The sequence below is a fragment of the Bacillus sp. RIT 809 genome (assembly GCF_016892495.1).
Classification (GTDB): domain Bacteria; phylum Bacillota; class Bacilli; order Bacillales; family Bacillaceae_G; genus Bacillus_A; species Bacillus_A cereus_U.
This window is the reverse complement of record NZ_JAFEMR010000002.1, coordinates 173014-230684: the sequence shown is the minus strand read 5'-3', so window position 1 is coordinate 230684 and position 57671 is coordinate 173014. Positions and strand designations below refer to the sequence as shown.

Sequence of the window (57671 nt, the reverse complement as noted above, 5' to 3'; positions counted from 1 at the left end):
AGTATATGTTAAATTCAAAGCGGATTCAATTATTTATATGTTACACTTATATTGATACCATTTACTATTTATTTCAAGGGTCTAGTTTCATATTACAACGCAATCACCATATCATCTAAAAATGCTATTGAAATGGGGTTTTATTAAATGTATAAGGTGACTATAGATGATTTATGTGAACAAAGGAAAATGAGCACAAAAAGAAAGATCAATTCACCTTTCAAATGCTCAACATGCCGTGAGAACGTCAACATCCAACTCATAAACATTTTTAACTTGTGAACAAATATTTAGTAAATCAATTTGATTCAAGTCGATACTGTTCTAAAGAGTGTGTATTTAAGTTTTTAGAAGATAGAAATGTAAATGTGGAGAAAGTCGTTAAGAAAGTTATTAGCTCGATATTTAGGGGATTTCGTTTAATAGATAGAATTATAAATCTTATATTAAAAACATTATCTAAAAGTAAATTCTAATATCACTAAAAGAAATACCGACTCATAAGGGGCGGTATTTATCTTAATATCATGGATTTAACAAGCTTATTCTTATATAACCCAGTTAATTAAAAAAGCTCCCTTTCTGGAGCGTTCCAAATAATACAACTGAATTAAAACTAAGAACGGATCGTTCAATTACACAATAAATACATAATATGTGGAATTTTCAAAAGGAAATATCGTGCGAAGTTATTAGATTAAAAATAAGGGAGACTTTCACTCTTTTATTTGCCATTCCCAATCCCATCTACACCATTCTACCTGTTTGCCATATACTTTTTCTGCTGTACACTTCATAAAGTCTAATGGTTGATTATTTTGTTCAAAATCTCCCGTTAAACATCCACTAGTAAACTTGTGACAATTATTAGTGACCACGTTATATTTTAATTTTTCATCCTCATTAAGAATCGCTTTCCAATAAGCGTCTTTGAATTCAATTGGCAATGAATTAGATTTATCTACAGGGAAAAATATATCTCTTGAAATGGTTGATATATTGTCCGTAAATTCAAATAAGCTTACTACTTCAACTAAGCCATTTCCATTCAATTGCATCACTTCAAAATCACCAATGTATATACCAGAATGTTCAGCTGCTCCAAATAATAAGTCACAATAAATTGGTGATCCTAACCCTGGTTCTAAAGGACTTGAGGAATATCGTATTTTATTAATTAACAGATTTACTATAGACGGAGCAGGGAAAATCCCACCCGTCAATAACGTGGATAAAGACTTATGTTTAATATATTCTCCTACTTTATAGCTTACTTTTGTTGCTATACCTACTGATTTATGATGGGGAATTTCGTGCTTTTTAGAATTCAAAATACTCCCTCCTACTAATAAATCTTATTATTTGTTGGCTTATATTACTTTACCATTTCTTCAAATTCTATTCTTTCTTTATCTGTCGTTCATCAATTTGTAAATCTATTACATCACCATTCGAGTATACTCTCACCAGAGTCATCATGTTATATTCTTTGCATTCTTTGCATTTTTTCATTCCTATTGCGATTCTAATTATGTAATTATTTTTCCAAATCATTCATTATTAAAGTATATATTATATAATACAATAAATTAAATTACTAAAATATATTAATATTTACCTTCCCTAATCTTCCATTAATAAAAAATCATTCCTTATTATATAAAAATATACAAAAACCACTTTAAAACATCTCTAATATGGAAAATCTATAATGGTAGCAGTCTACTGAAATCAAATACATATTACTCTATTAAGTTTTGAACTATTGGTAATAAACGCTAAAATGAAATAACTTAAAAACATATAAAATGAGAAATGTTTCAGTTTGTGAAAAATAAAGGATTTTCAAAATAATCAAACTCTATAATCAATAAGAGAAAGACACTCTTAGTGAGTGTCTTTTAGCACTTATTTCATTTGTTTCTTGTTCATCGCACTCATCATTTGATTGATTTTCTTTTGGGAAGGTTTTTGTCCCATTTGCATCAAAACCCTTATATATCAAGGTTTGAAACCTGTTTCCCACCACTTTTTCTGTTAAGAAAAATATAGCACATCTTCATTTACCTTGTCTATAAATTTACAATATATTATACAAAAGTGGTTTATCATTCATCTATTTTCCAAATCGTCACTTCACACGTTAAAATAATTTACTGCTTTTGTATAAAATCTTGCATCGAAGCCACCGAATAAAAACCATTATCTGTATTATCTAAAGGAAGAACTTTTTTAATTGCAACAATGTCCTTTAACATCTCTGACATTATTTTTTTTACTTCACCTGCATTACCGTTCCCTTGATGGAATTTAACTGATTCAGTTATAAATATTTTTGAGTTACTCGATAAATTTTTAATGTTCGTCTCAACACTTTCAAATTCTTCTGGTAAATACTTCACGCTAAGTTCAACATTATAGATACTTTTCTCTAATCCCCTCAATTTTTCTTTTAACTCTTTATCTGTTGTTGCTTTGTTACTTATCTTATCTGCAACATCATCCACATAAGAAATTAAAGTATTAACTTGCCCAGGTAATACCTTTAAAACCGATTCACTGGCTTCCTTTTTCTTTTCTTCTGTTTGAGCGTCCTCTTGTTCTTTTACTCTATCTTCTGTTTTCGAATTTTCTTCAAATGCTTTATCTGCCAACGTTTCCTCTTTCTTATTCTCACAGCCCATAAGTAATAAGAAAGTAAAAATCATTGTAAAAACAATCACCAGATTTTTATTTTTACATTTCATATGCTACACCCCTTGATAAACATTTATTTTATTAAATTGATTTAATTCATTATTCACTAAATTTTTGTTCGTATTTCTCATTTTCCTCTAACAAAAAATCAATTGCTTGATTGATGGTTTCTAAAACTTCTTTTCCTTGTAGATATTCAATATAATTCTGCTTTTGATTTTCATATCTTCTCTCACATGAAATATTACGAATATCTTTCCATAAAACCTTTATTAAACAAAAAGTTACAGGAGGTTCAAAAACTGGGAAAGTGAACTCTGGTACTGCTTCTGTTTTATGTAATTCTATAAAATTCATATTATGCTTCACCATGTTGTAAGCATGTCTTAAACCAAATATTAAATTTCCTCTAGTATCCTGCCTTTGTCTGTATGAGTAATCCCCTTTATTAAATTCCATATACCAATCGTTTATGGCGATTACCCATAACAAGGTTTCACCTAATGTTGCATACATGTTATTCTCATCGTTTGGAACACTAAACGCTCTTATTAAACGTTCATGAGCAAATTTCAAAGCGTATTCGGTTCTTCGCAACCTCTCTACAGCCATATATTTATCCCCTTCTTTTAAATTAATAGTTCTTAACAATAAAAATATCATATTTTACCATATTAATGAAATTCTTATTATGTAAGATTCGAAAAAGTTTGATCATAACAAACTTTTTCGAACCAGTTACTATGATGATTGTTCGCAGTAGAATATTTACGCTTTCATACTTCTTCTAAATTCATTAAAAGCATTCTTTTTATTGTGTGAGGAAAATCACATTGTACCGTGACACCTCTCATCCCCCTCGGACTTTTCTACTTAATACTACCTGAGATTTACTTATCACCCGCAATATTTCCCACTCTTTTTTTTATACTTTATAGACACGGTAGACATTATAGGGTTAAATATTTCAAATTTAATCTTCGTTGATATAATATTTAACACCTAATGGTATGAAGGAAAAATAAAAAAAGAGAGAATCTGTTTCTCTCTTTTTAGTTTTCTGATAATAAATTTAATAATAATTTTATTTTCTTAAATAATTCATCGAATGTAATAAGCATTACATTTTTCAATTCTTTTCTATACAACTCAAAAGATTGTAATTTTTTATTAGCGAAATCATTTAACTTCCCGGCAATAACAACACATATAGGATTAATAACCTTGAAATCACTTTCAGAATTTATGAGAAGCGATCCATACTCTCTTTGAAGTTGTTCTTTATATACTAATACTTGAACTATAGAACCTGTTAAATCATTATGTATTGAGTATGCTCCCTGTCTGTATTCATTTGCAAGTAATTTATTATTTGGAGTTTTAATTTCAATTAAAGCAACATCCTTAGATATGTCATTCTAATATATAAAATCAACTACTTTTTGCCTTTGTTACCTAATCCTTTTCCTCCAATATATGCTTTCTCATCAAAAATTAGCAACGGGCTTGCAAAAACTTGACTAAGCACCCATGCATGTTCTTTAAATACTCTCTGCCAAAACTCTTCATTATCATTCTCTTTATTTTCTTCCCAAATATTTAATAATTTTTTCAAATTCGTAATCAAGCTTTTTGTTATCAAATAAGGGAAGCTATATGAGCATCGAGAATATTCTGTTGTACAAAATTCGCTTTCATTAATAGAACATAAAAAGACCTTGCTACATAAAGTAACAAGGTCTGGATATAGTAAAGTGAGTACCTCTTCCGTTTTTATAGGTACTGCTGCATAGTCTATTATGCTTATATGGGATCGCGAACCCATTTTAATAATTAAAGTCTTTTATAATGATTAGTATCGAATGCGCTTCGGTTTTGCCACTCTAATTTCAACTGGTTCAAATTCTTCACGAGTCAACTGTTCTTCTATGTTGTTTCTATTTATAAATGTGTAGTAATAATTTGTTTTTGACCCATCAATATCTTCTTCCCGAGAAACAAATCGTACTATTTCCCCAACTCTAAAACCACATACTGAATTGTCAATAACAACTGCGGAACTACCTACTTTTAAATCTAAACATTTCATACCAAACACCTCAATTAGCTTGAGAATTTTTCGCGATAAATAAAATTATACAGTAAAACACTATGTTTTTACAACTTATATTTTTAGATAAAACTGGAATTTTATTTAAATTCATTTCGCAAAATAACCTGTAAAAAACTAAAAAAGCAAAAAGGACACTTTTTTAGTTTTTCTAGCTTCCCAGCACAAATTTGAAAATAGATTTCAAGCTATCCTTCACTATCTTTAAATTTTCCTCTTAAGTTCTTCTCAAAGATAACCCTATTATCTTCCATCTTATTATAAGTTTGAAATAAACCTTCTCTTTTCTTTTTTCTTACCCTTGGTTCTGGAGGATAACATGACGGACATTTTGCAGCCCCTTCATGTCTAGCTTTGACCATTGCTTTATATTCATGTCCACACTTACCACAAACCCACCATGCTCTTTCGTTACATCTGGTAGATGTCTCCTCAGGTGCTGTTACACCATATACTTCTTTGTTCTTTGTTGGATGCCATTCTTTTGCTATTTCTGGATTGTGAAGAGCAATTGACTGTTGATATTTTTCACACGTTCTACATCCTTTACCATTTTTCACTCTTAGATTTATTTTTTCTCTCCACATATGCCCTTCTTTACAGACCCACTTTACTTCTTCATTTGAAGTATAGATTGCTTCATATGGGTTTTTAATTTTTTGATCATAAAATGTGTCAAATACACAAAACTCCTTTGCTATCTCTGGATACATTGTTGCTAATGAGTTGTCTTTGCAAACTTTCTTGTTTGAACAGTAAGGACACACAGTTTTGTCATGAAGCCTACTTCTAACAGATTCTTTCCATTCATGACCCCTTCCGCAAATCCACCATCTAACACTCCAATTCTCTTCGTCAAGCATCTCATTGTCAGGTGTTACATCTACATTTCTTTCAAAATTCCATTGTTTAGACAAGCTTGGATCAATCTCTCTAAGTGATTTAGCTTCTATCTTATTAACATTATTTAACTTATCTAGCTTTTCTTTTTTCTTCATACATTTAGGACAAAGCTCATCTCCAACTTTCAGCCTATCACTAGGAGTAGATCCCCAAACATGCCCCTCAGAGCACTCCCACCAAATATATTCGTAACTTCCATATGTAATATCTTCAGGATTCAAGTGACCATTCTTGGTAGGATGCCATTCACTTAACAGCTTTTTAGAAAGACCTGTATTTATAATTAAATTAATCATAGTATTCTCACCTCTACTTTTCTGATTCAATACACCATTTGTCTGCGTTCAATTCTTCTGTAGTCATCTCATACTCATCTAATTTAACAAAATCATTTTCCCTATTAAGAAAGCAAGGCTTTACAAATATAGAAGCATTTCTATAACTATAACTTTCACCTATATACGCTTCAATTTTAGAAATCTCTAGCCTATAAACATATAATGGATGTGAATATATTTGTCCAACTTTAAAAGTTTTATCACTATTGTTTTCCGAAGAAATCTCTTCAACTTTCACTTTACTTGGAGGATCATGGAAATGGCTATCCCACATTACGCTTCACCCTAACTTTAAGTTTATTTAATTCTATTGTATCAGAATATTCACACGCATAATTAGGCAAAAGGTATGATTTTCTCATTATTTTCAGCTATTATATATAAATTACAGATAGGGGAGAAAATATTATGAGTTCTATTCAAATTGATTCATCTGGTCAAAAATATGTCGAAATCGAAACAGTGAACAAACAAGAAAGTTTAAGAATTTCTTATATTAAAGATGGTTTTACCGATAAACCATGTCTACGCATCAATATTCGTCCTCATGGTAAGAAACTTCGTCAAGGTCCTGAATTCTCAATTGATAAGTTACCTGAAGTTCAAGCGGCGCTTACAGAGTTGTTATTAGATTTACAAGATGAGAACTAATTAAACATTAAACAAAATAAGCCCTCTCATGCGAGAAGGGCTTTTTAAATCCTTAATATTAATTTTCTAAAGTACAATAAAAAAGAGTTTATCTTTTTTATATAGAAAAGTATTTAAAATATACTCATGATTATATCTTTCTATGAATTCATACTATATTTAGAATCAAAAACAATAGCATAATTATAGCTTCTCAATAAGTGGATAAGTCATCATCTGAATCATAATTTTTCTGATTTCCCGTGCATTATCTAGGGTAGAAATATTTCTTTTGAGTTTATCCTTTATGTCCCATCCCTTAATTATTTCCTTATCTTCATCATTGAATTTTAATAACTCTTCATCATATACTGCTTCTATGATTGCTTCTTTAGCTTCATTAGATAGCTCATCATATTTAATAAAATGATTAAAACGAGAAAAAATAGGATCTCCTAGTTTTTCTTTAATTTCTTTTTCATTTTGATAATTTGAAGTACAAAAAATAATGGTATTTTCTAGATTTACTTCATAAAATTTATCAGTATATATTCCTTCATCAAATAATTGATAAAATGCGCTATAAAACATTGGGTGTGCTTTATCAAATTCATCCAATAAAATAACATTTGTCTCCCTATCTAGCAAATCCTTTGCAAATGAATTACTTTTATCACCAAAGATATAATTCATAAAATTTTCATTATGAAACATAGATAACTGCTTTCTAAATAATTTTTGATTTGGATTTATAATTTCATTCACAAATTTGGCTGTCTCTGTTTTCCCTACGCTAGAAGGACCATATAGCATAACTACTGTTGGTTTATGAACCCCATGATTTGTCAGACTATATAATGTTCTCAAAAGTTCATCTTTAACATTAGTCTGACCATATATAACATTCTCAAAATCACGTTTTATTTTCGATAAATTTGCCAACTCTAAACTAGGATATTCATAATTGATTATTTCGATTTCTAATTGTAAATTTGCAGATTCTATTTGATTCAAAATTTTAGCAGGTGGATTATGTAATAACATTTTTGTATAACCAAATTTCTCAGAAAAATGTATGCAATAAATCAAAAAGCCTTCAATAAAAAAATCAGCAACACCTGAATATTCATCCGAATGAATCACTAAAGTATCGTAGGTGTATTGAGCTTCCTGCAAAGAAGAGTCTTTTGAATCTATAAACCTAACCAAATTAGTAAGTGTAAAGCTCCCTTCAGTTGGTACTAGTTTTATAAACTCTCCTTTTGGTCCATTAAATATTTCAATTTCCATCAGTTTTCACCTCTACTCCAGCTAGAATAACATCATACATTTTCAAGAGATCATTTGCCCCCTGATTAGTAGGGCTATCACCCATTAACTCGCTTATCGAAGGCCGTTCAGAAACTGTTTCCACTTTTAGTTCATTTTCTATTGTAAAATCTGTTTCTTCACTTTCACCTACCTCCACAGCGTAATAGGTTAATTTCATTTTAGGTAAATCCATTAAACTATATGCATTTTTTAAAGCATTAATATTAAATCTTAATATTATACGATCATTATTTTTATATGCAAGGAGCTCATAATATCCCCTTGCATTTTTTAAGATTTCATCAAAGTTTTGAACATCAAAGTCTTTCATTTCCTCAACAAGGGCCGAATCTTCCTTGAAAATTTTTATATAAGGGGTATACATCTTTATGAATGAAAATGAATTTTTGATGGGCCTAATTTGAAAACCTTTAAAGATATGTATTTTTTTCTCATCTTCTAATTTACTACTAAGATTATAAAAATCAGCTAGAATTGTATTTGAAATTGTTTTAGTGACAAGAGAATCCTTCGCGAATGAGGAATTTACATTAACTTTTGTTGTAAAAGCCGCCTTAATCGCCGTAAAAAAATTAGTACCTGCACCTACCTCCACTCCAGCTTCGGCTTTTCCTCCAAACTGTACCGTTCCCTTATCTTCATCAACTGAAATAAGTTCTCCACCATATTCTATCTGTAACATATCTGTTGCAGATCCTTCATCAAAATAAATTACCTTCTGCATATCAATACACCCCTATAACTTAAAATTATGTATAATTTACATTAAATAACGATTTATATTTATATATTATATTAAAAATCCGATATACAATCCTTAACTTTTTGGAATTTATATAATAATATTACTGATACAGTTATTTTGAGCCTACTTAAAACTCTTTGATTGAAAGGTTATAAAAGATTCACCTAAAATAGTAGCATAATATAAAAGATTCAATGAAAACCTTGATGAATTTCGAATATGGAACAAGTTGTATGATTTCATAAAAAAAGAGCCCTCATATTAGGACTCTAGGAAATCTTCAAGATAATATCCAAACTCATTGACTAATGCTTTCATTTTTTCTAAATCAGTGATTTGCCCATTCTTACATCTCAAAAATGCATTGTGGGCTAAAACTCCATATGCAGAGTACTTACGTTTTCGCATCTCTTCTACCATTTCTTTGGTTGGTAGATTAAAGATTCTTTCCACCTCCTCTGGCTTAATAAAGATAGAGTCATCGCCACATAAAATAGCTCGTACATCATCATCCAAAATAAACAACCAACCCTCATCCAAATAACGTGGATGACGTCTTTTAATCTCTGCATGTCATGGCTTGTATATCACCGTAATCAACCCACACATAAGTATTCTGCGTAACATCAGAATCATATGAAACTCTTCCTGATGTGCTGCACATTACTTAAATCAAATGATCATCGGAAAATGTTGATACCAATTTTGAAGGAAATCTGAAGAATATAACCAAAAACATAACATTAGTGAAATATAATTATGCTATGTTCAATTTAATTTGTGTAACTCTAGAAAATCAAACATATTATGATAACATTACAAAAGAAAAATGCGCTCCTAGTGAAATCAAATACTTACTTTTCCACGAATATGACAATGAATCAATAAACAATATATTCAGTGCAGAATTGGCACCTATTTTTATGAAACAGCTAGATGCATGGTATTACGAGGAAAAATACGAAGATTCGTTAAAAGAAGGCTCACAAAATCGATCAAATTACTGGTACGATTTATTTAAACGTTCTCAATTTGAATGGTCCAAAGAACTATTGCAATTTAATTATTTACCGTCAAAAAACATAGAAATCCTTAAATATAAGCCAAAGATTTGATAATTAGTTAAGAAGGAGGTTATAAAACCTCCTTCTTATTGATAATTTTTCTTTACTTTATTAAAATGCTCAGATACTGTTTTATCAACAAAATAAACATACGTGCCTCTTATACCTCTAGTTAATAATACATAGTAAGCATTTAAAACATATTCTCTAAGTTCCTCATATGATTCAGATTGTGCATCAAAACCTATTGGAATTGCATTTCTGTCTTTAACTTTAGCAACATTTACCTCAAGTCTTTTTGTATTAGTATCATAATAAACATCATCTCCAATTATTACACCACAGTAATTTAAATCCGCTCCTTGCAAAGTGTGAACACAGCCTACTTCATTTACCGAATTAGCAGAAGAGACCCATTCTTCATCGGTAGAATTCCAAATCAGCTTATATCCATCAAAATCAAAATCATAAATCAAATCTCTATTATGTGAGTTTCGTACATCTTTCTTGCTATATTTTTTAGAATTCCATTCAACATAATAGCCAGCAGACATACGACATAATCCACAATCATCGTCGAAGTCTTTTATATAATCATGCATTTTTTTTACACTAGGAGCCTCCGAAATATTATACTCCCCAAAATCTTCACTTTCATCATTAGCTAGATTACTAATAGAATCAATTCTTTCAATTCCAAGAAATTGTTCAATAAAATTAACATATTCATTCCCACCATTTATTCTATGTTGTTCATTTAGAGTATATTTCTTGTACTTCACACTATCTTCATTAAGGAAGTGGTCAATTAATTTGTTAAATTCTTGATGGTTTATATCGGAAGGCCTTACAAATTGCAAACTATCTCTTAGTACTATCAAGTGATTACTGTTATTAAACGCCAAACTTAAATCATTATACTCCCCTTTATTTAAATAACTTAATACATTAGCTTGCTTTGCATAATATTTTTTCATTCTGTGCGCTTCATCTACTATTAAAATATCAAATTTTCCATCTACTAAATTTTTCCCCCTAAGCACTTTAATCCGTGTTAAATCTAACAGCTTAAGCAGGTCAATAATTTTCTTATGATTTGGCACTTGAGGTATATAAATGCTAATTCTATCTTGTGAGACCTTCTTTGTATAAACTAGCTCAAATACTAATTTAACAACAAGTAAAGATTTCCCCGTTCCTGGTCCACCAATAATATCGCTTATAGTTTTAACAGGATTTTCACTTATTAAATTGGCGATTATGTTTTCTAATGTTTTTTGTTGAATCGAGTCCAGGCATGTAAAAGGAGAATATTTAAATAACAAGTTATTCGTTACTATATCTAAGTCCTTAGTTAAAACTAACTTTTTCTCATACATAGTTTTCCAAACTTTCTCAACAACACTGTCTACTTTTTTCATGATTTTATTTTGATCTGGTATATTTTGATTCAAACGGTCATTTATAATTTGACTTCGACTATACTTGCCATCCACTAAAATCAATCTAAGTAGTTTGGATTCCACACCTCTCGCAATCGCTTCATCAAACTCTGTTCCATAAAACACTAGCATTTTGTCAAAACCTTTTTTTCTTTCATCTTTAAAATGATTTAAACTTCTGGTTTTCACTGACGTAGTTATACCTATATAAATCTGAGTTTTATCATTGTTAAAAAGGATATACACTGTAGATCTTAAGTGTAAATTTTCAGGGAATTCTTTAATAGGAAATTCAAACTCTTTTTTAACTACTTTAACTCTATCAAGTTTACTCAAAGCAATCTCTCCTAATTGATTATTTACTATATTAAATTAACTCATATTCAATTATTATAAAATACAAAACTACTTAATTAAAACAATGGACCTTCTATTATGTTTTAGTACAATAAAACGAATTATAAATTATCACTGAGCTTTGTATTGATAAATCAGTGTAATATTTTTCTTTCAGCACTTAGTTATAGCTATACGATTTTATCACTCAGAAAGCCGTATTTTCCCGGAATATTCCCACTTCTATAATTCCTTATATTTTTTATTGGACCCATAAGCTTTTTCTACAGGATATTTCCTTGCATTCTTCTCTATCTTACCTAAAATCAGCTCTTCTATATCTACATTTATTTCATCTGCCAATAAAATTGAATAAATTAAGACATCAGCAAGTTCATCCTTAATATTTTCAAAATTCTTTTCCATAGCTTCTTCGCTATTTTTCCATTGAAAATTTTCTAGCAATTCACTAGCTTCTAATGAAAGAGAAATTGCTAAATCCTTAGGATTATGAAACTGCTTCCAGTTTCTATCCTCTCTAAATTTCAATATCTGTTCCAACGTACTTTGATTCATTTTATACATCCTCCATATCCGTTTTATTAATAGACAGTTCTATAATGGCATAAAACAATTTTTACTCTTACATAGTAGCTGATTTATAGACGTCTTTAGTTAATGATCTAAAATTCAATTCCTTCAATATAAACGTAATTGTCTTCCTACATCTGTATAGATAAAATGAGAATTTTACCCTATCACGTTTAAGTTACCGTATTTACTCAATAATAATTGAAGACGATATTTCTCTGCTTTTTTCATCCAAGTATATGCATCTTCTAAAACTTTTTTCTTGTTTTCTGATCTATTTAACTCTTCACACTGCAATATCTTTACTTTACAACAAGGACATATATTTCCGATTGTATGGGTATTTACTGCTCCAATAACATTATTTTTTATATTAACGAAAAAGTATAGACAAAGAGAATACTCCTCTATTGTAGTTATCTTCATTAGTGAAGTTCCATCTTCATTCCCAAAAGTACCATCTGTACTCACATCTACTTTTACATCTTTGATATTTAAATTGACTGTTGGACTTGTCATTGCTTTCACTCCTTTGTATAAAACTCTTATTTTATGTAATTGTTGATGTAATTTTGATTTCAGTATTATCTCAAGTGATTTTATTTCTTGATCTCTTATCAAAAACAATTGTTGGCAAATTTTCGTAAACACCTAATTCGCCAAAGTCTACAGCATATTCTTGTAATCTGTTTTCCTTTTCACTCTTTCTATCTATAACAATTCCATTTTTACCTCGGATCTCTTCATCTGCGAATACCGCTTGTTTACTTATTCTCACTTTCTTCCCTACATCAAACATCCAGGGTATAAAACTCATGATATCTCTCCTTCGTTATATAAAATTAAACTTTTATTTAATATGCTCTGCTTCAGCTTCTTCTTTTTCTAAGTCTCCTAGCAAGAAATCTAATTCTATTATTGTAGATAGGGCATTGAATAATCGCAAGGCGTCTACTTGTTTCCAATTACATGGATAGTCTCTTCCGTGTAATACCCAATCCCTATTTATAATCGGTAAACGAGCGGGTCTTTTATCGAAATTTCCAACTTTAAATACACAATTTAAAAACTCTGCAACAGATATGTAGCATATTATGTATGTTCTATCGGTTTCGACTTCTTTCTTTACTTTCTTATACTGATCTCTTAAAGGCGGTTTTCTTTTCATATCAGGGTTTATATATTTTTGAAACCTTGGGGATATAAGTATTTGAGCAAGGCCTTCTATAACAATAAATAGATTAGGAATAACAATTAAATAATTCCCTCTTTCATAGCTGTCAAAGCATTGTACGAGAAGCTCTCTCCACTCTTTAGTTAATTCATGTTCAAGAATATGTGTTTTTATGAGTTGGAATTCTTTTTTATTTGAGTAAAACTCTAAGAATGTTGCATCTAATTCATCTTGATCTTCTATTTCTGACACTCCAATGGTTTCTCCTGGCGTCATGGCCATCGGAAGGGTCCATCCTCTTCTTCCTAAATTTCCAGCAGATTTCTTTTCCTTTCGCTCAAACTCTTCCCAATCTATATCAATTACAGGTCGTAGAGATACGTTAATTGATTCTATCAAATGCGTACGTAGTTCTGCGATTTTCTGGAACGCTTCCTGAATTTTTTCATTCGTATCTATATCTATCCCTTTTGGAAAAAACTTATGTTTGTTCTTGTTTAGAAAATCAGTATTAATTTGATGTTTCCCCTTTTCCATTACTGTATTTTCTCCCCTTTGCATAAAATATAGTTTTTATTTAATAATCATCTCTTCTATAACGAGGTCTAAGTACACATTGAAGAGCGCCTTCAATTGTGATTTTTCTATGATAGCCCATGCATTCAGTCCAATATATACGAATGTCGCCTTGAATTGATTTGAAAATTTTATTTATTGGCCTTGGTTTTTCTTCATATAATTTTTTAATATGTTCATGTAGTCTATTACGTATCCAGCCTTCGCCTATATACAAAACTTCTTCAGTAATAGGATCAACTATAACATATAAACCTCGCTTATTTTTAGGAACAAATTCATCAATCTTTCTTCTTAGCGGTAGATCACTTGTAGGCTTTTCATTCTCATTGTATTTATAACTAATATCAAACCAACACCATAGTGAATTTGAATTAAGTGGTAATAATGAATTACTTACCAGGGTTTCTTTAAGATTACTATCAAATTTACTAATATCCAATAAGAAAACCACTCCTTTGAGCAGAAATTAGTCGAGTTTCCTATATTACATATGTAACTTCATCTGATGCATAAAATCAATTGTTTATCCAGTCTCTTTTAATTGTAGATAACATATCATTTAGTATTCTATTCATCTCTTCTACTACAATTTTACTATTAGGCATTAATATATTAAAACCTATTACTTTTTTCCTTTTGGTATGTTCCCAGCCGCCTATAATAGCTTCAATCTGGTAATGTTCCTGTATTTCATATATTAATGAATATAATAAATTTTGTTCGTTAGATAAGAAATAACGGTCATTAACCATCAAGTATTTATCTTTAGATTGTGAGGAGTTCTTATACGATATATCAAGTAGTTCCTCACGACTAGATTCCTTACTCATATACGACTTAGCTTCAACGCTGTTCATTTTTTTATACGTGTCACCGTTTATGTAGTACCTATAATTTAGGTTTTTAATTGCATCCTCTACCTCGTGTATTGCTTGATTTTTATAATGAAGCACTATTTCATCTGTTAAGTCTTCTTTAGCTATATCAATCAATTCATCTTTAAAGATATTATAACTAATATCAGCTGCAGACGAAGAAATTTTTGAAGATATATAATCAATATACTTAGAAATAGAAGCATCAGATACCTCGAACATAAATTCACTGTTTTTTCTAATAGGAACTACTTCTAAAAACGGTATATCCTCTTCGTCGAAATATTGAACTTTCTCATCTTCGTTTGCATGTGTTACATAAACCTCTATTACAAATGGTTGAGAATCGTCATATTCGCCTTTCACTACAACATCGGCTATAGAATCCCCTACCCATTGCTCACTTTCAGCAAACCTCTTTTTGTAAAACTTTAATATATCTAATAATGATATCTCGTAAGAATCTATATTAATAGCCTTTAAAAATTCTTTGTACTTCTTTTTAAAATAACTTAAATCAATTACAAGCTTTATGTCTTCTTCTTTATTTACCTTATTGACAAGATAATGCTTTGCCTCGAAATGCAAGAGGGTTTCATGAGAGATACTACAATTACTACCAGGCTTATGACTAAAGTGATGCTCTCTTTTATTACCCTTTTTAGCAATTACATCTTCTTTGCAGTGAGGACATATGTATTTAATATGGTTATATAATCTATCCTCTATATGTACAACATCTGTTCCACTTAATGCGAAATTTAATTTTACACCCACTTAGATGCACTCCCTCTAAATACAGTTTTCATTTCAATATACCACTATAAATAATACCACATTTTTCTTTTTTATCCCTTGTGTCCTATTAAATATACCTATACAAAAACGATTATAAACATTAAAATACAAGTTATGGAAGCTATTATCACGTCTTGTGACCTAATTAAAGGAGGTCATTCGACATGAATGGAAGTATAAAACAAAATAAAAACACTGGTAATTGGGATTTTGTATTTAACGTTGCAAAGGACCCAATGACTGGGAAGCGTAAGCAAATTAGAAGACGTGGGTTTAAAACTAAACAAGAAGCTAACAAAGAGATGATTAAGTTGAAGGCAGAAGTTCTAACCAATGACTATCTTGAACCTACTTATATGACTTATAAGAAATTTATGGATGAGTATTTTCAAGAGCGTAAAAACAAATTACAGAAATCAACTTATATCTCTCACTTTGCTTTATATCAAAAAACGATTAAACCTAGGTTAGGTCACTTTAAATTACAGGAAATGACCACAATGCATTTACAGAGGTTTGTTAATGAATTAGTAGCGGAGTCACATTATGCAGAAGATACAATCGTCTTGATTTTTCGTATTATAAGCGCTTCATTTAAGAAAGCTTTTTCTATTACGCTTGATAAAAATAAACCCAACTATTGGGGTCACCTTACCAAAAGTGACTCGTAAAGGAATGCAAGTCTGGACACTCGAGCAAGTTAATAAATTTGTAGCCGAAGGAAGACGGGTGAAGTATCCTACGCGCTATTATATTGGATATTTAATGGCTGTACTCACTGGGTTGAGACAAGGTGAGATACTAGGATTACGTTGGAAAGATGTTGATTTGGATAACGGTATTATTTATATTAGACAGACTTTAACCGTTGGTAGAGCGTTGAAAGTCGGAGCAAAAAACGAGGCAAGCGTAAGATCATTACACATACCTACCGTACTTATAGAAGAACTAGAGTCTCATAAAAAGTTAATACAACAGGAAAAACTTTTCTACGGCGAAGATTATACTGATTTAGACTTAGTCCTTCCTACAATTCACGGCAGACCATTAGAACCACGGAGTTTCCGTAGAGCGTTCTATTCCCTAACGAACCACTTAGAACTTCCTCAGATACGTATACACGATCTACGGCATACTCACGCTACAGTGTTAATACAACAAAATATTAATGTGAAGTTAATATCTGAACGCTTAGGTCATACAGATATCGGTACAACACTACATACGTACAGTCACATCAAGTATGCAAAAATCAGTAGCGGAAAAGTTGAACGAGCTGTTTAGCGGAAGTGACCAAAGTAGTGACTCCTAATTCACTACCCAAGCACCTTCTCAATCTCAGCCTCTAAATCCACCGGCTTCGTTTGCGGCGCAAAACGCCCTACTACTTTCCCATCTTTTCCAATTAGAAACTTAGTAAAGTTCCATTTCACAGCTTTCATACCAAGTAAACCTGGTGCTTGTTCTGTCATGTATGTATAAAGAGGATGAGCCTTATCACCTTTCACATCAATCTTTGCAAACATCGGGAAGTTTACACCGTAGTTCAATTCACAAAAACTTGTAATATCCGTTTCTGTACCAGGTTCTTGTCCCCCGAATTGATTACAAGGGAAACCGAGTATCTCTAGTCCTTGTTCTTTATATTTATCATATACTTCCTGTAACCCTTTATATTGAGGTGTAAATCCACATTTACTAGCTACATTTACAATGAGAAGTACTTTTCCTTCGTAATCTTTTAACGATTTTTCTTCTCCTGTTATTGTTTTAGCTGAAAAATCATAAACTGTCATTGTTCCTACCCCTCTCTTCACTATCATTCTATGTTTATACTATACTACATTAGTGAATATACGGCTCTTATTACAATACTTACACATTAAAATGATAGCGCTTTATTCTTGTTCAAAAATTCGACACAAACTACTAGACTTTAATGATGGAAAGTTTTACAATTGAATTGTGAACAAAATGTGACAGTTTGCATTATAAATTGTGACATTTTCAATTCCATTATAAAAGAAAAGGATGGTGTTGATTATGAAAACTGCACAACGTGAAATGATTTCAAATCGTGAGTTTTATTTCGTACTATATATGATGTTATTGTATGTTACTGGCTGGGTAATCGATGTAAATGGCTTATTCCTAAGTTCCTACTTTAATTTAGCAGGAGAGATTACTCTTCCGTTAGTTGGCGGCATTGTTGGACTGTTCGTTATGTTTATCAATAAAGAACAAACTAAATAACAACATTACATAAAGGCAGAAGACGAATTTTTCGTTTTCTGCCTTTTTCTTTTTTAGCGTATAATAAAAAACATGCAAGTATATAAGGAGTGGTAAGTATGAAAAAAGTAGAACAACTATCTTCTCATCTATATCTTATTGATGATTATGACTTACAACATGATGAACGCACAGGTACATACGTTTTATTAGGTGACGATATTACTTTAATTGAAACTTGTGCGGCCCCTTCTCTTCCCTATATTTTAGACGGCTTACAGCAATTACATATTAATTTAAATGATGTAAAAAACATTATCGTTACACATGTTCATTTAGATCACGCAGGCGCAGCAGGGTTAATGATGGAAAAGTGCCCAAATGCTACTCTATTTGTGCATCCGCGCGGGGCTCGTCATATGATTGATCCAACAAAACTAATTCTTGGCGCAAAAGCTGTGTACAAAGAAGATTTTGATAAACTTTTTGATCCAATTCTTCCAATTGAAGAAGAACGTGTTCACATTGTACAAAATGGTGATACATTAAAAATTGCAGAAGACCGTACACTTACATTTTATGATACACCGGGACATGCGAAGCACCATATTAGCATTCACGATTCAAAAACAAACGGCATTTTCACTGGTGATACGATTGGAATTTATTATAGGGAACTAGCTGATCTTGGTGTAGAATTATATCTACCATCAACGTCCCCTTCACAATTCCAGCCAGATGCGATGATTGCCTCTAAAAATCACATTCAAAGTATGAATGTAGATACTATTTATTTCGGTCATTACGGCGCATCTGCCAATGTTACAGAAGTATATAGCCAACTTGAACATTGGTTACCTATTTTCGTTAATACTGGAAATGAAGTTTTTCAAAAACATACTAATTTTGATGAGGCTACTAAAGCATTACAATCTTTACTAATGGAGAAAGTCTCTACTCATCTTACAAAGCTAAACGTTCCATCAAATCATTCTGTTTATAATATTTTATATCTTGATTTAGAAATTAGCGCGATGGGAATTATTGATTACTTAACGAAGCAAACAAAATCCACAATTAACTAATAGAAAACGAAGATATATACAACGCCATTATCGTATATATCTTCGCTCCTTGAATATATTTTTTAATAAAGGATGGTGGAATGGAATGCACAAAGTGATACTATACCTCTGCTTTACATTATTTATCATCTTATTATTAGTTGTAGGTGTTAAAATTCAATTTTATTTAGATACAGACGCGCAAGTGAACTTTAACGTTTATCCAAGGTTATTCTACTTTACACTCTTCCCTCTTTTAGTCGGCATTTTATTACGATTCCTACAATCCATTAATCGCGAAACGAGTAAACAAAATTGGAATTTTCAGCTGGATAAATTTATCGCTATTACGTTGCCTACACTAATCATTTCCTTTTCTCCAGCTCTACTCTTTTCACCAGTTGGTGGATACCTACCTTATTTAACTAATATTATTCTTATAAATACAACTTTTGTTACTATTATTAGTTTAATAGCTGGTTACTCGCTTTTAGATTGTTTTATACAAAAAGACAAGGAGAATAGTAAGGAATATAACTAAGTGATTTCTCACTTTCACTTTATTAAGCAAGTCAAAGTAATTCTGTCCCTGACTTGTATGCAAAAGAACCTAATGATCAATTTTTAAGTTTCGTTGGTTATAGTGGTTTATTTATAAGCGCAATACATGCGGTAAGGAAATTTATGTTAAACTAAAGAAAATCGTGCGCTAAATCAAAATACATTTCAACCAAGGGAGATTTATTTTGTATAAATTAGGGGCTTTCTCGTTTCTAACATTTATCACAAGTGTATTTTCTTTCTTTATTTTAAGAGGGCCTAATGCAAATGTAACTTTAATTATTACGATTTTAGGCATACTTTCATTACTCGGAATTATATTTGCGATAGCATCAAAAAATTGGTTATTCGGAATACTTGGTACTGCATTAAATGGAGTAATACTGGTAGTTGTATATTTCCTATTGATAGCAAAAGGAATAGGTGGTTAATATATTTACATTTCAATAAGGAAAGCTCAAAGCTAAAGCTATGAGCTTTTTATTTATCTCACCTTTTCATCTACATATTCCATAAACTGCTCCGCTTTAATAAATTTTTCTTTGTACGCCTCAGGTACTTCGTCTGCTGTTATTCCGCCACTCGATTTCGTTTTTACTAATACGGTTTGATATGCCATTAATGCTTCCATATATTGTTCATACTCTTCAGGAGTTAATACTTCTTTACTAGATTTATGGCCGTTTAATTTATCAAAATACGGCTGAAGCTCCATTTCTACCTTTTTTAATCCCTCTTTTTTAGCTGGCGATAATTGATCATAATCAATATTACCATTCGAATCCCCGTACTCAAGCTTTGCATTCGTTAATTTCTTTAGTTCTTTTGTAAACTCTTCATATTCTTTTGCACCCATTTCATCTTTCGCTTGAGATAACTTTGCATTAAAACGCATGTATCCTTCTAATGTTATAGCTCCGGCATGCTTCTTTAAATTTTCAAACGACCCGTATATACCATCTGCCATAATAGATTGATAAGCAAAACCAGTTGTCGGAATTAAAAATGCGGCTGCAAGCACTCCTGCGATAAGGCGCTTCTTCCTTTTACTTCCACCGCGCTTCATTTTAATTTGAACGATTACTTTTTCTTTTAACTCTGGCGGGGCTATAATCCCTTTCGCTTCTTCTTGTATTGATTCCCTAACTCTACAATCTAAACTCATTTCACATTCCCTACCTCTCCTAAAAAGATTTCTTCTACTTGCTCTTTTTGACGTAGTTTCTTTAGTGCTGCATGAATTCTGGACTTCACGGTACCGATTGGAGTATGTAATATATGTGCTACTTCTTCTTGTGAGTAATCATGTAAGTATCTTAAGATAATAACTTGTTTCAATTTATATGGTAATTTATGAATGAGTTCAATTAATTTTTGGTTTGATATTTTACTTACAACATCGCTAGAAAAATCAATTTGTACTGGTTTTCTTTGCTCTTCTGCTTTTTTTACAATTCGCAGTCGCATCCACCTCTTTCTTCTATAAGAATGAATTTGTTTAATCGCAAGTCCAATTAACCATGGACGAAATGGCTTCTCACTATCATATTTACGAAGCGATTCATATAGCTGTATGTATATTTCCTGAACGACATCATCTATATCTGCTTTATCCTCTATTAAAAAATGTGCTGTCTTATATACTTCTTGAATCGTTTTATCATACAACTCACTATACGCTTCTTTATTTCCTGATAAAGTTAATTGGATTAGTTCTGTGTATACTGTTTCATCCTTCATATACCATCCCTCCTTTGTCCTACACTATATATTGGCAAGCAAACGATATTTCGTTCGATTTCTTTCAAAGATTTTTCAAATAAATTAATATAAGGATGCAATGGCTTCATAAGCTTCACTTATAACCCTGCATAACAATTATATAATTTTCCAATTCCTAATGAAGATTTAAAATAATATATATATTCAAATTTAGGAGGATGTATATGAAAGCTATCGTTGTAACTTCATTCGGTGGTCCTGAAGTGTTGAAATATACGGACATGGATATTCCTACAATTTCAGATAATCAAGTTTTAATTCGCGTTGTTGCTACTAGTGTTAATTTCGCCGATATTAAATCACGTTATGGTAAAAAAGGAAACAAAGCCTTACCTTTTATTCCAGGGATAGATGCAGCTGGTATTGTAGAACACGTAGGTTCTCATGTGAAAAATATTTATCCTGGCCAGCGTGTCATTACTTTTCCTCAAAATGGCTCTTACGCTGAATATGTTGTCGCGAACGAAAATCTTACTTTTGTATTACCTGATGAAGTTGATTTCCAAACTGCAGCTGCCTGCCCTATCGTATCTTTTACAAGCTACAATTTACTTGCAAATGTTGCAAGACTTCAGCAAGGTGAATCTGTTCTAATTCATGCCGCTGCTGAAGGAATTGGTACTACTGCGATTCAACTCGCAAAATTATTAGGGGCTAAAAAAGTAATCGGGACTGTCGGAAGTGAAGCAAAAAGAAAAATTGCTTTAGATGCTGGCGCTGATTATGTTATTTGTCATCAAGATGAAGATTTTGTAGAGAGGGTAGATCAGCTTACAAACGGAGAAGGCGTTAATATTGTTTTAGATTCTATTTCTGGTACTGTGTCCGAAAGAAGTTTAGACTGCCTTGCTTATTACGGTCGTCTCGTCCATTTCGGCAATGCTAGCGGAGAAGTTGGTAGTTTTCAAACGAAAGATTTACACGCAAGTTGCCGTTCTATACTCGGCTTCAGCTTTGGCACTACACGAAAAAAACGTCCTGAATTGCTTCAAGAAACTGCGAATCAAGTTTTCCGTTATTTACGCGATGGAAGTTTACAAATTAAAACTACGAAATCTTTTCCTCTTCAAGATGCAGGGAAAGCACATGAATGGGTCGAAAGTAGACAAAGTACAGGGAAAGTAATACTACACGTTCAGACAGCTCCCTAAAATGAATACATGAAATAGAGGTGTTATTCATGGGATCACGAATTATGCATATCATTATCGCTAACGGTATTGCTGAGAAACTTTCTATTCAAGATAAAACCTCTTTCTTACTTGGTGGTGTAGCTCCTGATGCTGTTCATTCAAAAGAAGAAAAAGGAACTTCACATTTTTACGCTGGTACAACGAAAAACTATACGAGAAGAATAGATTATGATTCATTTATTCATAAATATGAAGATCATATGGATTCCTCTTATATTTTAGGTTATTATACCCACCTCATTGCCGATGATAATTGGCTAAGTGGATTTTTTCTACCTTGGCTAAAAAACAGAATTGAGAACGACGAAACTATCGTGCCTATGTACTATAACGATTTTAAATTATTGAACGCACAATTGTTGCATCATTACGATAAAGAACAACAGCTCTTCGCCCTACTTAATCAAGAGGCTAACATTGTGAATATCGAGGAGATTTCTAGAGAGAATGTTTTAGCTTTTCGGCAATATATTTTTGAAGATATGCTGTACCCCGAGCAACATTTGTATGAAGACCTACAGGTGTTTACATTTGATCAAATCGTTGGTTATATTGAGACAGCTATTGAAAAAGGGACATTTTTTATCAAACAACTCTCTAATGAAAAATCCACTTCAAACATTTAATCCCCCTCATTATATATGAGGGGGATTTTGACATAACGATATCATTATTTGTTCTTTTCCATAACCGCAAAATAATTCCCTTCACTATCAGCAAAGTTAAACACTTTACCAGTAGGCATAGTTACCATTTCGCCAACTGTAACATTTTTATTTGTTAAATCTTTGTATAGTTGTTCAAGATTTTCTGAGAAAAACATTAACGATGGTGTACCAAGATTCAATTCTGGGCTCATTTTGGAGATAACCTCTTTATTATGTAATATGATACTCGTCTCAGCATCATTAGTTGGAGCGATTTCAATCCATCTCATTCCTTGATTGTTATCTTCCTCTGCGATTACATGAAACCCTACTTTTTCTGTCCAAAAATTTAATGCCTCATCTTGATTATTTACATATAACATAATTTGTCCGACTTTATGAATCATTTCATTTCCCCCTAATGGTTTTTATATTCTATGTAGCTTTCTATAGGTGCTCTTATTAACCCTTTTATTTTATATGTATCTCTTCACGAAATTTATCGACTGACTCATTTCATTCCATGCACATACAAAATTAGAAACTAACACTATTGCCGTGTTTTGTCGATAAATCGATATTCCCTATAGAATCGTTGATATATTTGAAATTACTATTTAATAACTTATAAACAAAAAAGACGTAACTACGCATAGTTACGTCTTTCCATTCATTTATCTAGGCTTTTTCTTACCAGTAAAAGCTGGTTTCTTTTTCTTTGGTGCTGGTGGTTTCGATTCTACAAATGTTCCTTTGAACATTTCTTGTTTCGTAAACACGATACCTAATTTTTTCGCAAATTGAAGTAATTTACGCTCTTCTTGTTCTGTTACAAGAGAAACGACTGTTCCTTCTTTACCCATACGTCCTGTACGTCCAGAGCGGTGAATATATTGGTCTACTGTATCTGGTAATTCTAAGTGAATTACGTGTGTTAAATCATCGATATCTAATCCACGTGCTGCAATATCAGTAGCAAGTAGAATCTCTAATTTCCCGCTGCGGAAAGCGCGCATCGTTACTTCACGCTCTTGTTTGCTTGCCTCTGCATGAAGAGCTGCCGCTTTCATTTTACGGAATTTTAGTTTTTGAGTAATTTCATCTAAACGGAATGGATCATTTAAGAAGGCAACTGCTTTTACATTTCCCATATGCATAACTCTTCTAATATAATCATTTTTTTCACGACGTTCACAAACGATATACGTATGTTCAACTAGGCTCTGTGCCTCTGAGCGTGTTACACGTACTAATTGTGGTTCAACTGTCAAATCACGTGCCGCATCTTCTGCAGCTTTTGTTATTGTCGCCGAGCAGAATACTAATTGACGATCACGCATCGTTGATTTAATTACATCAAGTACAGCACCCATCATCTTTTGTTTTACAATTTGATCAAACTCATCAAATACAATCGTTTTCACTTCATGCATCTTTAATTTTTTCATACGAATCAATTCTAAAATACGTCCTGGTGAACCGACAATAACTCTTGGGTGTTTCTTTAATTTTTCAACTTGGCGCTTAATATCCGCACCACCAATTAAAGACGCACCTGAAATATCAGTTCCTGCTGTAAACTTTTGAACCTCTTCATGAATTTGCATAACAAGTTCACGAGTTGGCGCTAAAATTACAACTTGAGGTTGTTTAATTTCAGGATTAATTTTATGTAAAAGTGGTAATAAGTACGCTAATGTTTTTCCTGTTCCAGTTGGAGATTCAGCTATAACGTCTTGTCCTTCTAAAATAGTTGGAATCGCTTGTTTTTGAATTTCAGTAAACTCTTTAAAACCAGCCTTTTCCCAAGCTTGTTGTAAAAATGGTTGCATATCTTTTATCATTTGTTTTTCTCCTTTATCTCTATTTTTGAAGAAAATGTTGTATTGTTCGCACCGTTTCTATCATGTGTGAAATAACAGCTATTAAATCATCAACATGGTCTTCTGTAATCGCTTTTTGAAATAGAACCTCTACCTTATTATGATATGAAATCGCTTGCTTATTATATTCGTATGAAATTTTCTGTGTAATCATTCGCTCTTTTCCCCAAATAGATTGCAATAAAGCTTCAATTTCTTGACATCCTATCTCTGGCTGTTCCATTTCGAACGAGAACGCTAACTTCATTTCACAACCTGGTATAAACTGAGGTACTTCTAATATTTCACCTGATAAATTCTTCGCATCAACAGATAGTGAAAATGTCGCCTCTACCAGCGTTTTAAATGTTTCTGTTAGTTGAAATGAAATACTATACATACGACTTAATGAAGCAAGATCCATCACATCTTTTCGATCTGTTACGAGAATATCACCGTGTAAATCGAAATCATAGACAGCTCCTTCCACAATTACCTTTAAATTTTCAAAAGCAGTTGGATCAAACATAATTTCCTCCAAAAAACAGGCGCCTTTCTATGGAAAGGCGCCACTTGATGTATATATAGTTTACAGATAAACGAGATGAATTACAACCTTTTAGAATAAACCTACTGCTTTTCCATCTTCATTTACATCCATTTGAAGCGCAGCTGGCTGTTTAGGAAGACCAGGCATTGTTAACATTGTTCCTGTTAACGCAACGATAAACCCTGCACCGATAGATGGTTTCAATTCACGAATTGTAACGATAAAGTCAGATGGGCGACCTAATTTTGTTGCATCATCAGAAAGAGAGTATTGTGTTTTCGCCATACAAATTGGTAGGTTACTCCAACCTTCTCCTTCATATTGAGCTAGTTGCTTACGTGCTTTCGGAGCAAATTCAATATCTTTTGCGCCGTACACTTTTTGAGCAATTGTACGAATCTTTTCTTCTAATGGTAATTCTAATTCATAAAGTGGTGCGTAGTTGTTTTCACCTTTTTCAATTTCTTTTAACACTTTCTCAGCAAGGTCAACTCCGCCTTGGCCACCTTTCTCCCAAACTTCTGTTAAGGATACTGCATAGCCACGCTCATTGCACCATTCTTGTAAGTATGTAACTTCTGCATCTGTATCAGTAATGAATTTGTTAATGGCAATTACGAATGGAACACCGAAGCTTTGAATTGTTTCAACATGTTTCTGTAAGTTTTCCATTCCTTTTGCTAACGCATCTACATTTTCTTCTTTTAATTGATCTTTCGCCACGCCACCGTGCATTTTAAGCGCACGAATAGTCGCAACAATAACTACCGCTTCTGGTTTAATACCAGCTGCACGTGCTTTAATGTCTAAAAACTTCTCAGCACCTAAATCTGCACCGAATCCAGCTTCTGTAATAACATAATCACCTAATTTTGCTGCCATCGTCGTAGCGATAACACTGTTACAACCGTGAGCGATATTCGCAAATGGTCCGCCATGAATGATAGCTGGTGTATTTTCTAATGTTTGTACTAAGTTCGGTTTTAATGCATCTTTTAATAGAAGTGTTAACGCACCTTCTACGCCTAAATCTTTAACTGTTACAGGTTGATTTGAAAAATTATAAGCGACAACAATGCGAGATAGACGAGCTTTTAAATCTTGAATATCTGTTGCAAGGCAGAATACGGCCATAATTTCAGATGCTACTGTAATATCAAAACCGTCTTCACGTGGCACACCTTGAACCGGTCCACCAAGGCCAATTACTACGTTACGAAGGGCACGATCATTTAAGTCAACACAGCGTTTCCAAACGATTTTACGCGTATCAATTCCAAGTGTGTTTCCTTGTTGGATATGATTATCAATGAACGCCGCTAATGCGTTATTGGCAGTTGTAATCGCATGAATATCTCCAGTAAAGTGAAGGTTAATATCTTCCATTGGTACTACTTGAGAATAACCGCCACCTGCTGCTCCGCCTTTTAATCCCATTGTTGGTCCAAGAGATGGTTCGCGAAGTGCAATTACTGTTTTCTTACCAATTTTATTAAAAGCTTGACCTAAACCAACTGTTACTGTTGATTTACCTTCTCCTGCTGGAGTTGGGTTAATCGCTGTTACTAAAACAACTTTACCGTCTTTCTCATCTTGTAAACGCTTAAAAATATCAAGAGATAACTTGCCTTTATAATGTCCATATGGCTCTAGTTCTTCTTCTAAAATATTTAAATTAGCTGCAATTTCTTGAATCTTCTTCATACTTGCTTCTTGTGCGATTTCAATATCGGATTTAACTGTTGTAGTAGTTGTCATATACCCTAGTCCCCCTTTAATTGGTTCTGATGATATTGTATCAGTTTTTTGTATTTTCTGCACTTTTTTACCTCCTAAAATTTTTTTGATTTCGTTATACGTTTTTTAACATAAATACCCATAAGAACGTTAACGATTGTTGTAACTCTGTAGGTAGTTGACCTAACATCTTCTCATTTACTCCGCGCTTATATACGCCGGTGCCATCTACAACTTCAAATCCTTGTTCTTTTGCTAACTGTTCAAATTCCCAAGGCATCATCGTATTGCAAACAACATCTTTGCCGTATAGACGCGGATAACTATTCTCTCTCGGTTTTGCTGTCGGTCCTAAAATTGCAATACATGCGTATCCATCTTTCTTTAAAACACGCTTTATTTCATTTAATGCTCGCAATGGCTCCTCGGTCCATTCTAAAGAATTAATTGCCATAATTGCTTCAAATTTCTCATTTTCAAATGGTAATGAAGAAAGATCACCTTTTATAAAAGATAAGTTTGGGCCTTCTCCGCGTTCCTTACCCTTTTGAATCATAACTTCCGATAAGTCCACCCCAACCGCTTTGTACCCAGTAAGACTTAATTTATATGTACCATACCCATCACCACAGCCAACATCTAGCACTTGTACTTCCTTTTCCACGTACTGCTCAAAAAATGGAATGATTGTACTCCTGCTCCCGCTATCCCACATTTCTTGACTATTTTGATTCCAAAACTCTGCATTGTTATCCCATTTTTTCTCTGCCGATTCATGCCAATTAAACCTCGTCATACATTCCCCTACCTTCAGTTATTATCATTCATTTCATTCTACATCATTTTCCAAAATTCCTGTTTATCCCGCATTAACGGGCAGTAGAATTCGGCGAATGCGAGGAAGTTAGGTGGGAGATAACTGCCCGTAAAAGCCCGATTGGTGAGGGCTAATAATCAGTGGGGGATGGACAAAACCCCCACTGATTAAAGTTTCACTTTATCTTCATAAGGAGATGAACAGGATAACAACGAAATCTATTTTCTCCAATTTTTGCTTTACTTGGGTTTAACTCATACTCATGTTCTGTTCCTTATGAAAGATACTATAGATACACCCAATTGAAAGAGAGGGATGTACATGCGAAGAAAGAGAAATCATCATTTTAAAAGTGGTGAAAAAAACGAAGAGTATGCAGCTGAAATATCTCCAGCTGGTATTCCGATTAGACATGAGCGCAAAGAAATTGCAAATGAAATTGAAGGTACAAATACCGGTGCAATGATCGGCTATGTCGCATTATTTCTTTCGTTATTCTCCATTGCTTTTTATCCTGTTACACTCGGCTCCCTTGCTATTTTAGTTGGCTTATTAGCTGTCAATTTTGGGGCGAGAACACTTGGATATACCGCAATTGGTTTTGGCAGTTTTTCTGTTTTATTCACTCTACTATATCCGCTTGCTTTATCAGCGTTTTAAAAAAAAACACACCAAGTTATACTTGGTGTGTTCATTCATGATACAACATGATATGACCGCATCCACAACAATGCTTCGCTGTAATTTCTTGAAAAACCGGATAATTTTCTTCATCTCTATGCTCAATAAACACCTTTTCAAATCGGTACATGTTTGGCGCATATGCCCAATCTTGTTTCGTACGTGCATATAATGTTGAAGAAAAAAACTCCTCACCACCACAAACGATACATCCCTTCTTCATCAATACCCCTCCTATGCTTGTCTTACTTCATCTATATGAACATAAGCATAAAAAAAAGACCTTCTATTACTAGAAAGTCTTCTCTGAAACAAAAAGAAATGTACCGAATATACCTACTCCGCTATATTCTTTCGTAACACCAGCTTCTGTTTTATACGTTTGCTTTACAGTCATAAAGAAAACACCATTTCGTGCATCAATACTTTCAAACTGTAATTTCTCTTTTTTTTCATCTACATTTTGCGTGCATTCAAAGCTACTCTCGTCACATTTCAATGCATACTTATCCTCTAAATACAATTTAAAATCTGATTCTTTCGGACAAGTTATAAGTAATATCGCCACGAGAATAATACTTACAATACCCACAATTGTATAATATTTCTTCATTTGTTCTCCTTTCAAAAGACAAGAAAACTTGACTTCATGCGCCAAGTTTTCTTAGTCCACAACCCATTGCCACTCTTGTTCTTTCTTATCAAAAATGAGCCAACCCGTTTCTGTTGCTTCCGCTTTCAATTCATCGATATTATCTAGTACCTCATCCGTACTTTCGAATGATCCTACTACATATACCGGAATTTCAAGACCTCTTCTCGACTCAATTTTCCCCGCTAAATCAATGTATAACCCATCTTCCATTAACGGCATAAGCCCAAGGATAACTTCCTTTGAAATTGCTGGGAAAATTTTTGATTTTTGGAAGAAAGTAAAACGTTTCTTTCCAAACGAACCGAGTTTATATGGAATCACTTTACTTAGCATTCCTACAAAATCACCGATTCTACGGTAATACACTTTGTTGTACCAACCGTCATCATGTGAAAAATAAACGAATCTATTCTTCAACAATGGGAAGAACGTTCTTCCAAGTGGTTCTTTTTTGTGAGCCAAATATAATAATTCTGCAATTTCTTTTGGCTCTAACTCATCTAAATCGCTTGCATCATCGAAATCTACCCAACAAAATTCATCAAATTCATCAATCTCTGCTTGAATGAGTTTATGTATGTTTTCTTCCTCAACATATTCAAATAAAGTATGATAATGAAAATCTGTCCACTCAAAATTATGCTTTAAAAGCAATACTTGATGAAGCGGTGAAGGGATGTTACTTGCAAACTCTTTAAACGTAATTCCAGATGTAATAAAACAATGACCCCGACGATTACCATTAATATATATCATATTGTTTACTTGGTCAGATCCTCCAGACAAAGCACCTAGCCACCTTCGTTTTATATGTTTCAATTCTATAGCATATTTTAACATGAAAAATTTTAGAAACATAGAAAAAACTTCAAAAACTATTTACAATTTCATGTGTTTTATTACATACTGATTACAAGAAAAAACGCCTGCTCATAAGCAGGCGTTTTTAAAGGATATCATCTGGATTTTGAGGGTGATGATTCCCCTCTTTTTTTTCATCTTTTTGGAACATCGATTGAATTTTATCGATTGTTTGTGGAGCTAATTCAATTATTTTTTCTGCTAAATGTGTCGCATTTTGTAAATGAAGAATATTTACCCCATCTTTATTCACGACTAGAAATGCTACTGGTGTAATTGACACACCACCCGCACTACCGCCACCAAATGCAGGGTTACCATTCGCTCTTTGTCCATCATTCGTCTGGAAATCAGAACCTCCTGCTCCAAAACCGAACGCTACTTTAGAAACTGTTAACACTACACCACCGTCAGCCGTTTGAACAGGCTCTCCAACAATCGTATTTACATCGACCATTTCCTTCAAATTTTCCATTGCTGCTTTCATTAATCCTTGAATTGGATGATCCACCGTTCATAACCTCCTTTGTCATATCTTTCCTAGTTTTTCCGAAACTTTGTGAACTAAACATAAAATTTCATATTGATTTCAAAAATAAAAAGTTGTAATATTTAGAAAAATAAAAAAAGAGGTAGTTTGTTATGATACGAAAATTAACAAAGAAAGATCATGAACAAGTATTTTCTTTTCTAAAAGAAGAAGCAGCCCTTAACTTGTTTATTATTGGAGATATTGAGGCTTTTGGTTACGAAACAGACTTTCAAGAGTTATGGGGAGCATTTGAAGAAAGCGGAACATTAAAATCTATTTTACTTCGCTTTCATGATGCGTTTATACCTTATAGTAAAGAAGAGTTTGTGGTTACTGACTATGAGGCACTTCTTTCAGCATATAAGCCGCTTAAACTCTCTGGTAAGTCAACTATTGTAGAAAGATTTGAAACTGCTCCAAGTATACAACTGGGGGCCAAAAATGAAATGTATTTTTGTGAATGTCTAGATGACAATAACTTACCTAACACACCAATTCATGAAACAATTAAACTTGCCTCACTAGATGATATAGAACGAATTATGCAATTACGAAGTAACATCTCTGAATTCCCGACCGCTAATGAATCAGAAAAAATGTTAAGGCAAGCTATCGAAACAACTACAGGACGTACATATTATATTGAAAAAGACGGTGCAATCATCGCATCCGCTTCTACTTCCGCTGAAAATTCATTATCCGCTATGGTAGTTGGCGTATGTACACATCCGAATTATCGCGGAAACGGATATGCTTCACTCATATTACAGAAAATGATTCAGGACTTTACGAAAGAAGGCCGAACACTTTGCCTATTTTATAACAATCCAGCTGCTGGACGAATTTATAAACGTCTAGGGTTTAAAGACATTGGCATGTGGACGATGTATCGATAATAAGAGGTACTCTATAAGCGGAAATAGTTGTAACTTTGCAATAAAAGCCGATTATACAAAAACTTCACACCGTTATTACGAAGAAACTACTTGAGGAGCGAGGACTCTAACTAAAAACTGTTATGCATTCAAACTAAATTTAGACAGATAAACGCCCCAACTATTGGATCTACTCCAGCAATTGGGGCTACATTTTTATTCTCAAATTCTTTCCACTACAAATAGAAATATTTATGAAACATTCATCACACTTATGTCGCTATTATGATAGTAATCATTTTAGAAACCCTTTTTTTGTTCATTTCATCATCACACTACACTCTCTATATTTTCGATCAGATAATCTCCTAATCACTTTAATCACCTTACATAAGTAAATTTTCTTTTCGTAGTTCAAATACTCTCCTATAAATTATTACTTTTTCATCATCAAAACTTACAATACACACTTTCTTTATGCCTTACGTTTCGATTTACTTTTTTTATGTTTCTCTTTTATGTTGCTCCCACGTTTTATTAAATGATGGAAATTTAAATCTGCAATATGCTAATAGCTGAAATTCAGCTGCACCTATGGCTATCGTATACATTAAAAAGGTCCATACTATATACATAAATAAAGCATCAAACTCATAATCGTTGTGAAAATATATCAAAATAAGAATAGTTGCTGCGTATAGTGTAGCTCCCTTTAACATATCCCCTTTTGTTTTACTAAAGAAAGAGGCAGACCTTTCATCCATACTAAACGCACCTTCACTCGCTTGTTTAAACGTATCAAAGGTTGCCACAATATGAACAACAACTGCTCCCAAAAGCAATACACCTGCATACATTAGTGTAATCCAGTCAATTGAATTATTAGCCATTTTAGTAACAGTCAAAGCAGTAGGCGCTATTGTTGCCATTTGGAATGAATATAATAATACAACAATTGTTTGTAACTTTTGAAATTTAAATTGAGCTTTCGGGAATGAATAAATAATTAATAGAATTATTTGTAGGCTATATAATAATACTTCTAACTTAACAATTCCTATATTAAAGAGAAGCATACAGTAATCCCACCCAGCTGATAAAACAATAGAAAAAATGATTATTGAACTAAATAGTATTCCTCCAAACATAAAACCCGTAGCACCTTCAGGACTTAAACGTCCTTGACATGTCATCCTAAACTTATCTAAATCTTCTTCTTTTATATCCCACATCCTGACTCTTCACCCTCTATACAGTTTAAATAATTTTCATTCACTTCAATTCTATTTCACTCTTATTTACTTTTCGATTTGGATTTTGTATTTCGCTTTCGAATTCTCCCACGCATTCTCTCATTCTCTTCCCACGTTATATTAAATGGCGGACATTTAAATTTATTCTGCCAATTTCCTTTACACCTTACGTTTTGATTTACCTTTTTTATTTTTCTTTTGATATCTCGGAGTCTCTCTTCTATGTTGCTCCCATGTTTTATTAAATGACGAAAATTTAAACCTGCAATATGTTAATAGCTGAAATTCAGCTGCTCCGATAGCTATCGTATACATTAAAAAGGTCCCTACTACATACATACCTAAAGTATCAAATCCATAATCGTTATGAAAATATAGAAAAATAAGAATAGTTACTGCGTATAATGTAGCCCACTTCATCATCTTTCCTTTTGCTTTACTAAAAAAGGAAGCGGATCTTTCATCCATACTAAATGCACCTTCACTTGCCTGTTTAAACGTATCAATTGTTGTCAAAATATGAAAAATTACTGCTCCTAAAAATAATAATCCTGCATACAGTAATGTAATCTGATCAATTGAATTATTAGCCATTTTAGTACCAATCAAAACTACGAGTAATATTGTTGCCATTTGAAATGCATTTAATAATACAACAATTGTTTGTAGCTTTTGAAATTTAAATTGAGCTTTTGGAAATAAATATAGAATGAAAAAAATTACTTGCAGAGCATATAACAACACTTCCAGCTTAACAATTCCTATATTAAGGAGAACCATACAGTACTCCCAACCACCTGATACAATAATAGAAAAAACGGCTATTGAACTATAAAGTATTCCTCCAAACATAAATCCTGTAGCACCTTCTGGACTTAAACGTCCTTGACATGTCATTCGAAATTCATCTAAATCTTCTTCTTTTATATTCCACATCCTGGCTCTTCACCTTCTATACGTTTCAATTATTTTTCGAACACTAAAATTCTATTAATATATTATTTATTTTTCGTTTTGAATTTCTTATTTCGTTTTCGAATTCTTCCACACTTTCTCTCATTCTCTTCCCACGTCATATTAAATGACTTGAATTTAAATCTACAGTACACCAATAGTTGAAATTCTGCCGCTCCAATGGCTACTGCATACATAACAACATTACACATAACATAACCAAACATTGTGTTTAATGAGTAATTATTATTTATATAAATCAAAACAAGAAGAATTAACACATAAATTACAGCACCTTGTATAACATGTCCCTTTGTTTTACTAAAAAACGAATCTGATTTGTCCCCACTACTAAATGCACCTTCGCTTGCTTGTTTAAATGTATCAACTGTTGTCACAATATGAACAATAATTCCACCTAATACTAATAGACCTACATAAACACGTGTATTGAGATCAATTGAATTCTCAATCATTCCAGAAAGAACAAATAACGTGCATCCGATAGTTCCAAGTTGAAATGCATATAATAATATAACGAGCGTTTGTAATTTTTGAAATTTATAACGAGCTTTAGGGAATAAATATAGAATTAAAAACATTACTTGCAAACCATATAACACTAATTCAATCCTAACAATTACCTTATCAAACAAGGTAGTATAATAATCTATTCCTCCTATAAAAATAATAACCATAAATAATGAAGTATAAAATATCGTTCCGAGCATAAATCCCGTCGCACCTTCAGGACTTAAACGCCCTTGACATGTCATTCGAAACTTATCTAAATCTTCTTCTTTTATATTCCACACCTTGACATTTCACCTTCTATACAGTTTAAATAATTTCCATTCACTTCAATTCTATTTCACTCTTATTTACTTTTCGATTTGGATTTTGTATTTCGCTTTCGAATTCTCCCACGCATTCTCTCATTCTCTTCCCATGACATATTAAATGACTTGAATTTAAATCTACAGTACACCAATAGTTGAAATTCTGCCGCTCCAATGGCTACTGTATACAGTAAAACAATACCTACCGCATAAAGAACTAAAACATCAATTCCATAACCATTATGAAAATATATCAAAATAAACAGGATTAGCGCATATATTGTAGCCCACTTCATCACATCTCCTTTTCTTTTACTAAAAAATGAGATGGATCTTTCATCCTTACTAAACGCACCTTCACTCGCTTGTTTAAATGTATCAATTGTTGTCACAATATGAACGATAACTGCTCCTATAAATAATAACCCTACACAAATTAAAATCATTCGATCAATTGAATAATCAGATATTCCAGGAAGAACTAACGCTGTAAATGTTATTGTACCTAATTGAAATGCATATAATAATACAACGAGCGTTTGTAACTTTTGAAATTTATAACGTGCTTTTGGAAATAAATATAGAATTAAAAAGATGAATTGTAAGCTATATAAAACAATTTCAGTTTTAACAATTGTTTTATCAAAATAAGTATGATAATAATCCAATCCCCCCATAAAAATAAAAAACATAAATACTGAAGTATAAACTATCCCTCCAATAAAGAAAACCATAGCACCCTCAGGACTTAAACGATCATTACATGTCATCCTAAACTTATATAAATCTTCTTCTTTTATATCCCACATCCTGGCTCTTCACCTTCTATACAGTTTAAATAATTTTCATTCACTTCAATTCTATTTCCCTCTTATTTACTTTTCGATTTGGATTTTGTATTTCGCTTTCGAATTCTCCCACGCATTCTCTCATTCTCTTCCCATGACATATTAAATGACTTGAATTTAAATCTACAGTACGCCAATAATTGGAATTCTGCCGCTCCGATTGCAACCGCATACATTAAAACAGTTCCTACTCCATACATAACAAAAAAATCAATTGAATAATCATTTTGAAAATACATCAGAAGAAGTAGTATTAATATATATATTATAGCCCCCTTTATCACAGCTCCTTTTGTCTTACTAAAAAACGAGGTGGATCTTTCATCACTACTAAATGCACCTTCACTTGCTTGTTTAAATGTATCTAGCGTTGCTGCAATATGGATAATAACTGCTCCTACAACTAGTAGCCCGGTATACATCCTACCAATTGAATTATCAGCCATTTCAGAAACAATCGAAACTACAAATAATATCGTTCCAAGTTGAAACGCATATAGTAATACGATTAGCGTTTGTAACTTTTGAAATTTAAAACATGCTTTCGGAAATAGATATATAATTAAAAATATAATTTGAATACTAAATAACACAATTTCAGTTTTAACAATTGTTCTATCAAAAAAATTGTTGTAGTAATTCAAATCACCTACAAAAATAATAAACATAAATATTGAAATATAAAATATTGTTCCAAGCATAAAACCCGTCGCACCTTCAGGACTTAAACGTCCTTGACATGTTATTCGAAATTTATCTAAATCTTCTTCTTTTATATTCCACACCCTGACATTTCCCCTTCTATACAGTTTAAATAATTTTCGTGCACTAAAATTCTATTACATTCTTAATATTTTTAAGTACATAGATCTTTGTACAACTAAATTCAGATAATCTTTTAGGTATATCATTACCATATTAATTACCATAATCATCTAACCAGAATGCCTTTTGATGGTTCAAGTAGTATTCTTTTTCCTCAAAAGTTCCAAATATTCTTCTTTCAATTAAGTATAACCGTCTTCTTGTCACCTTCATCCAATGCCTTTATTAGACTCTAATACTCTATTTTGATTTACCAAAACTATACGCGCTCAGTAAAACATAACTGTTATCACAATAACTATTTTTTACTACCCCTTTACTCATATCTTCACAACATTTATCGTTCTCAAAATTCAATCAAAATATATTATTTTTAATTTATATACTCTTTTTCATAATTTACATATTCTTTTTTGGCACTTTGATTATTATCTTCTCTGGTATGATAATATGTTGAAATTTCTTGATTGCGTTTTATAAGCTTATCTTCTTTTCTTTCTTCATAATTTACCGATATTGTTATTTGTATTATTCTCATTTGATTTTCTTTTGTATTATTAGGCGTATTAAATTCAATCATCAATATTGCAGAATCAAATTTATCATATTTTAAATTTAACTTGTCATTTATTATGCTTTTAAACTGTAATTCAGTTAAATCATAGCTTATTATGCTCGGTTCACTAGATCTTTTTGTATCTTCACTCGGTTTCAATTTACTAAGTTCATTTAATCCTCTAAACATTAATTTTACATATGAAGCATTCATAGCTTGATCCTGGGCTACTGAACGGGATTTTTCATTTTTAAAATTTGTACTATAGACCGTTTCTTTTTTGTAATTTTGATTACTACCAACGTTTTTATCATTTTTTATATCAGTAACAACCTTTTGAGTTGTTTTCCCATATAAGTCGTCTTCTTTCACATTATATACTCCATGGGTTGTTTGATATATTATCCTGCTATGTTCACCATCTTCTTTTTCTTCATAAGTACTTTCGCTAGTCTCTTCTTTCACATATGCATATCCATCATCACTCGCAGACATAACCGTTTTCATATCCCCTTCATCCAATGCCTTTACTAATCTCTCATACTCTATTTTTGTTTCCCCGAAACTGCACGCGCTTAGTAAAAACGTTACTGTCATTACAATAACTATTTTTTTAACTAACCTTTTACTCATGCCATAATTACACCTTTCCCCTTATTTTATACATTACTTATTATTCAAATATTGTTTTTCATACTCCTCATATCGGGTTTTAGAAGCTTTATCGTTATCTTCTTTAGTATTTAAATAGATTGCTATTTTTTGATCATGCCTTATTAATCGGCCTTCTTTATTCTTTTTTTCATATCCCATTGTGATGCTTATTGTAGTGAATTCCATTGGATTTTCTTTTGAATCTTTCGCCGAACTAAACTCCATTAATAATATTGCTTCATCAAATTTCTCGTAGTCCACCTTTAACTTATTATTAATTATTTCTTGAAATTCCGATTCGGTTAAGTAATATGTTACCTTGGATGACTCACTAAATCTTTTTTTATCTTTTTTGGGTCTTAAACTATCTATTCCCTTTAATCTATTAAATATAAATCGAACATTCGAAACATCCAAATTTTGATCTGGACTTTTTGATTGATTATCTTCATATTTAATACTAGTTCTATATACAATCTCTTCTTTTTTTTGCTCACTATTTAATGAACTAGCAATTTCTTGCAAAGTTGTTCCATAGAACTTTTTTCTTTAATATTGTATACTCCTCCTGTTGTTTGATATACAACGCTAATGCGATTATCATTTTCCGCCCCAAACGTGCTATCCCTAACCTCTTCTTTCACATAAGCATACCCATCATCACTCGCAGACATAACCGTCTTCATATCACCTTCATCCAATGCCTTTACTAATCTCTCATACTCTATCTTTGTCTCTCCAAAACTACATCCACTTAATAAACTTGCTACTATTGACAGAACTATCATCATCTTAGATTTCTTCTTTAACTTCATACTGACACCCCGTTGATTTCTCTAGGCATTTTTAAGTTCATTATGTTCCCTTTTGGAAAGTAATACATTTCACCTTTACTTACTGCTATTTATTTACTCATACAGATTATATTGAAGATGCTTTAATTTTTAATAACATTGATTTATATACAATCCTTAATTGCTTATATATTCTATTCGAATTTTCAGAAACCAAAACTTATTTTATTTCTTTCGCTTTCTTTTCCTCTCTCTCTTTATAACGCTTTAAGAATTCCTGGCGTTCCCTTTCATGTTCCTCCCATGAAATATAAAATGATGGAAATTTAAATCTGCAATAGGCTAAAAATTGGAACTCTGCTGCGCCTATGGCTATCGCGTACATAATGAACGTAAATATAAAGTAACCAAACATTATGCTCAATGAGTAATTATTTTGTACATAAATTAAAACAAGAAGAATTAGTACATAAATTGCCACACCAAACATTACATTTTTCTTTGCCTTATTAAAAAATGAAGTAGATCTTTCTCCCATACTAAATGCACCTTTACTTGCTTGTTTAAAAGTATCAACTGTTGTTACACCATGAACAAGTATTGCTCCTAATACTAGTAAACCTACATAAATAAGCGTAATAAAATTAATAGAATAATTACTCATCCCTGGAAGAACAAATGCCGTAAGACCTATAGTACCTAACTGAAACGCATATAATAATATCACCAATGCCTGGAGCTTTTGAAATTTAAAACGTACCTTAGGGATCAGATATATAATAAAAAAGATTACTTGTAGGCTATATAACAACAATTCCATTCTGACTATTACAGTGTCAAAAAGAGTCGGATAGTAATCCCAGCCAAATCTAATTAATGCTCCAAAAATAAAAAGCATTAATAACGAACTATAAAGCATTCCACCAAACATAAACAACATAGCTCCTTCAGGGCTTAAACGATGTCTACATGTTATTTTAAATTCATCTAAATCTTCTTCTTTTATGTTCCACATTTGTTAACTCCACCTTTCCCCGAACTATAGTATATTACCAAAATAAAGATGCAATTTTCTTAGTCACTAATTTCACACCTTTTTATTTTCATCGCCACTCTTAACCATCTCTTTTGTTGTACTGCGCCTTATATTTTAAATATTCCTGTCTCGCATCTTGGTAATTATCCTGTTTTCTATTAAAATACGTTATTATTTGGAACATATTTTCTACTAATTTTCCATCCTCATTCTTTTCTTTAAAGTCTATATCTATCCTCATTTGCAAAATTTGTTTTGGATTTTTTGGGGCATCCAGGTGCAATACGATTGTTGCTCCATCAAATTCATCGTATTGTATCTTTAATTTATTATTAATAATATTTTTAAATTCAGATTCAGTTAGTCGATATCCCACTGAATTAGGCTGATCAAACTTTTTTATATCATCCTCGGGCTTCATCTTTAGTTTCCCTATCCCATTTAAACGATTTACAATTAAGTTCACGTATGAAACATCTAGATTTGAATCCGGACTTTTCACCTGTCCATTTTCACACTTAACATGAGTACTATAAATCGTTTCTTTTTTATAATTTTCTTTTGACCTTTTTCCCGTGTCTTTTTCTATATCAGTCGCAACTGTTTGTATCGCCTCTCCATATAAACTTTTATCTTTTGTATTATATACACCTTCCGTAGTTTGACGAATTGTTTTACTGTGCTCTCCATCTTCTTTTTGCTCAAACGTACTATAAATACCTCTTTGGGTCACATACGCATACCCATCATCACTCGCAGACATAACCGTCTTCATATCCCCTTCATCCAACGCCTTTACTAATCTCTCATACTCTATCTTCGTCTCCCCAAAACCACATCCACTTAATAAACTTGCTACTATTGACAGAACTATCATCATCTTAGATTTCTTCTTTAACTTCATACTGACACCCCGTTGATTTCTCTAGGCATTTTTAGGTTCATTACATTCCCATTTTGATAGTAATATAGTTCACCTTTACTTACCGGTATTTATTTACTCATACAGATTATATTGAAGATACTTTAATTTTTAATAGCATCGATTTATATACAATCCTTTATTGCTTATATATTCTATTCGAATTTTCAGAAACCAAAACTTATTTTATTTCTTTGGCTTGCTTTTCCTCTCTCTCTTTATAACGCTTTAAGAATTCCTGACGTTCCCTTTCATGTTCCTCCCACGAAATATAAAATGACGGAAATTTAAATCTGCAATAGGCTAATAATTGGAACTCTGCTGCGCCTATGGCTACCGCGTACATGATTAGAGTTCCTCCCACATACAATCCTAAAATATTTTGTGTATAATCATTATGCACATAAATTAAAATGAGCAGAGTTAACACATAAATTAGAGCACACTTAATTGCAGTCCTCTTTGTTTTACTAAAAAATGAAGAGGATTCTTCTCTCGTATTAAATGCCCCTTTACTTGCCTGTCTAAAAGTATCAATAGTCGCTAAAATATGTAAAATGACTGCACCTAAAAATAATAACCCGACATACATTAATGTAACTTGATCAATTGAATAATTTGACGCTCCTGTAATTATCAACATTGTAAATGTTATAGTGCCTAGCTGAAACGCATATAGTAGTACCACGAGTGTTTGTAGTTTCTGAAATTTAAATGGCATCTTAGGAAACAAATAAATAATTAAAAAAATTACTTGAAGACTATAAAGCACTAACTCAAGGCTAACAATTATTTTATCAAAGAGAGTCGGGTAATAACTCCAACCAAACCTTATTAACCCTCCAATAAGAAAAAACATTATTAAAGAAATAAAAAACATCGTTCCAAACATAAATCCTGTAGCCCAATCGGGACTTAAGCGATTCTTGCAAGTACTTTTAAATTCATCTAAATCTTTTTCTTTTATATTCCACATATAATTACACCATCTTTTCTAACATCATGTAATAACTCTATTTTTGTAGACAAACTAAAAGTAAATAAATATTTTGATATTAAACTAACCTTTTTTACTTTTTTTAACAAACACAAAATACATCGATAGCATTATAATTAAGCCTATCCCACCAACCAATACACCTCCATATTCTTTCTGGTATATAAAAATAAACATAGTAACAATAAAGCTCGGTATTGACAAGATAATGAGCCATTTCCCCAGAAACTCTGCTACTTTATATAGAATTAAAAAGATAAACATAATCCCAACGATAATAGGTGCTATTACACTTTCAAATAAACCTTTTACTTTTTTTACAGCTTTAGAATCTTTATTCAAGATATTACATTCCTCCCTTTACTAGTTAATTTATGAATAATGTATTCATTCTATCTTCAATATAAGTTTACGAGTATCATTTACAACTTTCATTTCAGTTTTTGTTTCGCTTTTGTTCTTTTTCTATTATTCTTTTTCTATTATTCTTTTTCTATTTGCTATGAATTCTTGGCGTTTCTTTTCATGTTGTTCCCACGTAATATTAAATGATGGGAATTTGAAGCGACAATACACTAATAGGACGAATTCTGCTGATACTACAGCGAATATATATAATATTATTGTTTGTACAACATAAATTGCCATTTGGCTAAATGTATAATTAAGATTTAGAAAAATTAATATAAGTAGAACCATTACACCAATTGTCATTCCAATCGATAAATATAATTTTGCGTTAGTAAAAAATGAGACAGTTGGTCCTTCCGATTTATATCCTCCATGTTTTGCCTTTTTAAAAACATCAATTGTAGTTACAATGTGAGTACAAAGCGCTCCTAACATTATTAAACCAATATAAACTAACGTTTTATTATTCCTAGGAAAATCAAACATTCCTTCAACCATCATAACGATAAATGGTAATGTTGCTAACTGAAAAGAATAAAATAAAGTCACGATGGCTTGGAGTTTCTGTAATTTAAAAGCAACCTTTGAAGACATGTAAATTATTAAAAAAATCAACTCCAAAATGTATAACTTTACCTCAGATCGTACCAAAAATGTTTCAAATGGTGTTAAAGAAATCTTATCACCGTTCAGCAAAATACCTAAAAACATGATGAGCATTGGTATAGAAGTATATGCAAAAACTCCCCCATAAAAGATTCTTATATAATCTGGACTTAATCGATTTCTATTTTCAATTTCAAAAAGACCCATATCTTCTTCTCTTATATTCCACATTCAGCTTTTTCACCTTCTATATAGTTTAAATAATTCTCATACACTTAAATTCTATTTCACCATTATTTACTTTTCGTTTTGAATTTTTCATTTTGTTTTCGAGTTCTCCCACGCATTCTCTCATTTTCTTCCCAAGTCATATTAAATGATTTAAATTTGAATCTACAGTACACCAATAGCTGGAATTCTGCTGCACCAACGGCTACAGTGTACAGTAAAACAGTACCTATTACATATCCAATCAAAGTATCAATCGCATAATCATTATGAAAATAAATCAAAATAAGTAGGATTAATGCGTATATTGAAGCTACTTTCATCATAGTCCCTTTTATTTTACTAAAAAAGGAAGCGGATCTTTCATTCATACTAAATGCACCTTCACTTACCTGTTTAAACGTATCAATTGTTGTCACAATATGAACAATCACTGCTCCTATAAATAAGAAACCTACATATACTAATGTAATTCCGTCGATTGTATAATCAGACATTCCAGGAAGAATTAAAGCCGTGAATAATATCGTACCTAATTGAAATGCATATAATAACACGACAATCGTTTGTAACTTTTGAAATTTAAATCGAGCTTTTGGAAATGAATATAGAATTAAAAAAATTATTTGCAAGCTATATAGCACAAGTTCAATTGTAACAATTGTTTTTTCGAATAAAGTAGTATAGTAGTCCCAACCAAAGGTTACTAAAGTACCAATAAGAAAAAACATCATAACTGAAACATACACTATTGTTCCTATCATAAAACCTAAAGCACCTTCTGGACTTAAACGCCTTCTACATATCATCCTAAACTTTTCTAAATTTTCTTCTTTTATTTTCCACATCCAAGTGCCCACCTTTAACCACATTCACTTAAATCATGTAGATTAAAAATAAAAACCTTCTCATTTTGATGAAAAGAGAAGGTTTTATTAATCTCAGATATTCTTAAATTATAATAATGATTCTTTTTGAGCTGTTTCATAGTGCTCTGCTATTTTTTTACACATCTTTTTATATTCCAGCATCCACTCTGCTATTTCTTCTATATCTTCATCAGTGGATTTTTTCTTATATTTAAAACCAATTACTTTCATATCCGAAAACACTTTTTCTTCCATTTCTTCATCTACTGGAATACATTAAATAATCACTTTCGTTGTATTTGAAATTTGTACGAAAATTTCAAATGCACCAATAAAAATAGCAACCATTCGGAATAATTCTTTATTGCTCATATATAAAATCCTTGCAAGTTCAGAGTATATAAACAATACATCAATCATTTCAGCAGCTATTATGCAATCATCTACTGGTACTTTCTCCAAGATTTGCAGATTAATTAATTCCCCAGTTTTATCCTCACACTCTTGTTGAAAGTACAAAGTTTTTTCTTTTGAAAATAACCACATATGTAGCCCTCTTCCCACTAAAAACAACAATTAGGCTTTTACTTTTCATTTTCCAGAACTAAAAATACGTTAAATTATTATTGTGTATCCACCGCAATTTTCACTTCAACATACTGTAGCTCTTCATCACCGCTAAATATATGATAAATAGGCGAAATCATATCAAGCTCATTATCTTCCATATACTGAAGCATCTCAGCATACGCATACTCTGTTAATCTTTCAAAATCTCCTGCGTATCTTTTCATTAGCATGTTATCAACATAATAATAACTTCGAAACTTCATTGTTTCTGATATAGGAATACTACTCTCATGTACTGGCATAAATAATTCAATAAACATATCTCCATCTGATGGTACATTTTTCAATGCATAAAACATTGGGCCTTTGACCGTTAAATTCGCTTGCGCAATTTCTGCCAACAAATCTTCTATTACTTTTTCCATATCAGTATAGTGAAAAAAATATTCTCTCGATACAACATTTTGAAAAGCAATGCTTTGTTCCTCAACTATCATCGTACTAATTCACCTACTTCAATAATAGGAGCATAAATATCCAACCACATATCACCATATACATCTAAGCATACGTGATAAAAGCTACTATCTAATTTCATATGATTTTGTTCAGCAAATTCATTTAAAACACGATAAGCGTCTTCAATATCACCATCTTCATCTGAGAATCTAACACAAAGTGCTTCTTCAATAAGAATTGCATCAATATACTCATACGATGAACCCTCTTCCATATTTACCCGTCCATTCACTGGAACACAATACATATATTCACCATATTCCGGTTCATTCTCTAATGGTGAATACGTAAAAAGAACAGGTCCTATTGGGTATATATCGTTATGAACTACTTGATTTCTAAGTGCGATAGCTGGTAACAACCAATCATCCTTTTTTACTATTTGAGTGATGCTTATTAAATTTAAAAGCGATAATGCTTTATACTGAACTTTCATAACCTCTACCCCTTATACAGTGTTTTAATTCTTCACAAATAGATCCTTCCACACACATAAAAAACCAGTTTATGACTATCATTTACAAATCTCATTTCAATTTTTGTTTCGCTTTTGTTCTTTTTCTCTTATTCTTTTTCTATTTGCTATAAATTCTTGACGTTCCTTTTCATGTTGTTCCCATGTAATATTAAATGATGGAAATTTAAAGCGACAATACACCAATAGGACGAATTCTGCTGATGCAACTGCGAATACATATAATATTATTGTTTGTAAAAAATAGAACACCATTGGCCCTAGCGCAAAATGAATACTTGCAAAGATTAATATCAAAAGGACAACTACATAAATAACTATCCCAATGAACATCCATAGCTTTGTATTATTAAAAAATGAAGCCGTCCCCCCTTCCAACTTATAGCCTCCATATTTTGCTTTTTTAAAAGTATGGATTGTTATTACAATATGAGTAATTATCGCTCCTAATAATAATAGACCTACATAAAATACCGTTAGATTTTCACAATAATATCCAAATATTGCTTCAATTAATACATACGCATAACCTACCGTTGCAACCTGAAACGAGTTAAAAACAATTACAACGGCTTGTAACTTTTGTAATTTAAATCTTAATTTCGGAAATGAATAGATAATCAAAAAAAGGATTTGCAGAATATATAATACTAACTCTACAGAAACAATTATTCGTTCAAAAGATTTTGGATAAGCCTCCCAACCAAGTTGTAAAAAACCCAAAATAATAAAAAACATCGGTAATGAAGCGTATACAAAAACTCCAACTAAAAAGGCCATTACACCATCAGGACTTAATCGGTTTTTATTTGTAATTTGAAAAAATCCTAAATCTTCTTCTTTTATTTTGAGCATTCATCTTTCCTCATTTCGACGCAAAACTTATTTTAGTTCTTTAGTTTTCTTTTTTTCCTTCTCTTCATACATCTTTAGTCTTTTCTGACGTTCCCTTTCGTGTTCCTCCCACGAAATATAAAATGACGGAAATTTAAATCTACAATATGCTAGTAATTGGAACTCTGCCGCACCTATGGCTACCGCGTATAGTATAAAGGGCAATACAGCATACCAACCTATCTGCTCCATCGTATAATCATTATTAATACAAATTAAGATTAAGAGAGTTAATACATATAATATAGAGGCAATCATTAAAAAATCTTTTGTCTTACTAAAAAATGATACTGAATTTTCCCACTTACTAAATGCGCCTTCGCTAGCTTGCTTAAAGGTATTAATTGTTGTAAAAATATGAATAATAAAAGCTCCTAACAATAATAAGGCTACATAAGTCAATGTAACACGATCATTTGAATAACCGAAAATACTCGAAACAACTACTGTTACAAATCCTATAGTCGCAAGTTGAAGTGCATATAACAATATAACTATAGCTTGTAACTTTTGAAATTTAAAACGAGCTTTGGGAAATAAATATACAATAAGAAAAATGATTTGTATGCTATACAAAAATAACTCTATTTTAATAATTGTTTCCTCTAGTAAACTAGGATATACGGACCAACCAAATTTCACCAAACCATAAATTACACCTAACATTATTAATGAGGTGTATATGATTGAACCTAACATAAAACCTACAGCAACCTTAGGACTTATACGATTTCTACATGTAATTCTAAATTCATCTAAGTCTCCTTCTTTTATATTCCACATCCAATTGTCCCACCCTTAACCACATTCATTTAAATCATGTAGATTAAAAATAAAAACCTTCTCATTTTAACGAAAAGAGAAGGTTTTCTTGCTGTTATACATTCATGCCATATTCAAAACTTTCCCTCTTCAAATAACGTATTATAGTTGTTAATCTTTGGCATTTTATTTTCGCTATTAATTTAGGCATTTTTACTTTTCTTAAAAAATACCAAATATGCAAATAATGACGAGATTAAGAGGAATACACCCGCCCCTATCCCCTCATATATTTTAAAATAAACAGCAGCAATTATCACAAATATTGACATTATTATTATAAGAATCATTGTATATTTCATTATAAATTCTAACGCTTTATAGATAGATACTATTGTCCTTTGAAAAAAACTTTTCCCTGTTTCTGAAACATTCCGATCCTTAATCAAAATAACACCTTCCCCTCTTTACAAATTGACTTTCGAATAAATTTTCCCTTTCAAAATAAGAACAAAGAGAACTGCAGAACGTAACTACTACCAATACAGATTAATCCAATTGAAAAATCTCATATCGAATTGTTCAATCAATTACATATAGATTTTAGAATAAAAAACCTCCTCATTCTAAAGAGAAGAGAAGGTTTTATTTATGTCACATCCCCATATACTATACAAAACTATCTCTTTTGCAATGCTTCATTATGTTCCTTTATCTTATCGCTCAATGCTTTAAACTCTAACATCCACTCTGATATTTTTTCAATTTCCTGATCAGTGGATTTTTTCCTATATATAAAACCAATCACTTTAATATCGGAAAACGTTGAATCTCTTACCTCTTCATCTACTGATTCAAATTGAATAATTGCTTTCGTCGTGTTTGATACTTCGACAAGAATCTCATATACGTCAAAGTAAAAAATCATGCGAAATAAACTTACATTACTTACGGATAAAACTTTTGAAATTTCTCTCAAAAGTTTAGGGTATCGGGAATCTTCCATTCCTTCTTTCACAGATCCAGAACGTAAAGTATCATTAATCATTTCAACAGTACTTTCAGCAGATATTATTTCATCAAGCATTTCACCAGTTATTATACACTCGGATGCTGAAGCTTTACTCAATATTTTTTGTTTAACTATCTCTGCATTTCTCTCTTTACAATCTTGCTGAAAGTACACTTTTCTTTCTCTAGAAAATAAACCCATACATCCCCCTCACTTTTCAAAACAAAAATAACACTCGAATTTTATAGAATAAAACCATCCACATATTATTATTTCTATGAAACTTCCTTTTCCCTATAGATCACAAGCTTAAAATATTATTCTTCATTAAATACAGCAATCTTCACTTCAACATACTGTAAAGACTCATCACCGCTAAACACATGATAAATTGGCGAGGCTAAATTCAGGTTATTATCCTCCATATACTGAAGCATTTCACCGTATACCTGCTCTGTTAATTTTTCATAATCTCCCGTATATCGTTTCATGAGCATCTCATCAACATAATAATAGCTCCTAAATTGAAGTGTTTCTGATGTTGGAATTTTATCTTCATTTACTGGCATGAATAATTCAACGTACATATTTTCATCAGATGGTATATTTTTTAAAGCATAAAACATCGGACCTTTTACTGTTAAATTCGCTGTTGCAATTTCTGACATAAAATGTTCAATTGCTTCTTCCATATCTTCGTAATGAAAATAGTACTCTTTTGAAACAACATTTGTATATGCAATACTTTGTCCTTCAATTATCATTTTATTGTTTCACCTACTTCTATAATAGGAGCATAAATATCTAGCCACATGTCACCGTATACATCTAAACATACGTGATAAAAACCGCTATCTAATTTAATATGATGCTGTTCTGCAAACTCATGTATTAAATTATAAGCTTCCTCAATATCACCATCTTCATCAGTAAATCGAACACTTAATGCCTCTTCAATAATTAATCCATCAACGTATTCATATGCAGAATTCTCCCCTAATTTAACACGTTCATTTACTGGAACAGAATACGTATATTCGCCGTACTCTGGTTCATTTTCCAATGGCTGATATTTAAAAAGAACGGGACCTACAGCATATATTCCATTATGAACAACTTGATTTCTCAGTGCGATAGCAGGTAATAACCAATCTTCTTTTTTTACAATTTGAGTAATACTAATTAAATTTAAAAGTGATAATGATTTGTATTGAATTTTCATAATACTCACTCCTTTTACTATTCTTTCTCTTGGCTATATATTTTTTTGTTTCCTCAAATGTCAATTCTGCTCTCTTTCATGTTTCTTCCACATTATATTAAATGACATACATTTGAATCTACTATACTTAATCCCTTTACGCCTTACGTTTCGATTTATTTTTTTTATTTTTCTTTTGGTATCTTGGAGTTTCTCTTTTATGTTGCTCCCATGATATGTTAAATGAAGGGAATTTAAATCTACAATAAGCCAATAATTGAAATTCTGCTGCACCAATGGCCACTGCATACATTAAAATATTCCCTACTACACCCCCCATTATAAAATCGTCTAAGGCAAAATCATTACGAAAATAACTCAAAATAAGTAGAATTAGTACGTATATTGTGGCCACCTTCATCATAGTTCCTTTTGTATTACTAAAAAATGAAGTGGATCTCTCATCCGTACTAAATGCACCTTTACTCGCTTGTTTAAATGTATCGATTGTTGCCATAATATGGACAATAACTGCTCCTATAAATAATAACCCTGCATATATTAATGCAATCTGGTCAATTGAAGAATGAGCTATTTCAAAAACAATAAAAACAGTGAACCCTATAGTCCCTAATTGAAATGCATATAATAATACGACAAATGTTTGTAACTTTTGAAATTTAAATTGAGCTTTTGGAAATAAATATAGAATAAAAAAGATTATTTGCAGAGCATATAACAACACTTCTAGCTTAACAATTTCAATATCATTGAAAAGAGCTATGCAGTAATCCCAACCAGCTGATAAAACAATAGAAAAAATAGCTATTGAACTATACAGTATTCCTCCAAACATAAACACCGTTGCACCCTCAGGACTTAAACGATCTTTACATGTCATCCTAAACTTATCTAAATCTTCTTCTTTTATATTCCACATCATCTATAAGCACCTTTCGTTTAGTCTAATTACCAAAATACAGATTTTAGTTTTTCTCCTATTTTTAATTTTTCATTTATCTTTTCAGTTACATTTTTCACTCCTTTTTTAACATAATCTATCGCATTGTCTTCCCCATTCCATTTTTTATTTAATAGCCATGTACCAACTACCGCCGTACCAGCTCCTACCACAGTACCAAGCGGTGGAAGGAAAAACGACCCCGCTACAGCACCAGCTGCCATCGCTCCAGCATTTGCTCCAATATCTACAGCTGAATCTGTTGCTACATCAACTACATCTTTTAACTGCCAACCACCTTCTTTAGCATCAACAACATTACCTCCAACTGACACAACCGCTCCAAAAATACCTGCTCCTTTCAATATTCCTCCTGCTTTACCTAGGCCTTTAAACGCTTCTTTCCATTTCATAGGATTAATATCCTTTAAGCCGTCTGCCCAAGCAGCTTTAAATGAACTCAGTCCTTTTTTCCCAATCGCGGTAGGCACTCCTTTGTTCTCCCGATCCATCCGAAAATCTGCGTAATTTTGAAACTCTGGTAATTTATAAATATTTCTGCGTGCCTTTTTTATTTGTTCCTTTGTTGTTTTCAAACCCTCGAATTTAAATTCTAATTTATCCTGTAAATATTTGAATAAAACGTCATCTTTATTATCCATTTTAAGTATTCTTTCTGCTAAAACCATATCTTCTTTCTTAGAAGTCGATAATGTATATGCCCCTTTACCTTTTCGACCTTTAGGATCAAAAAGGGCATCAAAACCCAATTTCTTTGTAACATAATGCATGCGTATGTAGGCATTTAAAGTAGCCTTAGCTCCCTTATTCCCAATATCAAACTTAGTCATGGCATCTGCCAATCCCTTAATGATATTTCCAATTGATGTGTCAGCTAATAGCTTCCCTATTGAAGCGCTAGACAAATTCCCATTATTCACTTTTATTTGTTTCATTCCCTCATCTATTTTACGCATTAATTCATCAAACTCTTGCAGGTCACTTTGCTTACTGTTATAAGTCTCTAATTTTTCTAATGTATCACTGATTTCTTTTTGGCTTTTTACAGCGCCTTCAGTGATGCTTGATGATGATGGATATTGAATTGCGACGATGTCACCAATCGTACCTACTGTTTTTTTCGCCTCTTCATTAGAGTGGCTAAATCCCTCACTATATCCATTAACTTTTTTCTTTACATCATCCAAATAACTTCCATGAATTTTTGCATCTGCATCACTGTCAACCTCACTGTTAAACTCCTCTATTGCTTTTTGAAATTGACTTTTTAACATTTCCGTTGTAACTGTAAATCCAGTGATAACAGCTCCATGAACTGTAGATAAATGATTCTTAATAGTATCAGCAGCTTTCCCTTGAAAAGAGTTAATTTGTGTAAAGTCCTCTATTTTTTGCTGCAATGTTTCCAAATGTTGATTTAACTCTTCAGCACTTGAATTAAACCGCTCTTGCAGTTCTTTTACTTCTTGTAACTCTATGATTTTGCTCATATTTTCCCCCTCCTATCCCTTTACATAGCACGGTGAGCTGAACTGTCTTTCAAATCTTTTCCAAGCTTTTCATCTTGCTGAACCATTTCTTGTCCTGTTTGCTGAATTCTACTAATATCCTTTTGTAGTATTTGTTCATATTGCTGCACTTTTTTCGATAACTTTTCAATCGCTTCACAATATTTTTTCAGTTTACTTAAATTCGTACGATGTAACTGCATACCATTAAATTTAGTCTTACCTAAATCACTAGCACCACTTTTCAAATCACTTACTTTCGCATCAAATACCCCTTTATTTAATTTAATTTCCCCCATTTATCATTTCCCCGCCTTCTGTACTTCTACTTGAATACTAGCGTCAACCATTGAAACACTTCTACTTAAAGAAAGAATACTAGACTCACATGTAGCGATTTCTCTTTCAAGCCGCCGTATGGCTTGATCGATGTCTTCTTGCACTCTTCCTAGTTCTCCAATAAACTTCCCTAAATTCGAAATGACTTGTTGTTCATACGTTTCTTTAAAAGTAGTTGCTCTTTGCCCTTTCCAACTACTCTCGTTTATTTCTAAAGACTTAAACTGCTCTTGATTTTGTTTAATTGCTTCAAGATTATTTACAAATTTCCCCTTAGCAGTTATTAGCCTTCGTAGTTTCATTTGTAATTCAGCCAATTGCCCTTGTTGATGACTTATACTACTTAATAAACCAGATTTTTGACTATTTAATTCCTCTATCCCCATGCAAATCCCCCCTTAAATAGTTGGCACTTTAATTCTAGTAGCAAAACGATTTTCAACAAAATACCCTTCAAATGGATTTAATTTTGTACTACTTAAATCTTTATTAGATACATCGAAGACCATTTGGCCTGATGATTTTCTAAGTAAAATAACATGAGATTGCGTTTTTATTGTTTTTGAAACTAAGTCGTATCGACTGTCAATTGAATCAACATCACAGCCAATTACGAAGTGGATGCCCATAAATGCACCATTTGTTATTAATTCCGCTAAACTATATATATCACTATCTTCTAAATTACTTAAAATATCATTTACATCTGCAATTACGATTACAATCGGCTTAAATTTCTTAATAAATTCAGCTGGGTTCACTGTTTCACTTGATGCTTCCTGCTCCTCTTTAAACGCCGCTTCTCTCGATTTATAAGCATTTGTAACTTGTTTAATCGTTTTCTCAATTCCTGTTTTTTCAGCTACATATAAAGCAGCACTCTCTCTATAGTTTGAGAAATTACGTGTTCTTGTATCAATTAAACCTAGGTCAAAGTGTCCACTACCAGCTAATTGTTGAAGGAATTGATGAACTACATTTTCAACTTCATCTTTCTTGATTCCCCCTACAACAATATTAGACGCTTCTGTTAAATCTAATTCGAGAGGCGTAACGTTTTCTGTCTCTACACCAAATGTTAGTTTGCCTGCTTCAATAATTTTTCTTGTTTCTGGCCATGCAATGAATTCCTTGTATTCCAGAACTTCAGGTACCATAGGAATTGCTTTCGGTCTTTCTCCATCCCAGAAGGAATCCATCTCTTTTCCTTCTGCTTGTATGTTTTCAATTCGAGTAAGTACATCTTCTCCATCAGTTGGTAAAGCTGTTTGGAAGATTGTTGGTTCTTCAATTTTAACTAAACCACGTCCTGCTAATTCTTCAATTTTTAAGTCTGTTCTTCCTACAATAGCTCTAGATTCTGCCTCATCTATCATATATAGAGCAATTTGTAGTTTAATATTTGTATTTACTTGTACTCTCAATGCATTTTGACGCGTAGCCGTAAGCATTAAATGAATTCCTACCGCTGCCCCTTCACGTACAATTTGTGCAACAATGCGTTCAAAGTCTTCGACAAATCCAGCTTCTCTAACAGAATCATAGTTATCTAACGTAATTAATATTGTTGGTAATACTTCTTTACTAGCTCTCTCATACATTTCAAGACTCGCAACGCCATATTTACTTAGCAATTGCTTTCTATCTTTTAATAGGTCTTCTATGCGGCGAAGAAATTTCTCGCATTTTTCAACTTGGTCTAATGTAATGATGTCTGCCACATGTGGTAAAGATTTTAATGGCATTAAACCGTTTGTTCCGAAGTCTAATAAATACACATGCAAATGCTCCGGACTATGCTGACGAGCTACATCCATAATGACTGATTGTAAGAATGTTGATTTTCCGTAACCTGGACTTGAGAAGACTGCTACGTGTCCGTCTTTACTAATATCTAATGTTAATGGTGTTTGTGATTGTAATTCAGGCTGATCTAATAGACCAACTGTTGCTTTTAATGGTTTCTTTTCTTTCGTCCATGCTTCCTTGAACTGAATAGCATGTAAGTCTTGTAAATATACGCTTTCTGGAAGTGGTGGTAACCACGGTCTTGCTAACGCTTCAATTTCATTTACTTCTGCGTAATCGTGAATGTAGTCAATAACAGCATCTAGCTCAGATGGTACGCTTATTACTTCTTTACTACTACCAAGTCCACTTAAGTCTTCACTTAATATTTCATATTGTCCTAGATCATTTATTGCATATATCGTTGCGTCTAAATGTTCTTTATCCTCTTTATTTTCTACATAGTCTGCTCCGCTCCAAGCTGATTGGAATAGTTCATAAATTTCATTATTCCCAACTTGTAAGTAAGCACGTCCTGGTAATGTAATTTCAGCTGCATCTGGTGTTTTTAAAATTTCATTACTATCTGACGTATTTTGAACTTTCAATGCTAGTTTAAATTTCGAGTTACTCCAAATTTGATCATCTACAACACCGCTCGGTTTTTGCGTAGCTAATATTAAATGAATTCCGAGTGAACGACCGATACGCGCTGTTGAAACTAGCTCTTTCATAAATTCTGGTTGTTCTGACTTCAGTTCCGCGAATTCATCACTAATTAAAAATAGATGTGGCATCGGTTCGCTTACTAAGCCTTCTTTATACAGTTTTTGATATTGATTAATATGGTTTACATCATTTTCTCCAAATAATCGTTGTCTTTTTTGTAATTCAGCTTTAATTGATGCGAGCGCTCTCATACTTTGTGCTCCATCTAAGTTCGTAATTGTTCCTAATAAATGCGGTAAGTTTTTAAATAAATTCGCCATACCGCCGCCTTTATAGTCAATTAGTAGAAAGGCCACTTCGTAAGGGTGGAAATTGACTGCTAGAGATAAAATATACGATTGTATAATTTCCGATTTACCTGAACCTGTTGTACCTGCTATTAATCCGTGTGGCCCGTGGGCTTTTTCGTGTAAGTTTAAGTTTACAATATCTTCTTTACCACGTAATCCAAGTGGTACAGCTAAAGATTTATGTGCTGCATTTTTCTGCCAGCGACTTGTGATATTTAACTCTTTTATTTTTTCAACACCGTACATTTCTAGGAATGTTACGCTTTCTGGAATACTATTTTTTAAGTTTTGCAAATGATTTAACGGTGCTAGTGCTCGTGAAACATCTTCTAAATTGAACCCTTTCGGTACATGATTCAATTTAAATTGACGGTTAACAAGCTCTCCTTGTTCTAAGATGATGTTCCCTTGCTTTGCATCTCTTATATCAATTACCGTTTTCACATGCTCTGGTAAACTTTGCATAACATCTTGAACAAACACAAGTGATACACCTAATTGACTCGGATCGTCATTGAAAAATTCCATAACAACATGATCTAAAATTAGTTTTTCATCTGTAATGAGTATGATATAGTGTGGTGCGAAATACAGTTTTTCATTTGTAGAACTTTTTTCATCTACTTTTTGTTTTCTCTCTTTTAAAATTTGATATAAACTATTTAACACCTGATCTCGGCTACGATCATGGTATACAAATCCACGTACATTTATATCGCGAACACTTCCATGGGGTAACCAGCGCATCCAATCCCATTTCTCTTTTTCTTCTTCAGGAAAAATAGTAATAAACTGCAAGTCATAATAGCTATGGAATAAAGCAGTTTGTACGACTAATAATTGTAATTGTTCTAGTACTAAAGAGCGCTGCCCAATGTATCCGACTGGTCCATTCATTAAATCTGTTACGACTGGTACATCGTCTAATGAAAGATTCCGCTGCCTTAGTTCACGTGCTATATCAATTAACTCATCTTTCGTTTGACTAAACTCTTCTTCATTAAATTGAATTTCAAAACTAGTATTAGCTTGTCCCGTTCCAACACTGAATGTTAAGAAATCATGATGTTGCATTGTTTTTTCATAAATACGTGGATTTACTTGAACAGCCATATTACGTATTTCTTCAACATTCGGATAATGATACTGTAATGCATGGCGTTGTTTTTCACTTTCTGCATGTAAATCTTTCGTTTTTTGTTTTATATAATCTCTATAACTTTTGTCACGTTCAATAATGTCGATTTTATATTGCTTTAAATTTTTTATATATGATGTGACAGAAACAACTATCGTTACTACAGTCATTGCAACTGATGCTAATATAAATAGACCATATTTCATAAAAATAGCGAGTAATACTGTCACAACAATCATGACAAGAGAAGGTGCGATTATTCTTGCTAAATGCTCAGTTGGTTTTGTCGGCTTACTTGATGGTTTCGCAACTGTCATTTTCTCTTCTGGTTCACGATAAATAATACGTGGTGAACGATGATAGTCTGGATAACCACTTTGATAATTCGTTTCTGATTCTACTAAAATAGGTAATGTAGATTTCACGTTGTCTTCTGAGGACAATACTTGAATATCTTCACTGCCAATCTCCATCAAAACACCATCAAAATATAATTGGTCTCCCGCTTCTAACATAACGCTATCATTTAGCTTCGTATAATTATGAAATACAGCCCCGTCATATACGTTCACTTTAAAAGAATCATACAACGTTTCACGAGACAGTATTAAATCTACGCTACTCCCTGTAATAGCGATATCATCATAACTATTTTGACTGATTGTAAGAGAATGTTTCGTTCCTATATCAAACACTTTAGTTGTGCCAATAATAGATATAAAGACTTTTAAGCTCACGCCTTGATTTTTTCCAATTTCAAATTCTTTGTTGAATTCTATTAATTGACTTTCTACCATCCAAGCGTTTACTTCATTATTCCAGTTTAACTCTATTTCTTTCTCTAAACTTGGATTCGTAATATCATTTGTCCACTCTTTTCCAATCGACACTATTGATTGCTCTTTTGGATGTAATGTGCTCTTATATATTCTGTCTCCATAAGTCAATACTAATAGTTGCTCCATGCGCGTTCACTGCTCCTTTTCAACTGTCTCATCAAGTGCTTTCTTATTCTTTTTTCTCTGTGTTCGACAAATCTTTATCGCTTGATGACTTACCATATTTCTTTGTATATTCATCTAATTGTTGCTCATATGTTTTTAACTTTTGATCACGCTCTTCTCCTGACAAATCCGGATTATTTTTCAGCGATTCAATTTGTTTAACAAGGCCGTATATAATAAGCTCCGGATCATCAAGAGTCTTAGCTAAATCCAATGATTTATCAAAATTACCATTTCCGTTATACATCCAATAAAGCAAATACTTTTCATCACTTTTTAAACTAATATTTTTCATAATTGCTTTTTTTTGATCTTCATCTAGTTTTTCAGCTGTAATGTATGCAAATGCTAACTCATATTTAGAAGCAATCGGTAATGATTCAAATTCCGCTTCATTTAATTGCGTAATTACTTGGTCATAATCAGTTGCTATGAAACTCGCATTTGCTTCTAATAATTTATTTTGATAAGGAAATTTTATAAAAGTGAAATATATTAAAGGAGCAGCTAAAATAACTGTCGCCGCTATGAAGGAAAAAGCTAAATATTTAAATGATTTGTAGCTCTTTTTATGTACTAACTGCATGTTTTTTTCTGTTTTTGCTTGTTCCTTCTCAAAGCTGTCATCAAGAAACTGCAGTAATGCATCTAGGCTCTCCATTTGAGCAACCGTTTGTTCAAATGTTGTTTCTTTTGCATCTTTTAGTAACCCAGCATACAAATCATCAAAATTATGCTTTTGGGAGAATAAAGCAATGATTAGACACTTATACTGTGTTAAAAATTGCTCTTCTAACAACGGGGTTGGTGGAACAATATCTCGAATTCCTCTATGTATAATACTTGGTATTAAATTAGCATTAAAAACTATGTTGTCTGGATGTAAAAAGAACGTTATTCGTTTATTTAAGTATTTACGAAACTGCGCTATATTTCGAAGCAGTCTTAATTTCTCATTTCTTCCAAAACGGCCAAAATCGTCCCACTTATATAATTTTTTATCCA

65 protein-coding genes and 5 pseudogenes (1 of these 70 running past the window's edge) are annotated in these 57671 nt (G+C 32.2%); 10 read left to right on the top strand and 60 right to left on the bottom strand.

All coding sequences use genetic code 11. The annotated features are described in order from the left end of the window. Window positions 1-716 precede the first annotated feature (716 nt). The 9 genes and pseudogenes from JTF23_RS03520 to JTF23_RS03485 form a co-directional block, all read right to left on the bottom strand. The gene (locus JTF23_RS03520) at window positions 717-1331 is read right to left on the bottom strand and encodes a C40 family peptidase (protein WP_204208118.1); all 615 of its coding nucleotides are present in this window, start codon (window positions 1329-1331) and stop codon (window positions 717-719) included. 577 nt (window positions 1332-1908) lie between these two features. After that, window positions 1909-1992 (bottom strand): annotated as a pseudogene (locus tag JTF23_RS03515) (YneF family protein); the annotation flags it as partial. A 161-nt stretch (window positions 1993-2153) separates the two neighbouring features. Then, window positions 2154-2747 carry a hypothetical protein gene (locus JTF23_RS03510; protein ID WP_204208117.1) on the bottom strand — a complete coding sequence of 198 codons (594 nt, stop codon included), beginning with the start codon at window positions 2745-2747 and terminating at the stop codon, window positions 2154-2156. A gap of 49 nt (window positions 2748-2796) precedes the next feature. After that, complete coding sequence (locus tag JTF23_RS03505) at window positions 2797-3309, bottom strand: hypothetical protein (RefSeq protein ID WP_204208116.1); 513 nt, start codon at window positions 3307-3309, stop codon at window positions 2797-2799. Between the two features lie 440 nt (window positions 3310-3749). Continuing rightward, window positions 3750-4082 carry a Shedu anti-phage system protein SduA domain-containing protein gene (locus JTF23_RS27685; protein ID WP_307839138.1) on the bottom strand — a complete coding sequence of 111 codons (333 nt, stop codon included), beginning with the start codon at window positions 4080-4082 and terminating at the stop codon, window positions 3750-3752. Window positions 4083-4132: 50 nt separating this feature from the next. After that, window positions 4133-4312 (bottom strand): hypothetical protein, encoded by a 180-nt coding sequence (locus JTF23_RS27680; protein ID WP_252187992.1) that lies wholly within the window; start codon window positions 4310-4312, stop codon window positions 4133-4135. A 237-nt stretch (window positions 4313-4549) separates the two neighbouring features. After that, complete coding sequence (locus tag JTF23_RS03495) at window positions 4550-4786, bottom strand: hypothetical protein (RefSeq protein ID WP_204208115.1); 237 nt, start codon at window positions 4784-4786, stop codon at window positions 4550-4552. A gap of 209 nt (window positions 4787-4995) precedes the next feature. After that, window positions 4996-6006, bottom strand: coding sequence for a zinc-ribbon domain-containing protein (locus JTF23_RS03490; RefSeq protein WP_204208114.1), 1011 nt, complete (start codon window positions 6004-6006; stop codon window positions 4996-4998). A 13-nt stretch (window positions 6007-6019) separates the two neighbouring features. Continuing rightward, the gene (locus JTF23_RS03485) at window positions 6020-6322 is read right to left on the bottom strand and encodes a hypothetical protein (protein ID WP_204208113.1); all 303 of its coding nucleotides are present in this window, start codon (window positions 6320-6322) and stop codon (window positions 6020-6022) included. Between the two features lie 134 nt (window positions 6323-6456). On the opposite strand from JTF23_RS03485, the gene JTF23_RS03480 reads away from it, so the two are divergent. Continuing rightward, a complete protein-coding gene (locus JTF23_RS03480) occupies window positions 6457-6699 on the top strand; it encodes a hypothetical protein (RefSeq protein ID WP_204208112.1) in 243 nt (80 codons plus the stop codon). A gap of 183 nt (window positions 6700-6882) precedes the next feature. Here JTF23_RS03480 and JTF23_RS03475 read toward each other — a convergent pair whose 3' ends face one another. The 10 genes from JTF23_RS03475 to JTF23_RS03430 form a co-directional block, all read right to left on the bottom strand. Further along, complete coding sequence (locus JTF23_RS03475; protein WP_204208111.1) at window positions 6883-7968, bottom strand: AAA family ATPase; 1086 nt, start codon at window positions 7966-7968, stop codon at window positions 6883-6885. Beyond that, the gene (locus JTF23_RS03470; RefSeq protein ID WP_204208110.1) at window positions 7958-8734 is read right to left on the bottom strand and encodes a DUF6414 family protein; all 777 of its coding nucleotides are present in this window, start codon (window positions 8732-8734) and stop codon (window positions 7958-7960) included. Before JTF23_RS03470 ends, JTF23_RS03475 begins: the two co-directional genes overlap by 11 nt. 282 nt (window positions 8735-9016) lie before the next feature. Next, window positions 9017-9271: a hypothetical protein gene (locus JTF23_RS03465; protein ID WP_204208109.1), complete on the bottom strand. Its 255-nt coding sequence runs from the start codon at window positions 9269-9271 to the stop codon at window positions 9017-9019. 634 nt (window positions 9272-9905) lie between these two features. Continuing rightward, window positions 9906-11597, bottom strand: a complete 1692-nt coding sequence (locus JTF23_RS03460; protein ID WP_204208108.1) for a DNA/RNA helicase domain-containing protein — start codon at window positions 11595-11597, stop codon at window positions 9906-9908. A 243-nt stretch (window positions 11598-11840) separates the two neighbouring features. After that, window positions 11841-12173 (bottom strand): nucleotide pyrophosphohydrolase, encoded by a 333-nt coding sequence (locus JTF23_RS03455; protein ID WP_098661642.1) that lies wholly within the window; start codon window positions 12171-12173, stop codon window positions 11841-11843. A 174-nt stretch (window positions 12174-12347) separates the two neighbouring features. Next, the gene (locus tag JTF23_RS03450) at window positions 12348-12707 is read right to left on the bottom strand and encodes a hypothetical protein (RefSeq protein WP_098661641.1); all 360 of its coding nucleotides are present in this window, start codon (window positions 12705-12707) and stop codon (window positions 12348-12350) included. 70 nt (window positions 12708-12777) lie between these two features. Beyond that, on the bottom strand, window positions 12778-13005 hold the full coding sequence (locus tag JTF23_RS03445; RefSeq protein WP_204208107.1) for a hypothetical protein: 228 nt from the start codon (window positions 13003-13005) through the stop codon (window positions 12778-12780). A gap of 33 nt (window positions 13006-13038) precedes the next feature. Next, a complete protein-coding gene (locus tag JTF23_RS03440) occupies window positions 13039-13899 on the bottom strand; it encodes a hypothetical protein (protein WP_098661639.1) in 861 nt (286 codons plus the stop codon). Window positions 13900-13939: 40 nt separating this feature from the next. Beyond that, window positions 13940-14380, bottom strand: a complete 441-nt coding sequence (locus JTF23_RS03435; RefSeq protein ID WP_252187991.1) for a hypothetical protein — start codon at window positions 14378-14380, stop codon at window positions 13940-13942. A 76-nt stretch (window positions 14381-14456) separates the two neighbouring features. After that, window positions 14457-15593: a competence protein CoiA family protein gene (locus JTF23_RS03430; protein ID WP_204208105.1), complete on the bottom strand. Its 1137-nt coding sequence runs from the start codon at window positions 15591-15593 to the stop codon at window positions 14457-14459. Window positions 15594-15778: 185 nt separating this feature from the next. Between JTF23_RS03430 and JTF23_RS28425 the strand changes: the two are divergent. Then, a pseudogene (locus JTF23_RS28425) lies at window positions 15779-16926 on the top strand (site-specific integrase). 4 nt (window positions 16927-16930) lie between these two features. Here the strand turns inward: JTF23_RS28425 and bsaA are convergent. After that, complete coding sequence (gene bsaA, locus JTF23_RS03420; protein ID WP_204208104.1) at window positions 16931-17410, bottom strand: glutathione peroxidase; 480 nt, start codon at window positions 17408-17410, stop codon at window positions 16931-16933. Window positions 17411-17657: 247 nt separating this feature from the next. Between bsaA and JTF23_RS03415 the strand changes: the two genes are divergently transcribed. The 4 genes from JTF23_RS03415 (at window position 17658) to JTF23_RS03400 (ending at window position 19902) form a co-directional block, all read left to right on the top strand. Continuing rightward, the gene (locus JTF23_RS03415) at window positions 17658-17867 is read left to right on the top strand and encodes a DUF3925 family protein (RefSeq protein ID WP_002200695.1); all 210 of its coding nucleotides are present in this window, start codon (window positions 17658-17660) and stop codon (window positions 17865-17867) included. Between the two features lie 98 nt (window positions 17868-17965). Beyond that, the gene (locus JTF23_RS03410; protein WP_002158090.1) at window positions 17966-18931 is read left to right on the top strand and encodes an MBL fold metallo-hydrolase; all 966 of its coding nucleotides are present in this window, start codon (window positions 17966-17968) and stop codon (window positions 18929-18931) included. An 85-nt stretch (window positions 18932-19016) separates the two neighbouring features. Next, window positions 19017-19451 (top strand): hypothetical protein, encoded by a 435-nt coding sequence (locus tag JTF23_RS03405; RefSeq protein WP_204208103.1) that lies wholly within the window; start codon window positions 19017-19019, stop codon window positions 19449-19451. 205 nt (window positions 19452-19656) lie between these two features. Beyond that, window positions 19657-19902: a hypothetical protein gene (locus JTF23_RS03400; protein ID WP_204208102.1), complete on the top strand. Its 246-nt coding sequence runs from the start codon at window positions 19657-19659 to the stop codon at window positions 19900-19902. Window positions 19903-19955: 53 nt separating this feature from the next. Here the strand turns inward: JTF23_RS03400 and JTF23_RS03395 are convergent, their stop codons facing one another. Then, a complete protein-coding gene (locus JTF23_RS03395; RefSeq protein WP_002200698.1) occupies window positions 19956-20636 on the bottom strand; it encodes a DUF3600 domain-containing protein in 681 nt (226 codons plus the stop codon). Further along, a complete protein-coding gene (locus JTF23_RS03390; RefSeq protein WP_002158094.1) occupies window positions 20633-21211 on the bottom strand; it encodes a sigma-70 family RNA polymerase sigma factor in 579 nt (192 codons plus the stop codon). Before JTF23_RS03390 ends, JTF23_RS03395 begins: the two co-directional genes overlap by 4 nt. A gap of 206 nt (window positions 21212-21417) precedes the next feature. Here JTF23_RS03390 and JTF23_RS03385 point away from each other — a divergent pair, with 206 nt between their 5' ends. Together JTF23_RS03385 and JTF23_RS03380 are read left to right on the top strand one after the other, a co-directional pair. Next, window positions 21418-22404, top strand: a complete 987-nt coding sequence (locus JTF23_RS03385) for a quinone oxidoreductase family protein (RefSeq protein WP_204208101.1) — start codon at window positions 21418-21420, stop codon at window positions 22402-22404. Between the two features lie 29 nt (window positions 22405-22433). Further along, window positions 22434-23072 (top strand): zinc dependent phospholipase C family protein, encoded by a 639-nt coding sequence (locus JTF23_RS03380; RefSeq protein ID WP_002158096.1) that lies wholly within the window; start codon window positions 22434-22436, stop codon window positions 23070-23072. 44 nt (window positions 23073-23116) lie between these two features. Here the strand turns inward: JTF23_RS03380 and JTF23_RS03375 are convergent, their stop codons facing one another. From JTF23_RS03375 to JTF23_RS03355, 5 genes are all read right to left on the bottom strand, one after another. After that, window positions 23117-23500, bottom strand: a complete 384-nt coding sequence (locus JTF23_RS03375) for a VOC family protein (RefSeq protein ID WP_078173753.1) — start codon at window positions 23498-23500, stop codon at window positions 23117-23119. A 267-nt stretch (window positions 23501-23767) separates the two neighbouring features. Continuing rightward, window positions 23768-24937 carry a DEAD/DEAH box helicase gene (locus tag JTF23_RS03370; RefSeq protein WP_002158100.1) on the bottom strand — a complete coding sequence of 390 codons (1170 nt, stop codon included), beginning with the start codon at window positions 24935-24937 and terminating at the stop codon, window positions 23768-23770. Window positions 24938-24956: 19 nt separating this feature from the next. Next, on the bottom strand, window positions 24957-25484 hold the full coding sequence (locus tag JTF23_RS03365) for a hypothetical protein (RefSeq protein WP_002158102.1): 528 nt from the start codon (window positions 25482-25484) through the stop codon (window positions 24957-24959). A gap of 90 nt (window positions 25485-25574) precedes the next feature. After that, window positions 25575-27263, bottom strand: a complete 1689-nt coding sequence (locus JTF23_RS03360; protein WP_033710610.1) for a formate--tetrahydrofolate ligase — start codon at window positions 27261-27263, stop codon at window positions 25575-25577. A gap of 94 nt (window positions 27264-27357) precedes the next feature. After that, window positions 27358-28038 (bottom strand): class I SAM-dependent methyltransferase, encoded by a 681-nt coding sequence (locus JTF23_RS03355; protein ID WP_002158104.1) that lies wholly within the window; start codon window positions 28036-28038, stop codon window positions 27358-27360. Window positions 28039-28380: 342 nt separating this feature from the next. Here JTF23_RS03355 and JTF23_RS03350 point away from each other — a divergent pair, with 342 nt between their 5' ends. Then, window positions 28381-28719 carry a hypothetical protein gene (locus JTF23_RS03350; RefSeq protein ID WP_001253195.1) on the top strand — a complete coding sequence of 113 codons (339 nt, stop codon included), beginning with the start codon at window positions 28381-28383 and terminating at the stop codon, window positions 28717-28719. Window positions 28720-28750: 31 nt separating this feature from the next. Here JTF23_RS03350 and JTF23_RS03345 read toward each other — a convergent pair whose 3' ends face one another. From JTF23_RS03345 to ytfJ, 4 genes are all read right to left on the bottom strand, one after another. Then, a complete protein-coding gene (locus JTF23_RS03345) occupies window positions 28751-28963 on the bottom strand; it encodes a hypothetical protein (protein ID WP_002012518.1) in 213 nt (70 codons plus the stop codon). Window positions 28964-29032: 69 nt separating this feature from the next. Next, on the bottom strand, window positions 29033-29353 hold the full coding sequence (locus JTF23_RS03340) for a hypothetical protein (RefSeq protein ID WP_002118741.1): 321 nt from the start codon (window positions 29351-29353) through the stop codon (window positions 29033-29035). Window positions 29354-29404: 51 nt separating this feature from the next. After that, window positions 29405-30181 (bottom strand): hypothetical protein, encoded by a 777-nt coding sequence (locus JTF23_RS03335; protein WP_002085994.1) that lies wholly within the window; start codon window positions 30179-30181, stop codon window positions 29405-29407. A 160-nt stretch (window positions 30182-30341) separates the two neighbouring features. Continuing rightward, on the bottom strand, window positions 30342-30767 hold the full coding sequence (gene ytfJ / locus JTF23_RS03330; protein ID WP_002158105.1) for a GerW family sporulation protein: 426 nt from the start codon (window positions 30765-30767) through the stop codon (window positions 30342-30344). A gap of 131 nt (window positions 30768-30898) precedes the next feature. On the opposite strand from ytfJ, the gene JTF23_RS03325 reads away from it, so the two are divergent. Next, window positions 30899-31684, top strand: a complete 786-nt coding sequence (locus JTF23_RS03325; RefSeq protein WP_204208100.1) for a GNAT family N-acetyltransferase — start codon at window positions 30899-30901, stop codon at window positions 31682-31684. Between the two features lie 454 nt (window positions 31685-32138). On the opposite strand, the pseudogene JTF23_RS03320 reads toward JTF23_RS03325, so the two are convergent. The 29 genes and pseudogenes from JTF23_RS03320 to essB form a co-directional block, all read right to left on the bottom strand. Continuing rightward, a pseudogene (locus JTF23_RS03320) lies at window positions 32139-32895 on the bottom strand (hypothetical protein). Window positions 32896-33075: 180 nt separating this feature from the next. Then, window positions 33076-33852, bottom strand: a complete 777-nt coding sequence (locus JTF23_RS03315; RefSeq protein WP_204208098.1) for a hypothetical protein — start codon at window positions 33850-33852, stop codon at window positions 33076-33078. 62 nt (window positions 33853-33914) lie between these two features. Further along, window positions 33915-34685 (bottom strand): hypothetical protein, encoded by a 771-nt coding sequence (locus JTF23_RS03310; protein WP_204208097.1) that lies wholly within the window; start codon window positions 34683-34685, stop codon window positions 33915-33917. Between the two features lie 62 nt (window positions 34686-34747). Continuing rightward, complete coding sequence (locus JTF23_RS03305; protein ID WP_204208096.1) at window positions 34748-35518, bottom strand: hypothetical protein; 771 nt, start codon at window positions 35516-35518, stop codon at window positions 34748-34750. A gap of 62 nt (window positions 35519-35580) precedes the next feature. Then, complete coding sequence (locus tag JTF23_RS03300) at window positions 35581-36342, bottom strand: hypothetical protein (RefSeq protein ID WP_002202228.1); 762 nt, start codon at window positions 36340-36342, stop codon at window positions 35581-35583. Window positions 36343-36755: 413 nt separating this feature from the next. Beyond that, window positions 36756-37571: a DUF3952 domain-containing protein gene (locus tag JTF23_RS03295; protein WP_204208095.1), complete on the bottom strand. Its 816-nt coding sequence runs from the start codon at window positions 37569-37571 to the stop codon at window positions 36756-36758. 33 nt (window positions 37572-37604) lie between these two features. Further along, window positions 37605-38407: pseudogene (locus JTF23_RS03290) on the bottom strand (DUF3952 domain-containing protein). A gap of 199 nt (window positions 38408-38606) precedes the next feature. Then, on the bottom strand, window positions 38607-39401 hold the full coding sequence (locus tag JTF23_RS03285) for a hypothetical protein (RefSeq protein WP_002200714.1): 795 nt from the start codon (window positions 39399-39401) through the stop codon (window positions 38607-38609). 100 nt (window positions 39402-39501) lie between these two features. After that, window positions 39502-40326, bottom strand: a complete 825-nt coding sequence (locus JTF23_RS03280; RefSeq protein ID WP_171902555.1) for a DUF3952 domain-containing protein — start codon at window positions 40324-40326, stop codon at window positions 39502-39504. 199 nt (window positions 40327-40525) lie between these two features. Then, complete coding sequence (locus JTF23_RS03275; protein WP_204208094.1) at window positions 40526-41320, bottom strand: hypothetical protein; 795 nt, start codon at window positions 41318-41320, stop codon at window positions 40526-40528. Window positions 41321-41404: 84 nt separating this feature from the next. Then, window positions 41405-41683 carry a hypothetical protein gene (locus JTF23_RS03270; protein ID WP_002200717.1) on the bottom strand — a complete coding sequence of 93 codons (279 nt, stop codon included), beginning with the start codon at window positions 41681-41683 and terminating at the stop codon, window positions 41405-41407. Window positions 41684-41777: 94 nt separating this feature from the next. Further along, window positions 41778-42589 (bottom strand): annotated as a pseudogene (locus JTF23_RS03265) (hypothetical protein). Between the two features lie 62 nt (window positions 42590-42651). Beyond that, complete coding sequence (locus tag JTF23_RS03260; RefSeq protein ID WP_002202233.1) at window positions 42652-43434, bottom strand: hypothetical protein; 783 nt, start codon at window positions 43432-43434, stop codon at window positions 42652-42654. 108 nt (window positions 43435-43542) lie between these two features. Continuing rightward, complete coding sequence (locus JTF23_RS03255) at window positions 43543-43710, bottom strand: hypothetical protein (protein ID WP_154214434.1); 168 nt, start codon at window positions 43708-43710, stop codon at window positions 43543-43545. A gap of 21 nt (window positions 43711-43731) precedes the next feature. Further along, complete coding sequence (locus JTF23_RS03250; RefSeq protein WP_002200721.1) at window positions 43732-44001, bottom strand: hypothetical protein; 270 nt, start codon at window positions 43999-44001, stop codon at window positions 43732-43734. Between the two features lie 77 nt (window positions 44002-44078). Beyond that, a complete protein-coding gene (locus tag JTF23_RS03245) occupies window positions 44079-44522 on the bottom strand; it encodes a DUF5085 family protein (RefSeq protein ID WP_002200722.1) in 444 nt (147 codons plus the stop codon). Beyond that, window positions 44519-44980: a DUF5085 family protein gene (locus JTF23_RS03240; RefSeq protein ID WP_002200723.1), complete on the bottom strand. Its 462-nt coding sequence runs from the start codon at window positions 44978-44980 to the stop codon at window positions 44519-44521. Before JTF23_RS03240 ends, JTF23_RS03245 begins: the two co-directional genes overlap by 4 nt. Window positions 44981-45076: 96 nt before the next feature. Next, the gene (locus JTF23_RS03235; protein ID WP_204208092.1) at window positions 45077-45874 is read right to left on the bottom strand and encodes a hypothetical protein; all 798 of its coding nucleotides are present in this window, start codon (window positions 45872-45874) and stop codon (window positions 45077-45079) included. 27 nt (window positions 45875-45901) lie between these two features. After that, window positions 45902-46696 carry a hypothetical protein gene (locus JTF23_RS03230; protein ID WP_204208091.1) on the bottom strand — a complete coding sequence of 265 codons (795 nt, stop codon included), beginning with the start codon at window positions 46694-46696 and terminating at the stop codon, window positions 45902-45904. Between the two features lie 182 nt (window positions 46697-46878). After that, window positions 46879-47124 carry a hypothetical protein gene (locus JTF23_RS27675; RefSeq protein WP_242476368.1) on the bottom strand — a complete coding sequence of 82 codons (246 nt, stop codon included), beginning with the start codon at window positions 47122-47124 and terminating at the stop codon, window positions 46879-46881. A 230-nt stretch (window positions 47125-47354) separates the two neighbouring features. Further along, the gene (locus JTF23_RS03225) at window positions 47355-47888 is read right to left on the bottom strand and encodes a hypothetical protein (RefSeq protein ID WP_002186031.1); all 534 of its coding nucleotides are present in this window, start codon (window positions 47886-47888) and stop codon (window positions 47355-47357) included. Between the two features lie 116 nt (window positions 47889-48004). Next, entirely contained in the window at window positions 48005-48451 is a 447-nt protein-coding gene (locus tag JTF23_RS03220) for a DUF5085 family protein (RefSeq protein ID WP_000582718.1), read from the bottom strand. Then, window positions 48448-48909 (bottom strand): DUF5085 family protein, encoded by a 462-nt coding sequence (locus tag JTF23_RS03215; protein WP_204208090.1) that lies wholly within the window; start codon window positions 48907-48909, stop codon window positions 48448-48450. Before JTF23_RS03215 ends, JTF23_RS03220 begins: the two co-directional genes overlap by 4 nt. A 136-nt stretch (window positions 48910-49045) precedes the next feature. Further along, window positions 49046-49828, bottom strand: coding sequence for a hypothetical protein (locus JTF23_RS03210; RefSeq protein ID WP_071151222.1), 783 nt, complete (start codon window positions 49826-49828; stop codon window positions 49046-49048). A 29-nt stretch (window positions 49829-49857) separates the two neighbouring features. Then, window positions 49858-51360, bottom strand: a complete 1503-nt coding sequence (locus JTF23_RS03205; RefSeq protein ID WP_204208089.1) for a T7SS effector LXG polymorphic toxin — start codon at window positions 51358-51360, stop codon at window positions 49858-49860. 20 nt (window positions 51361-51380) lie between these two features. Continuing rightward, window positions 51381-51677, bottom strand: coding sequence for a TIGR04197 family type VII secretion effector (locus tag JTF23_RS03200; RefSeq protein ID WP_000503886.1), 297 nt, complete (start codon window positions 51675-51677; stop codon window positions 51381-51383). Window positions 51678-51680: 3 nt separating this feature from the next. Then, entirely contained in the window at window positions 51681-52103 is a 423-nt protein-coding gene (locus tag JTF23_RS03195) for a YwqH-like family protein (RefSeq protein ID WP_000510565.1), read from the bottom strand. A 12-nt stretch (window positions 52104-52115) separates the two neighbouring features. Next, the gene (gene essC / locus JTF23_RS03190) at window positions 52116-56627 is read right to left on the bottom strand and encodes a type VII secretion protein EssC (RefSeq protein WP_204208088.1); all 4512 of its coding nucleotides are present in this window, start codon (window positions 56625-56627) and stop codon (window positions 52116-52118) included. Window positions 56628-56670: 43 nt separating this feature from the next. Next, window positions 56671-57671, bottom strand: partial view of a type VII secretion protein EssB gene (gene essB, locus JTF23_RS03185; protein ID WP_204208087.1) — the 3' portion only. Its footprint extends 199 nt past the window's final position; 1001 of the gene's 1200 nt are visible here — the last part of the coding sequence; its start codon lies off the right edge, out of view — the gene reads right to left on this strand; the stop codon is at window positions 56671-56673.

Bases quoted from the DNA above. Each gene is read 5' to 3' on its own strand.
- JTF23_RS03510 (WP_204208117.1), bottom strand. From the start codon at position 2,747: ATGAAATGTAAAAATAAAAATCTGGTGATTGTTTTTACAATGATTTTT.
- JTF23_RS03505 (WP_204208116.1), bottom strand. From the start codon at position 3,309: ATGGCTGTAGAGAGGTTGCGAAGAACCGAATACGCTTTGAAATTTGCT.
- JTF23_RS03495 (WP_204208115.1), bottom strand. From the start codon at position 4,786: ATGAAATGTTTAGATTTAAAAGTAGGTAGTTCCGCAGTTGTTATTGAC.
- JTF23_RS03490 (WP_204208114.1), bottom strand. From the start codon at position 6,006: ATGATTAATTTAATTATAAATACAGGTCTTTCTAAAAAGCTGTTAAGT.
- JTF23_RS03485 (WP_204208113.1), bottom strand. From the start codon at position 6,322: ATGTGGGATAGCCATTTCCATGATCCTCCAAGTAAAGTGAAAGTTGAA.
- JTF23_RS03480 (WP_204208112.1), top strand. From the start codon at position 6,457: ATGAGTTCTATTCAAATTGATTCATCTGGTCAAAAATATGTCGAAATC.
- JTF23_RS03475 (WP_204208111.1), bottom strand. From the start codon at position 7,968: ATGGAAATTGAAATATTTAATGGACCAAAAGGAGAGTTTATAAAACTA.
- JTF23_RS03470 (WP_204208110.1), bottom strand. From the start codon at position 8,734: ATGCAGAAGGTAATTTATTTTGATGAAGGATCTGCAACAGATATGTTA.
- JTF23_RS03455 (WP_098661642.1), bottom strand. From the start codon at position 12,173: ATGAATCAAAGTACGTTGGAACAGATATTGAAATTTAGAGAGGATAGA.
- JTF23_RS03450 (WP_098661641.1), bottom strand. From the start codon at position 12,707: ATGACAAGTCCAACAGTCAATTTAAATATCAAAGATGTAAAAGTAGAT.
- JTF23_RS03445 (WP_204208107.1), bottom strand. From the start codon at position 13,005: ATGAGTTTTATACCCTGGATGTTTGATGTAGGGAAGAAAGTGAGAATA.
- JTF23_RS03440 (WP_098661639.1), bottom strand. From the start codon at position 13,899: ATGGAAAAGGGGAAACATCAAATTAATACTGATTTTCTAAACAAGAAC.
- bsaA (WP_204208104.1), bottom strand. From the start codon at position 17,410: ATGACAGTTTATGATTTTTCAGCTAAAACAATAACAGGAGAAGAAAAA.
- JTF23_RS03415 (WP_002200695.1), top strand. From the start codon at position 17,658: ATGAAAACTGCACAACGTGAAATGATTTCAAATCGTGAGTTTTATTTC.
- JTF23_RS03410 (WP_002158090.1), top strand. From the start codon at position 17,966: ATGAAAAAAGTAGAACAACTATCTTCTCATCTATATCTTATTGATGAT.
- JTF23_RS03405 (WP_204208103.1), top strand. From the start codon at position 19,017: ATGCACAAAGTGATACTATACCTCTGCTTTACATTATTTATCATCTTA.
- JTF23_RS03395 (WP_002200698.1), bottom strand. From the start codon at position 20,636: ATGAGTTTAGATTGTAGAGTTAGGGAATCAATACAAGAAGAAGCGAAA.
- JTF23_RS03390 (WP_002158094.1), bottom strand. From the start codon at position 21,211: ATGAAGGATGAAACAGTATACACAGAACTAATCCAATTAACTTTATCA.
- JTF23_RS03385 (WP_204208101.1), top strand. From the start codon at position 21,418: ATGAAAGCTATCGTTGTAACTTCATTCGGTGGTCCTGAAGTGTTGAAA.
- JTF23_RS03380 (WP_002158096.1), top strand. From the start codon at position 22,434: ATGGGATCACGAATTATGCATATCATTATCGCTAACGGTATTGCTGAG.
- JTF23_RS03375 (WP_078173753.1), bottom strand. From the start codon at position 23,500: ATGATTCATAAAGTCGGACAAATTATGTTATATGTAAATAATCAAGAT.
- JTF23_RS03370 (WP_002158100.1), bottom strand. From the start codon at position 24,937: ATGATAAAAGATATGCAACCATTTTTACAACAAGCTTGGGAAAAGGCT.
- JTF23_RS03365 (WP_002158102.1), bottom strand. From the start codon at position 25,484: ATGTTTGATCCAACTGCTTTTGAAAATTTAAAGGTAATTGTGGAAGGA.
- JTF23_RS03360 (WP_033710610.1), bottom strand. From the start codon at position 27,263: ATGACAACTACTACAACAGTTAAATCCGATATTGAAATCGCACAAGAA.
- JTF23_RS03355 (WP_002158104.1), bottom strand. From the start codon at position 28,038: ATGACGAGGTTTAATTGGCATGAATCGGCAGAGAAAAAATGGGATAAC.
- JTF23_RS03350 (WP_001253195.1), top strand. From the start codon at position 28,381: ATGCGAAGAAAGAGAAATCATCATTTTAAAAGTGGTGAAAAAAACGAA.
- JTF23_RS03345 (WP_002012518.1), bottom strand. From the start codon at position 28,963: ATGAAGAAGGGATGTATCGTTTGTGGTGGTGAGGAGTTTTTTTCTTCA.
- JTF23_RS03340 (WP_002118741.1), bottom strand. From the start codon at position 29,353: ATGAAGAAATATTATACAATTGTGGGTATTGTAAGTATTATTCTCGTG.
- JTF23_RS03325 (WP_204208100.1), top strand. From the start codon at position 30,899: ATGATACGAAAATTAACAAAGAAAGATCATGAACAAGTATTTTCTTTT.
- JTF23_RS03315 (WP_204208098.1), bottom strand. From the start codon at position 33,852: ATGTGGAATATAAAAGAAGAAGATTTAGATGAATTTCGAATGACATGT.
- JTF23_RS03305 (WP_204208096.1), bottom strand. From the start codon at position 35,518: ATGTGGGATATAAAAGAAGAAGATTTATATAAGTTTAGGATGACATGT.
- JTF23_RS03295 (WP_204208095.1), bottom strand. From the start codon at position 37,571: ATGAGTAAAAGGTTAGTTAAAAAAATAGTTATTGTAATGACAGTAACG.
- JTF23_RS03285 (WP_002200714.1), bottom strand. From the start codon at position 39,401: ATGTGGAACATAAAAGAAGAAGATTTAGATGAATTTAAAATAACATGT.
- JTF23_RS03280 (WP_171902555.1), bottom strand. From the start codon at position 40,326: ATGAAGTTAAAGAAGAAATCTAAGATGATGATAGTTCTGTCAATAGTA.
- JTF23_RS03275 (WP_204208094.1), bottom strand. From the start codon at position 41,320: ATGTGGAATATAAAAGAAAAAGATTTAGATGAATTTAAAAGTACTTGC.
- JTF23_RS03260 (WP_002202233.1), bottom strand. From the start codon at position 43,434: ATGTGGAAAATAAAAGAAGAAAATTTAGAAAAGTTTAGGATGATATGT.
- JTF23_RS03255 (WP_154214434.1), bottom strand. From the start codon at position 43,710: ATGGAAGAAAAAGTGTTTTCGGATATGAAAGTAATTGGTTTTAAATAT.
- JTF23_RS03250 (WP_002200721.1), bottom strand. From the start codon at position 44,001: ATGTGGTTATTTTCAAAAGAAAAAACTTTGTACTTTCAACAAGAGTGT.
- JTF23_RS03245 (WP_002200722.1), bottom strand. From the start codon at position 44,522: ATGATAGTTGAGGAACAAAGCATTGCTTTTCAAAATGTTGTATCGAGA.
- JTF23_RS03240 (WP_002200723.1), bottom strand. From the start codon at position 44,980: ATGAAAGTTCAGTATAAAGCATTATCGCTTTTAAATTTAATAAGCATC.
- JTF23_RS03235 (WP_204208092.1), bottom strand. From the start codon at position 45,874: ATGCTCAAAATAAAAGAAGAAGATTTAGGATTTTTTCAAATTACAAAT.
- JTF23_RS03230 (WP_204208091.1), bottom strand. From the start codon at position 46,696: ATGTGGAATATAAAAGAAGGAGACTTAGATGAATTTAGAATTACATGT.
- JTF23_RS03225 (WP_002186031.1), bottom strand. From the start codon at position 47,888: ATGGGTTTATTTTCTAGAGAAAGAAAAGTGTACTTTCAGCAAGATTGT.
- JTF23_RS03220 (WP_000582718.1), bottom strand. From the start codon at position 48,451: ATGATAATTGAAGGACAAAGTATTGCATATACAAATGTTGTTTCAAAA.
- JTF23_RS03215 (WP_204208090.1), bottom strand. From the start codon at position 48,909: ATGAAAATTCAATACAAATCATTATCACTTTTAAATTTAATTAGTATT.
- JTF23_RS03210 (WP_071151222.1), bottom strand. From the start codon at position 49,828: ATGTGGAATATAAAAGAAGAAGATTTAGATAAGTTTAGGATGACATGT.
- JTF23_RS03205 (WP_204208089.1), bottom strand. From the start codon at position 51,360: ATGAGCAAAATCATAGAGTTACAAGAAGTAAAAGAACTGCAAGAGCGG.
- JTF23_RS03200 (WP_000503886.1), bottom strand. From the start codon at position 51,677: ATGGGGGAAATTAAATTAAATAAAGGGGTATTTGATGCGAAAGTAAGT.
- JTF23_RS03195 (WP_000510565.1), bottom strand. From the start codon at position 52,103: ATGGGGATAGAGGAATTAAATAGTCAAAAATCTGGTTTATTAAGTAGT.
- essC (WP_204208088.1), bottom strand. From the start codon at position 56,627: ATGGAGCAACTATTAGTATTGACTTATGGAGACAGAATATATAAGAGC.